The sequence below is a fragment of the Streptomyces gottesmaniae genome (genome assembly GCF_031845845.1).
Classification (GTDB): Bacteria; Actinomycetota; Actinomycetes; order Streptomycetales; family Streptomycetaceae; genus Streptomyces; species Streptomyces akebiae.
Genome location: NZ_JAVRFJ010000018.1, coordinates 55785 through 113455, shown reverse-complemented (window position 1 = coordinate 113455; position 57671 = coordinate 55785). Strand labels below are relative to the sequence as shown.

At 72.0% G+C, this 57671-nt stretch carries 47 protein-coding genes and 2 pseudogenes (2 of these 49 cut by a window edge); 33 read left to right on the top strand and 16 right to left on the bottom strand.

Annotated features, from left to right (window positions below):
* Positions 1-532: the 3' portion of a helix-turn-helix transcriptional regulator gene (locus tag RM704_RS21500; RefSeq protein ID WP_052145931.1), read on the top strand. It extends 257 nt beyond the left edge of the window; the window shows 532 of its 789 coding nt (coding positions 258-789); its start codon lies off the left edge, out of view; its stop codon occupies positions 530-532.
* 64 nt (positions 533-596) lie between these two features.
* On the opposite strand, the gene RM704_RS21495 is transcribed toward RM704_RS21500, so the two are convergent.
* Positions 597-2015 (bottom strand): MFS transporter, encoded by a 1419-nt coding sequence (locus tag RM704_RS21495; protein WP_033526295.1) that lies wholly within the window; start codon positions 2013-2015, stop codon positions 597-599.
* 115 nt (positions 2016-2130) lie between these two features.
* Between RM704_RS21495 and RM704_RS21490 the strand changes: the two genes are divergently transcribed.
* The gene (locus tag RM704_RS21490; RefSeq protein ID WP_033526294.1) at positions 2131-2490 is read left to right on the top strand and encodes an ArsR/SmtB family transcription factor; all 360 of its coding nucleotides are present in this window, start codon (positions 2131-2133) and stop codon (positions 2488-2490) included.
* 75 nt (positions 2491-2565) lie between these two features.
* Entirely contained in the window at positions 2566-3501 is a 936-nt protein-coding gene (locus tag RM704_RS21485; protein WP_052145942.1) for an endonuclease/exonuclease/phosphatase family protein, read from the top strand.
* On the opposite strand, the pseudogene RM704_RS21480 reads toward RM704_RS21485, so the two are convergent.
* Both RM704_RS21480 and RM704_RS21475 read right to left on the bottom strand, forming a co-directional pair.
* Positions 3488-3865, bottom strand: a pseudogene (locus RM704_RS21480) (family 43 glycosylhydrolase); the annotation flags it as partial. The gene RM704_RS21485 and the pseudogene RM704_RS21480 overlap by 14 nt on opposite strands.
* 130 nt (positions 3866-3995) lie before the next feature.
* Entirely contained in the window at positions 3996-4841 is an 846-nt protein-coding gene (locus tag RM704_RS21475) for a (2Fe-2S)-binding protein (RefSeq protein ID WP_033526291.1), read from the bottom strand.
* 212 nt (positions 4842-5053) lie between these two features.
* Between RM704_RS21475 and RM704_RS21470 the strand changes: the two genes are divergently transcribed.
* The 7 genes from RM704_RS21470 (at position 5054) to RM704_RS21440 (ending at position 14257) form a co-directional block, all read left to right on the top strand.
* On the top strand, positions 5054-5578 hold the full coding sequence (locus RM704_RS21470) for a hypothetical protein (protein WP_033526290.1): 525 nt from the start codon (positions 5054-5056) through the stop codon (positions 5576-5578).
* Between the two features lie 88 nt (positions 5579-5666).
* Positions 5667-6866: an ATP-grasp domain-containing protein gene (locus RM704_RS21465; RefSeq protein WP_033526289.1), complete on the top strand. Its 1200-nt coding sequence runs from the start codon at positions 5667-5669 to the stop codon at positions 6864-6866.
* Between the two features lie 158 nt (positions 6867-7024).
* Positions 7025-8731, top strand: a complete 1707-nt coding sequence (locus RM704_RS21460) for an IucA/IucC family protein (protein WP_033526374.1) — start codon at positions 7025-7027, stop codon at positions 8729-8731.
* Entirely contained in the window at positions 8728-9918 is a 1191-nt protein-coding gene (locus tag RM704_RS21455; protein ID WP_033526288.1) for an MFS transporter, read from the top strand. Before RM704_RS21460 ends, RM704_RS21455 begins: the two co-directional genes overlap by 4 nt.
* Positions 9919-11673 (top strand): IucA/IucC family protein, encoded by a 1755-nt coding sequence (locus RM704_RS21450; RefSeq protein ID WP_033526287.1) that lies wholly within the window; start codon positions 9919-9921, stop codon positions 11671-11673.
* A gap of 50 nt (positions 11674-11723) precedes the next feature.
* On the top strand, positions 11724-12932 hold the full coding sequence (locus RM704_RS21445) for a type III PLP-dependent enzyme (RefSeq protein ID WP_192829613.1): 1209 nt from the start codon (positions 11724-11726) through the stop codon (positions 12930-12932).
* A gap of 125 nt (positions 12933-13057) precedes the next feature.
* Positions 13058-14257, top strand: a complete 1200-nt coding sequence (locus RM704_RS21440) for a 4-hydroxybenzoate 3-monooxygenase (protein ID WP_033526286.1) — start codon at positions 13058-13060, stop codon at positions 14255-14257.
* Positions 14258-14330: 73 nt separating this feature from the next.
* On the opposite strand, the gene RM704_RS21435 is transcribed toward RM704_RS21440, so the two are convergent.
* Entirely contained in the window at positions 14331-14693 is a 363-nt protein-coding gene (locus RM704_RS21435; protein WP_033526285.1) for a DUF6479 family protein, read from the bottom strand.
* Between the two features lie 172 nt (positions 14694-14865).
* Here RM704_RS21435 and RM704_RS21430 point away from each other — a divergent pair, with 172 nt between their 5' ends.
* From RM704_RS21430 to RM704_RS21415, 4 genes are all read left to right on the top strand, one after another.
* On the top strand, positions 14866-15243 hold the full coding sequence (locus RM704_RS21430; RefSeq protein ID WP_033526372.1) for a four-helix bundle copper-binding protein: 378 nt from the start codon (positions 14866-14868) through the stop codon (positions 15241-15243).
* Between the two features lie 118 nt (positions 15244-15361).
* Positions 15362-16540: an acyl-CoA dehydrogenase family protein gene (locus RM704_RS21425; RefSeq protein ID WP_033526284.1), complete on the top strand. Its 1179-nt coding sequence runs from the start codon at positions 15362-15364 to the stop codon at positions 16538-16540.
* Between the two features lie 697 nt (positions 16541-17237).
* On the top strand, positions 17238-19541 hold the full coding sequence (locus RM704_RS21420; RefSeq protein ID WP_078937030.1) for an alpha-L-fucosidase: 2304 nt from the start codon (positions 17238-17240) through the stop codon (positions 19539-19541).
* A gap of 455 nt (positions 19542-19996) precedes the next feature.
* Positions 19997-20464 (top strand): TetR/AcrR family transcriptional regulator C-terminal domain-containing protein, encoded by a 468-nt coding sequence (locus RM704_RS21415; protein ID WP_438828938.1) that lies wholly within the window; start codon positions 19997-19999, stop codon positions 20462-20464.
* Between the two features lie 13 nt (positions 20465-20477).
* Here the strand turns inward: RM704_RS21415 and RM704_RS21410 are convergent, their stop codons facing one another.
* From RM704_RS21410 to RM704_RS21380, 8 genes and pseudogenes are all read right to left on the bottom strand, one after another.
* Positions 20478-20612: a hypothetical protein gene (locus RM704_RS21410; protein WP_311591030.1), complete on the bottom strand. Its 135-nt coding sequence runs from the start codon at positions 20610-20612 to the stop codon at positions 20478-20480.
* A gap of 209 nt (positions 20613-20821) precedes the next feature.
* Positions 20822-21130 carry a type 2 periplasmic-binding domain-containing protein gene (locus tag RM704_RS21405; protein ID WP_052145930.1) on the bottom strand — a complete coding sequence of 103 codons (309 nt, stop codon included), beginning with the start codon at positions 21128-21130 and terminating at the stop codon, positions 20822-20824.
* A gap of 59 nt (positions 21131-21189) precedes the next feature.
* The gene (locus RM704_RS45610) at positions 21190-21564 is read right to left on the bottom strand and encodes an aromatic-ring hydroxylase C-terminal domain-containing protein (RefSeq protein ID WP_438828937.1); all 375 of its coding nucleotides are present in this window, start codon (positions 21562-21564) and stop codon (positions 21190-21192) included.
* 182 nt (positions 21565-21746) lie between these two features.
* A pseudogene (locus RM704_RS45605) lies at positions 21747-21911 on the bottom strand (FAD-dependent monooxygenase); the annotation flags it as partial.
* Positions 21912-21946: 35 nt separating this feature from the next.
* Positions 21947-23380, bottom strand: a complete 1434-nt coding sequence (locus RM704_RS21395) for a polysaccharide deacetylase family protein (RefSeq protein WP_052145929.1) — start codon at positions 23378-23380, stop codon at positions 21947-21949.
* Positions 23381-23537: 157 nt separating this feature from the next.
* On the bottom strand, positions 23538-27314 hold the full coding sequence (locus tag RM704_RS21390) for an nSTAND1 domain-containing NTPase (RefSeq protein WP_033526282.1): 3777 nt from the start codon (positions 27312-27314) through the stop codon (positions 23538-23540).
* A gap of 233 nt (positions 27315-27547) precedes the next feature.
* On the bottom strand, positions 27548-28141 hold the full coding sequence (locus RM704_RS21385) for a hypothetical protein (RefSeq protein ID WP_033526281.1): 594 nt from the start codon (positions 28139-28141) through the stop codon (positions 27548-27550).
* A 486-nt stretch (positions 28142-28627) separates the two neighbouring features.
* Entirely contained in the window at positions 28628-29962 is a 1335-nt protein-coding gene (locus tag RM704_RS21380) for an MFS transporter (protein WP_052145928.1), read from the bottom strand.
* 216 nt (positions 29963-30178) lie between these two features.
* Between RM704_RS21380 and RM704_RS21375 the strand changes: the two genes are divergently transcribed.
* Positions 30179-30790, top strand: a complete 612-nt coding sequence (locus tag RM704_RS21375; protein WP_033526280.1) for a helix-turn-helix domain-containing protein — start codon at positions 30179-30181, stop codon at positions 30788-30790.
* 108 nt (positions 30791-30898) lie between these two features.
* Here RM704_RS21375 and RM704_RS21370 read toward each other — a convergent pair whose 3' ends face one another.
* A complete protein-coding gene (locus RM704_RS21370; protein WP_033526279.1) occupies positions 30899-31753 on the bottom strand; it encodes an IclR family transcriptional regulator in 855 nt (284 codons plus the stop codon).
* Between the two features lie 228 nt (positions 31754-31981).
* On the opposite strand from RM704_RS21370, the gene RM704_RS21365 reads away from it, so the two are divergent.
* The 13 genes from RM704_RS21365 to dmpG all read left to right on the top strand — a co-directional run bounded on the left by RM704_RS21365 (position 31982) and on the right by dmpG (position 44278).
* Entirely contained in the window at positions 31982-33304 is a 1323-nt protein-coding gene (locus RM704_RS21365; protein ID WP_033526278.1) for an aromatic ring-hydroxylating dioxygenase subunit alpha, read from the top strand.
* The gene (locus tag RM704_RS21360) at positions 33304-33657 is read left to right on the top strand and encodes a bifunctional 3-phenylpropionate/cinnamic acid dioxygenase ferredoxin subunit (protein ID WP_033526277.1); all 354 of its coding nucleotides are present in this window, start codon (positions 33304-33306) and stop codon (positions 33655-33657) included. Before RM704_RS21365 ends, RM704_RS21360 begins: the two co-directional genes overlap by 1 nt.
* The gene (locus tag RM704_RS21355; protein ID WP_033526276.1) at positions 33654-34868 is read left to right on the top strand and encodes an NAD(P)/FAD-dependent oxidoreductase; all 1215 of its coding nucleotides are present in this window, start codon (positions 33654-33656) and stop codon (positions 34866-34868) included. The genes RM704_RS21360 and RM704_RS21355 overlap by 4 nt, the downstream gene beginning before the upstream one ends.
* A 96-nt stretch (positions 34869-34964) precedes the next feature.
* Entirely contained in the window at positions 34965-35525 is a 561-nt protein-coding gene (locus RM704_RS21350; RefSeq protein ID WP_033526275.1) for a 3-phenylpropionate/cinnamic acid dioxygenase subunit beta, read from the top strand.
* Between the two features lie 19 nt (positions 35526-35544).
* On the top strand, positions 35545-36411 hold the full coding sequence (locus RM704_RS21345; protein WP_033526274.1) for an alpha/beta fold hydrolase: 867 nt from the start codon (positions 35545-35547) through the stop codon (positions 36409-36411).
* Positions 36411-37232 carry an SDR family NAD(P)-dependent oxidoreductase gene (locus RM704_RS21340; protein ID WP_033526273.1) on the top strand — a complete coding sequence of 274 codons (822 nt, stop codon included), beginning with the start codon at positions 36411-36413 and terminating at the stop codon, positions 37230-37232. Before RM704_RS21345 ends, RM704_RS21340 begins: the two co-directional genes overlap by 1 nt.
* Positions 37233-37296: 64 nt before the next feature.
* Positions 37297-38877 carry an acyl-CoA synthetase gene (locus tag RM704_RS21335; protein ID WP_033526272.1) on the top strand — a complete coding sequence of 527 codons (1581 nt, stop codon included), beginning with the start codon at positions 37297-37299 and terminating at the stop codon, positions 38875-38877.
* 4 nt (positions 38878-38881) lie between these two features.
* Positions 38882-39364 (top strand): GNAT family N-acetyltransferase, encoded by a 483-nt coding sequence (locus RM704_RS21330; RefSeq protein ID WP_052145925.1) that lies wholly within the window; start codon positions 38882-38884, stop codon positions 39362-39364.
* Positions 39365-39530: 166 nt separating this feature from the next.
* The gene (locus tag RM704_RS21325) at positions 39531-40520 is read left to right on the top strand and encodes a zinc-binding dehydrogenase (protein ID WP_033526271.1); all 990 of its coding nucleotides are present in this window, start codon (positions 39531-39533) and stop codon (positions 40518-40520) included.
* An 8-nt stretch (positions 40521-40528) separates the two neighbouring features.
* Complete coding sequence (locus RM704_RS21320) at positions 40529-41467, top strand: 3-carboxyethylcatechol 2,3-dioxygenase (RefSeq protein ID WP_033526270.1); 939 nt, start codon at positions 40529-40531, stop codon at positions 41465-41467.
* Positions 41468-41472: 5 nt separating this feature from the next.
* Positions 41473-42303, top strand: coding sequence for a 2-keto-4-pentenoate hydratase (locus tag RM704_RS21315; RefSeq protein ID WP_033526367.1), 831 nt, complete (start codon positions 41473-41475; stop codon positions 42301-42303).
* Positions 42300-43256, top strand: a complete 957-nt coding sequence (locus tag RM704_RS21310; RefSeq protein ID WP_033526269.1) for an acetaldehyde dehydrogenase (acetylating) — start codon at positions 42300-42302, stop codon at positions 43254-43256. The genes RM704_RS21315 and RM704_RS21310 overlap by 4 nt, the downstream gene beginning before the upstream one ends.
* A complete protein-coding gene (dmpG, locus tag RM704_RS21305; protein WP_033526268.1) occupies positions 43253-44278 on the top strand; it encodes a 4-hydroxy-2-oxovalerate aldolase in 1026 nt (341 codons plus the stop codon). The genes RM704_RS21310 and dmpG overlap by 4 nt, the downstream gene beginning before the upstream one ends.
* Positions 44279-44938: 660 nt before the next feature.
* Here the strand turns inward: dmpG and RM704_RS21300 are convergent.
* Positions 44939-45433 (bottom strand): GNAT family N-acetyltransferase, encoded by a 495-nt coding sequence (locus RM704_RS21300; RefSeq protein ID WP_033526267.1) that lies wholly within the window; start codon positions 45431-45433, stop codon positions 44939-44941.
* A gap of 114 nt (positions 45434-45547) precedes the next feature.
* On the opposite strand from RM704_RS21300, the gene RM704_RS21295 reads away from it, so the two are divergent.
* From RM704_RS21295 to RM704_RS21275, 5 genes are all read left to right on the top strand, one after another.
* Entirely contained in the window at positions 45548-46414 is an 867-nt protein-coding gene (locus RM704_RS21295; RefSeq protein ID WP_033526266.1) for an oxygenase MpaB family protein, read from the top strand.
* 63 nt (positions 46415-46477) lie between these two features.
* Complete coding sequence (locus RM704_RS21290; RefSeq protein ID WP_033526265.1) at positions 46478-48766, top strand: serine/threonine-protein kinase; 2289 nt, start codon at positions 46478-46480, stop codon at positions 48764-48766.
* Between the two features lie 419 nt (positions 48767-49185).
* On the top strand, positions 49186-50784 hold the full coding sequence (locus RM704_RS21285; protein ID WP_052145924.1) for a phytoene desaturase family protein: 1599 nt from the start codon (positions 49186-49188) through the stop codon (positions 50782-50784).
* A gap of 291 nt (positions 50785-51075) precedes the next feature.
* Complete coding sequence (locus RM704_RS21280; RefSeq protein ID WP_033526263.1) at positions 51076-52188, top strand: NAD(P)H-dependent flavin oxidoreductase; 1113 nt, start codon at positions 51076-51078, stop codon at positions 52186-52188.
* A complete protein-coding gene (locus tag RM704_RS21275) occupies positions 52185-53801 on the top strand; it encodes an acyl-CoA synthetase (protein ID WP_078937028.1) in 1617 nt (538 codons plus the stop codon). Before RM704_RS21280 ends, RM704_RS21275 begins: the two co-directional genes overlap by 4 nt.
* Positions 53802-54392: 591 nt before the next feature.
* On the opposite strand, the gene RM704_RS21270 is transcribed toward RM704_RS21275, so the two are convergent.
* Positions 54393-55205 (bottom strand): SAM-dependent methyltransferase, encoded by an 813-nt coding sequence (locus RM704_RS21270; protein WP_033526261.1) that lies wholly within the window; start codon positions 55203-55205, stop codon positions 54393-54395.
* Positions 55206-55303: 98 nt separating this feature from the next.
* Positions 55304-57671 carry the 3' portion of a penicillin acylase family protein gene (locus RM704_RS21265; RefSeq protein WP_033526260.1) on the bottom strand. Its footprint extends 50 nt past the window's final position, so 2368 of the gene's 2418 nt are visible here — the last part of the coding sequence; its start codon lies beyond the right edge, outside the window — the gene reads right to left on this strand; its stop codon occupies positions 55304-55306.

The following is a 57671-nucleotide window of genomic DNA, read 5'->3' as shown; positions in this document are numbered from 1 at the left end:
CCCGCTCGGCCTGGACGAGCCGACCGTGCTGACAGTCGGGCCCCTCCTCCGTGAGCTGATCCTCGTGTACACGCGCACCCCGCACGACGACAGCCCCGAACGCGGGCGGCTGCGCGCCGTGTTGTTGGACCAGTTGCGGGCCTCACCCCAGCAACCCCTGCACCTGCCCACCCCGACCACTCCTCAGCTGACGGCGGTGTGCGAGATCCTGCACGCGAATCCGGCCGACGGCCGCACCCTGGCCGCGCTGGGCAGGCAGGTCGGCGCCAGCGACCGCACCCTCTCCCGCCTCTTCAAGGCCGATCTCGGCATGACCTTCCCCCAGTGGCGCACCCAACTGCGCCTGTACCACGCCTTGGTCCTGCTCGCCGAGAACGTCCCCGTGACCACCACGGCACACCTGTGCGGCTGGTCGTCCGCCAGCGCGTTCATCGATGTCTTCCGCCGAGCCTTCGGACACACTCCAGGAACACATCAGCCCCGCCGGCCGGACGGCTACAGCGGCCTTAGGGGCACCGCCGAACCACCGTGACGAGGAGAGCGGCGTCGGCTCCCGCTCGCGCGCGGGCCACGTCCCACCCGAGTGCCCAGGTTCCTCAGCGGGCGTGCAGCCCGTCCGTGAGGTGGCCGTGGCTGTGTCGCCATCCGTTCGCGACGCGCCGGGCGCCCGCCAGATGGGGGTGACCGAAGGGGAGGTCGGCGTGCACGTGGGCTCCGTGCCCGTGGGCCGCGTGCGCATGGCCCACGTGCGCATGGCCCGCGTGCGTCCGGTCCGGCGGTGCGGGAGCCGAGGGCGCGTCGGCGCTCGACGTCGGCGGCCAGAGCCGTACGGCCAACAGCGCCGCGCCCAGCGCGAGCGAACCCAGGGCGAGCACCGCCCAGTTCAGCCCGGCCGCCGCCCCCAGCCATCCGGCCAGCGGATACGTCAGCAGCCAGCAGCCGTGCGAGAGGGAGAACTGGGCGGCGAACGCGGCCGTACGCTCCCCGGGTGCCACCGAGCGGCGGACGAGCCGCCCGGTCGGGGTGAGCACCGCCGAGCACGCGGCACCGAACGCGGCCCAGACCACCAGCAGCCCGGGCAGCCGCCAACTCCCGCCCGGTGCTCCCGTGACGGCCCCCAGCCCGGCGAAGCCGACGGCCAGCGACAGCGCGCCCGGCAGCATCACGGCCCGGTCCGGCACCTTGTCCAGCACCCGGGGCAGCAGCAGCGCCACGGCCATGGAACCGGCCCCGTACGCCCCGAGAGCCAGCGGCAGGGCGCCCGCCGGCAGGCCCAGCACATCGCGGACGTAGACGACGGAGTTCACCGTCACCATCGCCCCGGCCGCCGCGACCGCGAGGTTCAGGGCGAGCAGGGCCCGCAGCTCGGGCACGCCCAGGAGGAGCCGCGTGCCGGCGGTGGCCCGCGCGTACGCGCCGCCCGTGCCCGGGGCGGTGACGGCGGCCCGCTCGGGCAGGGCGGTCGAGACGACCAGCGCGGCCGAGGCGAGGAAACCGACGACCGTGCCGCTGAACAGCCCGTCGTAGGTCATCACCGACAACAGGGCGGCCGCGAGGGCGGGGGAGAAGAGGCTCTCCAGGTCGTACGCGAGCCGGGACATCGACAGGGCCCGTGTGTAGTCGCGCTCCTCCGGCAGTACGTCGGGGATGACGGCCTGGAACGTGGGCGTGAAGACGGCCGACGCGGACTGCAGGAGGAACACCAGGACGTACACCTGCCAGACCTCGCCTACGAACGGCAGTGACACGGCGATTCCCGCGCGCACCAGGTCCGCCGTCACCATCAGGGCCCGGCGCGGCAGCCGGTCGGCGACCGCGCCGACGGCCGGGGCGATCACCACGTACGCCACCATCTTGATCGCGAGAGCCGTACCGAGGACGGACCCCGCGTCGGCGCCCGCGAGGTCGTACGCCAGCAGCCCGAGCGCGACGGTCGCGAGGCCGGTGCCCACCAGGGCGACGACCTGGGCGGTGAAGAGCCGCCGGTAGGCGCGATGACGCAGAACGGCGAGCATGGGCACGGCTCCCCTCGGCGTGGCGTGGCGTGGCGTTTCGGTTCGTCCAGGCGAGTGTAGCCATCATGTGCGCACCTGTGCACATGATGAATCGGCAAAGGGCTAGGCTGGGCTCATGCCTGAACGCCATGCCGTGTCACCTGCGTCCGGTGCGCATCTGCGCGCTCCTGACAGCGCACGGCTCACCGAGGCGACCGGAGTGTTCGCGATGCTCTCCGACGTCACCCGGCTGCATCTGCTGTGGCTGCTCGCGCAGGGCGAGTCGGACGTCGGCTCCCTGGCCGACCGCTGCGAGGCATCCCGCACGGCCGTCAGCCAGCATCTGGCGAAGCTGCGGCTCGCCGGGCTCGTGGACACCCGCCGTGAGGGGCGCCACATCTACTACAGCCTCGCCGACGGGCACCTCAAGCGCCTGGTGGTGGAGGCGCTCAGCCACGCGGACCACCGGGTCAGCGGCCAGGCACCGCACGACTGAGGACGCCCCGTGACCGCCGAAGATCCGCTGTCCCGCCTCCGGCACCGAGGAGGCCCGCCCGGGACCGGCGAGCCCGTGAGGCCTGACCGTCCCGCTACCGGACGGGTGAGCGCCGTGGTGGCCGTACTGACCGCCGGGCTCGTGCTGTTCCCCCGTGCGGTCCCCAACTCCGTGGGCCGCCTGGGCAGTCTGCTGGAGGCGTTCCTGCCCTGGCTCGGCCTGGTGGCCGTGGTGCTGCTCGGCGTGGGACTCCTGCACCGCTCGGCCGTCGCGCTGCTGGCCCTCCTGCTGCCGGTGGCGGCCTGGACGTACACCTTCGGCGGGCTGCTGCTGCCTGGTGCGCGGCCCGGTCCGCAGGACCTCGTCGTGGTGCAGCACAACGTCAGCGACGAGAACACCGACCCGGCGGGCACGGCCCGAGCCCTGGCCGACGCCGAGCCCGATCTCATCGCGCTGGAGGAACTGGTGCCCACGGCGCTGCCGGTCTACGAGAGGACACTCGCCCGCCAGTACCCCCACCACGCGGTCCTGGGCACCGTAGGCCTCTGGTCTAGGCATCCGCTCACCGGGACCCGTCTGCTGGACATCAGGCCCGAGGGGATCGAGGAGGACTGGAGCCGCGGGCTCAGGACCTCGGTCCGTACCCCGCACGGCGACCTCGCGGTGTACGTCGCCCACCTGCCGTCGGTCCGCGTCGGGATGGGCGGGCTCGCGTCGCAGCGGCGGGACGAGAGCGCCGGCCTGCTGGGCCGGGCCGTCGCCGCGGAGACGCGGAACCCGGTGATCCTGCTGGGCGACCTCAACGGCACGGTCGACGACCGCGGCCTCGCACCGCTCACCGCACGGCTGAACGTGCCGGAGCGTGGCTTCGCCCTCAGCTACCCCGCCGGTCTCCCGCTCACCCGGATCGACCAGGTCATGGCCCGCTCCGCGACCGTCGCCGACATCCGCGCCCTGCCCGCCACCGGCAGCGACCACCTGCCGGTCGCCGCCCGGGTCACCCTGGGCTGACCACCGGGCCGATGGACCGCAGCGTCGGCACGACCTCCTCGATAGAGCCGTCCGCCGCGAACACCAGCCGTTCCAGGGTGGATTCCCGGCGGACGCCGTCACCGCGCGGGGTGGGGCCGGTGGCGTGGGCCACGCGATAGTCCTCGCTGGGGGTGTCGTCCTCCGGCCACATGAAGAAGTGGACGCCGCGCCGTTCGACGACGAAGGCCCCCTCGCGGAAGTTCTCCGGGGTGAACCGCCGTACCCGCGCCGGGTCGAAGGACGCCACGTCCTCGTCGAGCGGTACGCCGTACGCCTCGCTGTTGCCCCAGGAGAGGTACGTCGTGCCGTCGTAGTCCGTGAGGACGGCCGGGTCGGGCTTTTGGTACTTCGTGGCAGAAACCCCGTCGAAGAGCGTTGCTATCTGTGCCGAGCGGCGTCAATCGGCACAGGGCGCCGGGGCGGTGTCGAAGGTTGCGGGGAGGAGGGTGTCATCCCGCGCGGTCGGCGTGCGGTCAGCCCTCCAGGCGGCGCAGTCGTTCCGCGTCGCAGGTGCGCGGGCAGGTGGAGCAGGCCTCGGCGGGGCGGATCGTGTAGTAGAGGCAGCACCCGAGACGGGTGCGGGTCGGGTGTTCGCGGCCGTCGCTCGTGCGCAGGGAACGGAAGTCGGCGCCGCCGGGGAAGGGCGCATGGGCGGCGGGCAGGAGGGCGGAGGCGGCCCGGACCCCGGCGGCCTCGTCGCCGCGCGTCCGCCCGAGGTACCAGAGGCCGGAGACCAGGTCGTCGGAGACCAGACCCCACAGCGCGCGTGAACCCCGGCGGACGTACGGGCCCATCGCCTCCAGCACCGGACCCATGTGGTCCGCCACCGCGGCCCTCAACTCGGCGCGCAGCGCCTCCTGGTGAGCGACCGCCCGGGCGCCGGGCAGGAGCGCGGCCGGGTCGCCCGGGAGGCAGGCCAGAGCGGTGCCGGGGGTGACCTCGAAGGTGCCCGAGGTGAGGTCGACCCGTATGTCGCCGGGGTCGATGCGGGGCACGCGCCGCTCCAGGTACCACACGCCGCTCATCAGCAGGCTCACCGACCACGCGTAGTCGTGCAGGGCGCGGGAGGCGGCGACATGCCTGGGCGCGGTGTGGTCGTGCCGCTCCCGGATGCGAGCGGCCTCCGCCTCCACGAAGGCCTCGACGCTCTCCTGGCCGTCCGTCAGCCCGACGGTGCCGGCGGTCGATCGGCCGGGCTCGACGATCCGCACGGACAGTGCCTCGCAGATCGCGTCCAGGCGGCGGAAGGCGGCGGACAGGAGCACCGGGACGGGCGTGGCGGTGTCGGCCTGGGCGGTCTCCAGGTGGGCCACGGTCATCGGTAACTCCAGAGCGTGAAGGGTTTGGCGAGTTGGGGAGGTAAGGCTTACCTTAGCTGCAAGATCGCGGGCCGATGACCATGCGGGGTGTGAAGTGGTCGCGTACGTGGTTGACCAGCGAAGTTACTTGCGAGTTGATCAAGGGCGTTGTGGATCACAGAGGGCCCACTGCTGTTGAAAGCTAAAAAATGCCTCATCTAAGCTCACTTCTCGTGACTGCGACCGAACGGGCCGCGCCGACGCGGTGCGCCGCGCTGAGCCTCGCCCTCGGAGCCCGCTCGGCCCCCCTGCCCACCGTGCTCCACGCGCCGGCCGGGCACGCGGAGGGTCGGGACGCCCTGGTGGTGACGGGACTTCGGCTGCCGCGCACCGACATCGGCCTCGCGGTCGGCGCCGCCGTCTTCGCGCTGGAACTCACCGACCCCGTCGCATACGCGTGGTCCGCCTTCGCCTTCGCCTACGCCTTCGCCGGAGCCGCCGCCGCGGTGGTCTTCGCCCAGGCGCCGGCTCGTCGTGCCGGGGCCATCGACCCGGCCGTGGCCATGAAGGACGTCAGCCCCGAGGAGCAGAAGCAGGTCACTTCCCACCCCGTCTGGAAGGATCTGCCCGCCGTCGAGGACGGCGAGTTCTTCGAGGTCCCGGACGAGACCTGGATGTCCGGCATCGGCGTCCAGGCCGCCGAGGAGATGCTCGCCGACATCGCCGAGGCCACCGGCGTCGAACTCCCGAAGCAGTAACTCCCGCGTACCCGGGGCGGGCCCCACCACGAGACGGGCCCGCCCCGCCCCACCCCCCCACCCGCTAGCGGAAGCCGTGCACCACCCCATGCGCCTGTACCTGCTCGCCCTCAACCCCACCGACTCCGTCACCGAGGGCTTCCTGCCCGCCGCCGTCCGGCTGGGCCTGGACGTCACCCTCCTCACCGACCAGCCCGACGCGCACCGCGCCGCCCACTCGGAGCACCCCGGGATCGAGGTCCTCGGCTGCGACGTACGGGACCACCGCGCCGTCATCAGCCGGATCTCCACCCACCACCGGCCCGACGCGGTCTTCACCAACAGCGACCACCTCCAGACCCAGGCCGCCCTCGCCGCCCACTACTTCGACCTCCCCGGCAAGGACTGGCGGGCCGCCCTGCGCACCAAGGACAAGGGCGAGATGCGCCGCCACCTCGCCGCGGCCGGCGTGGACGCCGTGTGGTCCGCCGAGATCACCGCTCCGGCCGACCTCACCGGCCGTCTCGTCGTCGACGCCCCCTACCCCTGTGTCGTCAAGCCCCGTGAAGGCGTGGCCAGCGAGGACGTCGTGCTCGTCGACACCGCCGCGGACCTCGTGGTGCGCGCCGAGGAGATCCTGGCCCGGCGCCCGGGCGCCACCCTGGTCGTCGAGGAGTACCTGCCCGGGGAGCTGTACACCCTGGAGACCCTCGGCGACGGGCGCGTGCGGCATGTGCTCGGCGGATTCCACACCGCGCTGTCCCCGCCGCCGTACTTCATCGAGGAGCGGCTCACCTTCGTCCCCGCCCACCCCGAACCGGTCGTCGCGCAGGTGCTCGCCCAACTCGACGCGCTCGGCGTCGGGTTCGGCGCCTGTCACACCGAGTTCGTCGTCCACGACGGCCGGGCCCGCGTCATCGAGGTCAACTACCGCGCCATCGGCGACCAATGCGATCTGCTGCTGGCCCAGCTCCTCGACATCCCGCTGTTCGAGCACATCCTCCGCACCCACCTCGGCGATCCGCTCCCCGCCGACCTGGGCATCCGGCGCGACGGCGCGGCCCGTCTGGAGTACCCCTGCGCCGACCGGGCCGGCACCCTCGTCACCGCTCCCGCCGCGACCGACGTCACCGTCGACGGAGTGCGTCTGACGTACCGCCCGCTGCGCGCACCCGGTGAACACCACGAGCTGTACGGGACCAACCGCGACTACCTCGGCGTCCTGCGAGCCACCGGCACCGCTCAGCAGAGCGTGGACCGGGCGGTGGCGGGCTTCCTCGCCGCCCGGCGCTGGGAGATCCAGCCGTGACCGCCGTAGCGCCCGAGGGCACCCCCGAGTGCGCCCCGGCCCCCGGCGCCCCGGAAGGCACCCCCGAGACCGTCCTCGCCGTCGCTCCCGGGAACGTCCCCGGCACCGGCACCGAGGACGGGGCCAGTGCCGCGACCGCGGACGCCACCGAGGCCGAGCTGCTCACCCGTGTGCTCGGCGCGCTCCTCCGCGAGGACGTCGTGGGCCTGCGCACCCGCGGTACGCCCCTCGACCAGCCGGACGGCCGCTGGCTGCGCCTGCCGACCCCCGACGGCGACGCCCTCCTCCTCCCGGTCACCGAGGACGGCTTCCAGTACACCGTCGCCGCCCGACTGCCCCTGCTCGTCCGGGAGTCGGACGGCACACACCTCCCCACCTGCGACACCGTCCTCGCCGCGCTGCGCGCCCTCGCCGACCCCGTCGACCGCGACGGCTTCGACGCCTTCGCCGAGGAGTGCCGCCAGACCCTCGCGACGATGCGGCTGCACGAGGCGACGGCGCAGGAGATCGCCGAAGGGCTCACCGACCTGTACGGCGCCGACCTCGCCGACTGGACGGGGCTGCGCGGCGGCCTGGCGTACGAGACGCTCGCCGCGCGCCTCGACCACCCGGTCTACCCGACCGCACGCGGCCGCTCCGGACTGGACGAGGAGCAACTGCGCCGCTACGCGCCCGAGTTCCACCCGACGTTCGCGCTCCGGTGGCTCGCCCTGCCCAGGGCGTCCGTCACCGTCGCCGGGGACCTCCCGGACGGCTGGCCCACCCCCTCCGGGCTCGGACTCGCGGACCTCGACCACACCCATGTCGCCCTGCCCGTGCACCCGTCGACCGTGGGCGCGCCCCTGGACGCGGCACTGCGCGAGGCGGGGCTCGCGGACCGGGCCGTGCTCGCCGACCGGCCGTACCTCCCCGTCGTACCCACCCTGTCGATGCGTACGGTCGCACCCACCGCCGCTCCCTCCCTGCACCTCAAACTCCCCCTGGCCACCGCCACCCTGGGCCTGCGCAACAAGCGGTCCATCAAGCCCGGGACCCTCCTCGACGGCGCCGCCGGACAGTGGCTGCTCGCGCAGGTGACCGACCGTGAGCCCCGCTTCCGGGGCCGGGTGCTGCACGCCGACGAGACGGTGCACGCGCACGCCGGACACGAACTCCTCGCCGTGCTGTGCCGCCGCTACCCGACGGACCTCGACGACTGTGCCGTCGTCCCCATGGCGGCCCTCCTCGCCGAGGCCCCCGGCGGGCGACTGGTCGTCGACCACCTCGCAGACCGCTTCCACGGCGGTGACCCGATCGCGCTGCTCGACGCCGTGCTCACCCTGCTGTTCGACTGGCAGACCACGCTCTTCGGCTACGGCATCGCCCTGGAATCGCACCAGCAGAACGTCTCCCTGGTGTTCGGCCCCGACCCCGGCGACCTGCGGCTGCTGCTGAAGGACAACGACGGGCCCCGAGTCAACCGCGCCCGCCTGGCCGCCAGGCTCGGTGCGGACGGGGCAAGCCTGGGCTTCGACGACAGCCGCACCTTCACCACCGACGACCGCGCGGTGGCCGACCTCTTCACCACCGTCACCGTCCATCTGTGCGCCGGGGCCTACGCGTTCGGCCTGGCCCGGCACGGCCGTGCCCCGCTGGCCGAGCTGCTGCGCCTCGTCCGGGACCGCCTCACCGAGGCCGTCGACCGGCTCGGCGGTGACGCGGCCGCCGTGCTGCGCGAGCGGGTGCTGAACGCGCCCGAGCTTCCGGTGAAGGCGATGGTGACCGCCGGGACCCTGCTCAGCAAGGCCCGGTCGGGTGCCGCCGACATCAACAAGCACTACACCACCGGGCCCAACTACCTCCTGGGGGAGGGTGGTTCGGCATGACCGCCGAGGCGCTCGCGGTCCCGCGCCCCGCGCTCGGCCGCCGACAGGTGCACGCCGTGGCCGCCTGCTACTTCGTGGCGTCGTTCGCCGCGCTGGGGCTGCCGCCGTACCTCACCGAGATACTGCCCGAACTGGGCGACCGCGCGGCCGGCTGGGCGGGTGTCCTGTACGTCGTGCCCACCGTGTTCAGCGCGCTCGCGGCACCCCTGTGGGGGCGGCTCGCCGACCGCTTCGGACGCAAACGGCTGCTGCTGCGGGCCCAGTTGGGCCTCGCCCTCTCCTTCCTGCTGGCGGGCTGCGCCGACTCGCTCACCATGTTCACGGTGGCGCTGGTCCTCCAGGGCATCCTGGGCGGCACCTTCGCCGCCTCGAACGGCTATCTGGGCGCCGCCCTGGACGGCCCGCGACTGTCGAAGGCGCTGACGCTGATGCAGGGCAGCGCGCGGGCCGCCCTCGTCCTCGCGCCGATCGTCGTCGGCACGCTGTCGCCGTGGCTGTCCCCGCACCGCCAGTACGCCCTCCTCGCGGTGCTCCCGCTCGCCGCCGCCCTGCTGCTGGCCGCGCTGCCCGAACCACCCGAGGCCGAGGAGACGGCGGAACGAGAGGCGGAGGCCGGCGCCGCGCCCGGCGCCGCGCTGCGCCGGCTCTACGCCCTGGAGTTCGCCTTCGTGTTCTCCACGGTGATCTCCTTCCCCTACCTCATCGCCCTCGTCGAGGAACGCCTCCCCGGCGCCTCCGCCGCCCTGTCCGGCCTGCTCTTCGCCCTGCCGCACCTCTGCTACCTGCTCACGGCCCTGGCGGTGCACCGCGCCGTCCGCACCCGCCCCCGGCACGGCATCGCCCTCGGGTTCGCGCTGATCGCCCTGGGCCTCGCCGGACACGGCGTCGCCGACACCCTGCCGACCCTCGTCGCCGTACGGCTGCTCCTCGGTGCCGGTCTCACCCTCGGCATGGTCGGCCTGTCGGTCCTGGCCGCCGACTGCGCCCGGGGCCGCGCTCCCGGAGGCATGTTCGGCTCCCTGGAGTTCTTCTCCAAGGCGGGCGCCGTCGCCGCCGGAGTGACCGCCGCCGTGGGCAGCGCCCGGTTCGGGCCCGCCGCCCCGGTGCTCATAGGCGGCGGCACAGCCGCCCTCACCGTCTGCGCGACCCTCCTGCCCCCACACCCGCGTACCCGCTGGAGCCACTGAATGTCCCCGCTCACCGACTCGCTCGGTACCACCCACCTGCCCACCGCCGACGACGCGGTGGTCCACACCCTCCTCAACTGCCTGCTGCGGGAGGTGTCCGGCCCCGAACACCAGACCGCCGTCATCGACGGTCACCTCCTGCTGCGCCTGCCCCGCCGCGGCCTCCTCCTCCGGATCGCCCTGCGGCGCACGTCGCTGCTGGGCGCCCACCGCTTCACCGGCCCCGTCCAGGAGCAGTCCGCCACCGGCTGGACCGCGCTCGACTGGCGCCGCGTCGCCGAGTACACCCACGACGAACTGTCCCTGCGCACCGGCGTCCGCAACGACGAGTTCCTGCACCAGATCGACTCCAGCCACCGCACCGTGGCCACCGCGCTCGCGGCCCGCGCGACGGGCAAGCCCACCGGTCGCGGGGCCGCCACGCCCGGCCCGCACGACAGCGCCGCCCCCCACGGGCTGCCGGACTACCTCGCCTCCGAGCAGTCCCTGCTCTTCGGTCACCGCTTCCACCCCACCCCCAAGGCCCGCACGGGCGACGCGGACGCCTGGCAGTCGTACGCCCCCGAGGCCGGCGCCGCCTTCGCGTTGCGTCACCTCGCCGTACGCGACCACCTGATCGCCGAGGAGACCGCCGAGGCGGGCGCCACCGCCGTGTTCGACCGGGAACACGGTGACGTCCCCGAGGGCTACCGACTGCTGCCCGCCCACCCCTGGCAGTACGCGATGCTGCGCGAACACCGGCTGCTGCGGGAGGCGTTGGGCTGCGGCGACATCCTCGACCTGGGACCCGGCGGCCGGGAGTACGCGGCCACCGCCTCCGTCCGCACCCTCTTCGACGGCGACTCCTTCCTGAAATTCAGCCTCAACGTCCGCATCACCAACTGCCTGCGCAAGAACGCCAGTTACGAACTCTCCGGCGCCGTCGCCCTCACGCGTGTGCTCGCCCCCGCCCTCACGGACCTGGAGACCCGCTTCCCCGGCAGCGCGATGCTCCGCGAACCCGCCTACCGCAGCCTCGCCCTCCCCGGCCCCGACGGGACCCCCGACCGGGCCCTCCTCGAAGGCTTCGGCGTCATCGTCCGCGAGGGCCTGTCCCGGCGGCTGCTGCCGGGCACGACCCCGCTGCTCGCGGCCGCCGTCGCCGACGAGTACCCCACCAGCGCCGCGCACGTCTCCCGCCTCCTCGACGGAGCCGGCCCGCGGACCGCCCTGCACTGGTGGCGGGCGTACCTGCGCCTGCTCGTCCCGCCCGTGCTCTCCGCCTACTTCGACCACGGCCTCGTCCTGGAACCCCATCTGCAGAACGTCCTGATCTGTGTCGACGGCGACGGGATGCCCGCCCAGGTCCTCTTCCGCGACCTGGAGGGCACCAAGCTCGTCCCCGACCACCACGCCGACACCCTCGCCGCGCTCCCGTCCGAGGTCGCCGGCCCGATGTCGTACGACGCGCGGCGCGGCTGGGACCGTGTCGTGTACTGCCTGCTCGTCAACCACGTCGCCGAACTGCTCGCCGCGCTGGCCGACCTGCACCCGGAGACCGAGGCCGACCTGTGGGCCGCGGTCCGGGCGACCCTCCGGGACCACGCCGACGAGCAGGGCTGCCCGCCCCGCCTCGCGGCCCTCCTCGCGGGCGTCCCGCTCCCCGCCAAGACCAACCTCCTCACCCGCTGGGAACGCAAGGCCGACCGCGAGGCCGGTTACGTCCGTCTCCCCTCACCCCTCGCCGAGGACGTCCTGCGCTGGAGCCCCCGGTGAACCACGAGCCCTCGACGAGCCACGGGCACGTCATGAGCCAGGAGTCCCCGATGACCTTTCCCACCCCCGCCGTCCGCGACCGCGTCCTGACCCTGTCGCCCACCGAACTGCCCGCCTACGTCTACGACTTGACGGCTCTGCAGGAGCACGCCGCGCAGGTGCGCGGCACGCTGCCCGAGCGGGTCGAGCTGTACTACGCGGCCAAGGCCAACCCGGAGCCGGAGATCCTGACCGCGCTCGGCCCGTACGTCGACGGCTACGAGGTCTCCTCCGGCGGTGAGCTCGCCCATGTCGCCGAGGCGGTCCCGGGCCGCCCCCTGGCCTTCGGCGGGCCCGGAAAGACCCCCGACGAGATCCGGGCCGCCCTGGAGCGGGGGGTCGAACGCTTCCACGTCGAGAGCGAGCACGAGCTGCGCGTGCTCGCCGAGCTGGCACGCAGGGTGGCGCCGCCCGCGCGGGTCGGGGTGCTGCTCCGCTTCAACCTCGCGGTGGCCGACGGTTCGCTCGCGGGCAGCTCGCTCGCGATGGGCGGACGGCCCACCCCGTTCGGCCTGGATCCCACCCGGGCACCGCACGTCCTCCGCCCCCTCACGGACGGCACCCACCCGCACCTCGAACTGCTCGGTGTCCACGCCCACCTGGCGAGCGGTCTCGACGCGCCCCGACAACTCTCCGTGGCCCGCTCCATCGTGCGATGGGCGACCGGTCTGGGCGTACCGGTCTCCGAGGTGAACGTGGGCGGCGGCATGGCCGTCGACTACACGCGCCCCGAGAGCCGCTTCGACTGGAAGACGTACGGTGAAGGGCTGGCCGAACTCGTCGCCAGGCACCCGGAACTGACGCTGCGTATCGAACCCGGCCGCGCGCTCACCGCCTACTGCGGCTGGTACGCCACCGAGGTGCTGGACGTGAAGCGCAGCCACGGCGAGGAGTTCGCCGTGGTCCGGGGCGGCACGCACCATCTGCGCACCCCGGCCACCAAGGGGCACGACCAGCCGTGCTCGGTGCTGGCGGTGGAGGAGTGGCCCCACCCCTGGCCGCGCCCGGCGGCCGAGGGGGAGTACGTCAGCCTCACCGGACAGCTCTGCACGCCGAAGGACCTGCTCGCCCGCGACACCCGAGCTCCCGGGCTGCGTGCGGGGGACCGGGTGGCCTTCGGCCTCGCGGGCGCGTACGCCTGGAACATCTCGCACCACGATTTCCTGATGCATCCGCGGCCCGGTTTCCACTTCCTCGCCCCGGCCGATGGGGGAGTGTGACCGTTGACAGGCGGACGGGTCCGGCGCAGACTCGTCCTCGAAAAGTGAAGTGATTTTCACCAGGCGAACACGGTCGGGGCCCGGGGGTCGGGACACGGCTCGTCCTCAACGACGAGGAGTACTCAATGCACACCACCGTCGGCATCATCGGCGGCGGCCCCGCGGGGCTGCTGCTGGCCCGCCTGCTGCACAACGCGGGAATCGACAGTGTGGTTCTGGAGCGCAAGGACCGCACCTATGTCGAGCAGCGCCAGCGCGCCGGAATCCTGGAGCAGGCCACCGTCGACGTCCTGCGCTCCGCCGGGGCGGGCGCACGGCTGGACGCCGAGGGCATTCCCCACGACGGTATCGAGCTGCGCTTCGGCGGCCGAGCCCACCGCGTCGACTTCCCGGAGCTGACCGGCGGCCGCCGGGTCTGGGTCTACGCCCAGACCGAGGTGGTCAAGGACCTCATCGCCCTCCAGCTCACCGAGGGCGGACCCCTGCTGTTCGAGGCGGAGGTGCGGGCGGTGGAGGGGGCCGACACCGACCGGCCCGTGATCCGGTACACCCACGAGGGCCGCGAGCAGACGCTGACCTGCGACTACGTGGTCGGGTGCGACGGTTTCCACGGCGTGGCGCGGGACGCGGTCCCCGAGGGGGTGCGGACGTCGTACGAGCGGACCTATCCCTACTCCTGGCTGGGCATCCTCGCCGACGCCCCGCCCGTCTACGAGGAGCTGATCTACGCCCACTCCGAGCGCGGCTTCGCGCTGGCGAGCATGCGGTCGCCGTCCGTCAGCCGCCTCTACCTCCAGGTCCCGAACGGCACCGACCCGGCCGACTGGTCCGACGAACGGATCTGGGACGAACTGGACGCCCGGTTCGCGCTCACCGCCCACCCCGGCTGGCGCCTCAAGCGGGGGCCGATCACGTCCAAGGCGGTCCTGCCGATGCGCAGCCACGTCACCGAGCCGATGCGTCACGGCCGGCTCTTCCTGGCCGGGGACGCCGCCCACATCGTGCCGCCCACCGGCGCCAAGGGCCTCAACCTGGCCGCCACCGACGTCATCGTGCTCGCCCGCGCCTTCGCCCGGTACAAGGAGACCGGCTCGACCGACCTGCTCGACGCCTACTCCGACACCTGTCTGCGCCGAGTCTGGCGGGCCGAGCACTTCTCCTACTTCATGACCACGACCCTCCACGCCGACCCGGGGCAGTCCCCGTTCGAGACCCGGCTCCAGCTCTCCCAGCTCGACCGCGTCGCCACCTCACGGCACGCCGCGGCCGAACTCGCCGAGAACTACACGGGGCTGCCGCTCGACGCCGGTCTCCAGTCGCCGTGAGTCCCGGGGCCGCGCGCAGCTGTGGGCGCTCCCCCTGCTCGCGGCAGGGGGAGCGCCCGAGGAGCTGTCGGTGTCAGTGGGCGCCGAGACCGCCGCTGCCGAAACCGCCGCTGCTGTTCTTGCTCCAGCGCGGCCGCTTCTTGTCCGGGCTCGGCCGGGTCCCCTGGTTGCCGTGTACCTCGTACGGGGTCAGCCGGCGGTCGCTCTGGGGGATCTCGTCCGGTTCGCGGAGCAGTCGCTCCTCGTGAACAGGGCCCCCCTCGGGGATCCGGGGCTGCTCGTCGGGGCGCGGGCGGCGCGGCTCGCGGGCGCGTACGCGAGCGCCCAGCCAGAGTGCGCCGATCAGCATGGCCACCACCACGACGCCTGCCAGGAACGGTGCGATACCGCCCAGTACGCTGCGCTCTGCGGCTATATCAGTCCATTCCATGTTCATATGGGATGAATACCCCCAATATGTCGAGTGAACCGGCCCCGTTTCGCACGAGCGGTCCGGGAGCGGACGGGTGCCCAGCCTCGCGCCGGGGGAAACGGAATCAGGCGAACCGCGTGCGGGGCGGGCGTCGCGCCCCGTGTTTGGTGGGGGCGCCTCCGGCTACCCGCCCGGGGTGACCTCGACGACGACATCCCACCAGGAACTCATCCGGTTCCTAGAGGACCGCTTCGCGTGTGCGCAGGCCTGCACCGAGTGTGCGCGTGCGTGCGCGCTGCGGGCGAGCCTCGCCGATCCGGACGGCCCCGAAGACCAGGAGAAGATGCGCCGCAAGGGCATCATGTGCGCGGAGGTGTGCGACGCCACGTGCAGGGTGCTCTCCGAGCAGACCAGCCTCGACGAGGCTGCCATCCGCCTCCAGGTGGAGTGGTGCCGGACCGTCGCCCTGGAATGCGCCCGCGTCTTCGACGACACCCCCGGCGCCGAGGACGGCGCCAAGTCCTGCCGCGAGTGCGCCCAGGCCTGCACGGACTTCCTCGCCATCCTCCGCTGATCCGCTGCGTGGTACCCGGCCGTGCCGAGAAAGGAGGCCGCCCCCGCCTGTTCCCAATTACTGGAACACGTTCTAGCGTGTGCGCCGTCAGGTCGGCCTTGGGGAGCCTGGAGGCGCCGTGCACCTCGAATACACGCCCGAGCAGCAGCGGTTGCGCACGGAACTGCGCGCCTACTTCGCCGAGTTGGTCCCGGACGGCGCCAACACCCGTCATGCCGACCCCGCGGCCCAGAAGCGTTTCTACCGCCAGACCATCCGCCGCCTCGGCGGCGACGGCTGGCTCGGCGTGGGCTGGCCCGAGGAGTACGGCGGACGCGGCCTGACCGCCATCGAACAGTTCATCTTCTTCGACGAGGCCGCCCAGGCCGGCGTCCCCCTGCCGCTGATGGCGCTCAACACCGTCGGGCCGACGATCATGCAGTACGGCACGGAGGAGCAGAAGTCCTACTTCCTGCCGCGCGTCCTCTCCGGTGAGATCGACTTCGCGATCGGCTACAGCGAACCCGACGCCGGCACGGACCTGGCGTCGCTGAGGACCCGCGCGGTCCGGGACGGCGACGAGTACGTCGTCAACGGACAGAAGATCTGGACCACCAACGGCGACACGGCCGACTGGGTGTGGCTGGCGACCCGCACCGACCCCGACGCACCGCCCCACAAGGGCATCACGATGCTTCTCGTCCCGACCACGGAACCCGGCTACTCCTGCACCCTCATCAACACCCTTGCCTCCCACGACACCACCGCCAGCTACTACGAGAACATCCGCGTCCCCGTCTCCCGTCGCGTCGGCGAGGAGAACCAGGGCTGGCGGCTGATCACCAACCAGCTCAACCACGAACGCGTCACCCTCGCCGCCCACGGCACCATGGCCATCCGCTCCCTGCACAACGTCCAGCGCTGGGCCATGGAGACGAAACTCGCCGACGGCAGCCGAGTCGTCGATCTTCCCTGGGTGCGCCGCCGCCTGGCCCAGACCCACACGAAGCTCGACGCCCTCAAGCTCCTCAACTGGCGCATGGTCAGCGCCGTCCAGAACGGCACCCTCACCCCGCAGGACGCCTCCGCCGTCAAGGTCTACGGCTCCGAGGCCCGCCGCGACGCCTACGCCTGGCTCATGGAGATCGTGGCCGCCGCCGGCGCCCTCAAGGAGGGCTCGGCCGGAGCGGTCCTCCACGGCGAACTCGAACGCGGCTACCGCTCGGCCGTCATCTTCACCTTCGGCGGCGGCAACAACGAGATCCAGCGCGAGATCATCTCGTGGATCGGCCTGGGGATGCCTCGGGTGCGGCGTTAGCCTGCGGTGACGAGGATTTTCAGTTGGCACAAAAGAGGGATGGTCGACCGCCGCCGTGGGCGGGCACCAAGGCTCCCGTGGTGTCGGTGAACTGCGTCCCGTCGGTGACCTGGGCGGCTTGCGCGGGGGAGCTGTTGATGAGCAGTGCGGACACATTTCGTGAGGCGGGGAAGGGCCGGGGCGGGCGAAAATTCGTGGGGCCGATCCGCGGACGGCCGGCGGACCGGGGCGAGGGCACGGTCGACCGTGTCGGCGCGGTGTGAATTGTTGGGTTGTGTGCGGCTCCGTCGGGGGACGCTAGAGGTGCACGTCGCACTTCGTCAATGATCCGGACGGGATCGGCGGTGCCGGCCGGAGGCTTGCGGGCCGGGTGGAGCGGCGAGAGACATCTCACTGCCCCTGGTGCACTGAACATCCTATGTTTGATGGACGAGGCAGCCTGTGCGGTCAGGTATTGCCTTCTGATCAGGATTTTCTCCCCTGGCTCTGGACACAGTCAGGCCACGTGCTCGTTAATACATCCGATGTCATCCAAGCGGACTGCACGCTGCCGAGCGGCTCCCCTGCACCCGCCACCTGTGGGTGAACATCCCATCCGTTCGGCCCGGATGCTGAGCCGCGAACGGTCCGTGCCGCGGACCGATGAGGAGAGATCGAGTTGTCAGAGTCGCTCACTCGACGAAGCATGCTTGCCGGCATGGCGGCCATGACGGTTGCCGCCGCCATTACCCCGACACTGGCGATACCTGCCCACGCTGCCACCACCTCCGGTGAGCCGCTGCCGCTCCCGCCCCTGCGCATTCCCAAGCTCGACATGGGCGTCGAGCAGCAGTCCAACGAGAAGATCCAGTGGATGCAGGATGCCAAGCTCGGCATGTTCATCCACTGGGGTCCCTACTCCGGCCCGGCCAAGGGCGAGTGGTACATGGAGAACGCCGCCATCACCCCGGAGAACTACAAGAAGTACGTCACCGACGCCACGAACGAGCAGTTCACCGGCAGCGCCTACGACCCGGCCGACTGGGCGCAACTGGCCAAGGACATGGGCGCGAAGTACACGGTCCTCACGACCCGCCACCACGACGGGTTCGCTCTGTGGCCTTCCACCCACGCCAACGCCTGGCACTCCGGGCAGGCACCGCTGCAGAAGGACTTCGTCGGCCAGTACGTGACCGCCGTGCGCGATGCCGGGCTGAAGGTGGGACTGTACTTCTCGCCGCTGAGCTGGCGCTACCCCGGCTATTACGACGTCAACGGCACCAACTGCCTGCCCAACAAGTGGGGCTATGTCACCGATCCCGCGCACAAGGAGAACGCGCGGATCATGAAAGACGAGGTGTACCAGCAGGTCAAGGAGCTGGTTACGCAGTACGGCAAGATCGACGACATCTGGTGGGACGGCGGCTGGCTGGGCCAGCGGGGCTCCGACAGGGACGCCGCGTTCTTCTGGGAGCCCGGCAAGTTCCGCGACACCGCCAACGAGTGGCCGGTGGACTCCGCCTCCGGCGACACCGACACCGCCACCGGCAAGCCGCTGGGCCTGACCGGCCTGGTGCGCAAGTACCAGCCGGACGCGGTCACCACTCTGCGCTCGGGCTGGATCGGCGACTTCGCCAGCGAGGAAGGCCCTTCCGTGCCGTCCGGTGCGATCCGTACCGGCAAGGTGGCGGAGAAGTGCTTCACCATCGGCGGCGCCTGGGGCTACAAGGCCGGCACCAGCGTCATGAGCTTCGGCACGGCCATGAACATCCTGGTCAACGCCTGGATTCGCAACATCACCTGCCTGGTCAACGTCGGTCCTGACCGTACCGGCGTGGTCCCCACCGCCCAGGCCGACCTGGTGCGCCGGATCGGTTCCTTCATGACCACCTGCGGGGAGGCCGTCTACGGAACCACCGGCGGCCCCTGGCAGCCTCTCGACGGCAAGTACGGCTACACCTACAAGGGCAGCACCTTCTACGTCCACCTGCTGCCCGGCTACAGCGGCACCTCCTTCACCACCCCGTCCATCGGGGACGCGAACGTGACCCGGGTCTTCGACGTCGCCTCGGGCACCGACCTGTCGTACACCGTCGGCTCGGACGGCAGGGTGACGATCACCGGGATCAACCGCACCCGCATCCCCGAGGACGGCGTGGTCGGCGTGACCCTGGACCGGACCGTGCAGCCGACCGACATCGCGGTGGGCAAGACCGCCACCGCGAGCAGTGAGGAGTCCTCCAAGGGCAACACCGCGGCCAAGGCCGTCGACGGCTCCACCACCACCCGCTGGTGTGCCAACAACGGCAACACCGGGAACTGGCTGAAGGTGGACCTGGGAGCGACCAAGTCCCTCACCGGCGCCCGTATCGCATGGGAGCTGGACGCCACCAACTACCGCTACCGCGTCGAGGGCTCCACCGACAACAGCACCTGGACCACCCTCGTCGACCGCACCGACACCACCAGCACCAGCCAGGTGCAGACCGTCGTGCTCAGTGCCCAGGCGCGGTACGTACGGGTGACGGTCACCGGCCTGCCCACCGGGGTCTGGGCGTCCATCCGCAACCTGGAGCTCTACGACCGGCCCTTCACCGCGGACCTGGGCACCTACAAGCTGGTGAACCGCAAGAGCGGCAAGGTGCTGGACGTCAACGGCGCCTCCAGCACCGACGGCGCCGCCATCATCCAGTGGCCCTCGACCGGCGGCACCAACCAGCAGTGGAAGCTGCTGCCGAACACCGACGGCTCCTACCGGCTGTCCAACGTCCGCAGCGGCAAACTCCTGGAGAGTCCGGGCAGTTCCGCGCAGGGCGCGCAGCTGGACCAGTGGGCCGACACCGGCTCCGGCAACCAGTGGTGGAAGCTGGTCGCCGCGACCAGCGGCTACTACCGGCTCGTCAACGTCGGCAACGGATGGTGCGCCGACGTCAAGGATGCCTCCATCGCGGACGGCGCCCAGGTCATCCAGTGGCCCTCGACCAGCGGCTCCAACCAGGAATGGCAGCTCATCGCCCTGTAGTCGTCCTGTGGACGGCGTCCAGTGAGGGACCGGTGCCGCCGCATTGCGGCACCGGTCCCTCGCCACGGTCGGGCACACTCCTTGCGCCCTCTTCTCACCTCGTGGGCCCGGACCGGAGCCGGCGCGACCAGCCCCTCCGATCTTCCGCCCGACCGCAGACAGTTCTAGACGACCGCGGCTTTGGCGGCCGGAGTCGTCGCGCTGCCCGGCGTGTTGGCCGGCAAGGTTCATCGCACTGCGGGACCGGCGCTTCACCAGCCTGCACCTACGTCGAGTGCTGGGAGAATGATCAGACTCGTCGTCGGATCGCTGGTCTTCATATCGGTTACGGTGTTGCTGTTATGGCAGTTTGAGGAGGTGGGACGTTCCGTGGCAGAACCTGTTCCTGCGCGGGTTCGGGCACGGCGACGCCGTATCGGCACTTCGACAACCGGGCGGCCCTGATCGCTCAAGTCGTGGACCGTGTTCGGCGTCGTGGAGCTGAACGGCGACGAGCTCCTCGCGATGGGCTGGGAGCGGGCGCTGCGGACGTCGCGCACGCCATGTTCGACGCCTTGGCCCGGCACCGGAACGCGACGCGCTTGATGGTCGAGCAGATTCCGCTGGGGCCGAACGCCATGGCGCTGCGGGAGAGCTGTGTCGCGGTGTTGCTCGACAGTGGTTTCCCGCCGCGAGTTGCCGCGTACACGTACGCGACTCTGGCCCGCTACGTCCTCGGGTTCGCCGTACAGGTCAACGGGCATGGCGGCGCAGGACCACCCGACGACACACAGGCGGAGGCCGCCTTTCGGAGTGTGGATCCGGACCTGTTCCCGGCCACCGTCGCCGTTGCCGGGGTGATGCCGGTTCCGATCGAGGACGAGTTCTCATTCGGCCTCGACCTGCTTCCCAGCGGGCTTGCCCGCCTGCGCGACGAGGTCTGACCGAGCGACGTGATCACTCGGACGAGTTCTGGAAGCGGACCGCCCCCTTCGGGCAGATGCGCTCCGCGGTCAGTGGCAGCTCCATGGAGATGAGCATGTCCCGGTAACGCTCCGCCAGTTGGGAAGGGAGCTTTCTGCTGAAAACCACCGCTCCCGGAAGTAGCCGGACCCGATCCGCCGCACATGGCGCGACCAGCGCAGCGGTACCGCGTTCTCCGGTGCCACCGTCACCCCGATCCCCCCGACCGCGAACAGGAGCGCGGCCGACACCTGGCCCGTGCGCGCCACGGCACGCGGAGTGAACCCGAAGTGGCCCGCCAGGCGGTCCACCACTTCGCTCATGCCCAGTTCCGGTTCCTAGAGCACCCAGTCGGCAGCGGCAAGTTCGGCCGGGCTCGCCGATGCGCCCGGCGGGTACTCGGCGTAGCCGATCACCACCATCTCCTCGTACCCGAGGGAATGGACCGGCCCTTCCCAGAGGTGCGGTCGTGGACCGACCGCGATGTCGCCCTGCCCGCCGCGCACGGCCTCCTCCAGGTCCCGGCGGCGTGAGTAGTCGTGCAGCCGCAGGCGGTCACCGTCGATGAGGGCATCGGCGTGCTCGGCGTCCGGACGGCCCGGCACCATCGTGATGACCTGCGCACCGCGCAGCAGTACGCGGCTCATGCGGTGGACCTCCAGCCGGGGGAGGTGTGGCTGTGCTGGGACATGGTGCGGCTCCTTGCTCACGGCGTCATTGCCCGCGCGGCGGATTGTGTGGTGGTGAGGAAGTCCCGGACGGCGATGTGCCCGATGTAGCCGTCGGGACGGATCAGCACCAGCGTGTCGCCGTCCAAGCCGTAGGCGTCATTCAGCGTGTTCTCAGGGTCGGAAAGGGTGAGGTTGTCGGCGGCACGCGCCCCGACCGCCAGCCGCTTCAGCTGAGCGCCGGCTGTCGGCCAGGCGAGCGCTGCGAGGTCGCGGGCGGCACCCGCGCCGTAGGCGAGGGCGGTGAAGTGCGGCCCGCGGCAGACGTCGAACAGCCGGGTTCCGGTCCCGTCGGCGCGGAGCAGCTCGGCGTCCGGGGCGCGGTCGCCCACGCGCAGCGACGAGGTACGCATGCCGTCGGCGGGTGCGAGCGGACCGCCGTAGTAGTCAGGGCGAGTTGCTGCTCGTCCTTGCCCCGCTTCATGCTCGACGGGTCGAGCTTGGCGATGCCTCCCCACTTCGCGGTGGACAGGCCCAGGACCCCGGCGGCGATCGGCTGCCTTTCCGCCTCGTAGGTGTCCAGCAGTGCCGCGCTCGCGCCGGCGAGCGCCTGACTGATTTTCCAGCCGAGGCTGTAGCCGTCCTGGATGCCGGTGTTCAGGCCCTGGGCGCCGGCCGGGGTGTGGACGTGCGCGGCGTCGCCGACGAGGAAGACGCGTCCTCGGCCGCGAGGGTGGAAGGGGTCTGGTCCCTGTCCCAGCGATTTCGGCGTACGGCGCTGAGGGCGTCGGGCGCTCAGAGGGTGGCTCGCAAGTGGCTGACGGTGACGAAGTGGTAGCCGCGGGCGGTCAGCGTGCGCAGGATCCGCGGGACCGCGGCGACCGAGGTGGGATGGATGTCGTGCATGAGGACGACGTCGTTGCGCTGCGCCTTGTCGATGACGCTCTGGGCGACCTTGTCGGCGTCGCGGTACTTCCAGTCCTCGGTGTCCACGTCCCACAGCACGGGCGAGAGCGTGGTCGCGGCCTTCACCTGCGCGTTGACCGCGCCGTAGGGCGGGCGGAAGAGGGTGGGGGCCTTGCCGGTGGCGGCCTTGATGGCGGCGCTGGTGCGGTTGAGCTGGGAGGCCACCTGCTCGGGGGTGAGCTTGGTGAGATCGGGGTGGTTCCAGGAGTGGTTGCCGACCTCGTGTCCGGCGCGGGCCTCGGCGCGGACCAGCTCGCGGTGGGCGGCGACGTTCTGGCCGACGGTGAAGAAGGTGGCGCGCGCGTTGTACCGCGCCAGGGAGGTCAGCAGGGTCGCGGTCTCCGGCGCCGCCGGTCCGTCGTCGAAGGTCAGCGCGATGCACGTGACCTTCTTGCAGTCGGTGTCGTCGTCGCCGGAGGCGGTGTGGGTGGGGACGGCCGGTGCGGGGGTGTGCGCCGCGCCCAGGTCGAGCGAACGGCTGGGCGTCATGGTCTGCTGCTGGACACGCTGTCCGAACGCGGACAGCCAGGGGGTGATCGTCTCCTTGGGGAGGGCCACCAGGTAGGTTCCGGCGGGCGGGACACCCACCTCGCCGCGGTCGAAGGTGACGCGCAGTCCACCGTCGGTGGTGAAGGCCATGTCGTCCAGGGCGGCGGTGCGGGAGGCCGGGTCGGAGAACGTGGCGTCGAGGGCGGTGGCGTCGATGCCTTCGCGCCCCTTGAGCTGATCCTTCAACGCGGCGATGAAGGCGTCCCGGGAGCCGTCGGCGACGAGGCCGAGAGCCGTGCGGTATGCGCCGGCCTTGCCGTCGTACCAGTACGTCCTGGTTGACAGCCCGGACCCGGCGCCACTGTGGTCGTGGGTGCTGAGCCGGACGCCCAGGACGTCGCCGGACGCGACCAGGAACTGATGGCTGACGTTGAGTTCGAGGCCTTTCCCGCCGCCCTCGCACGCTCCCGAACGGAAGCCGGTCAGGCGCTCGTCCACGTCCTTCTTCATCGCGGCCGTCATCGCCTCCGCCCCGGGCACGTCCGGATAGCTCGTCGCGAAGGGGCAGGAGCTCTGCTCGCTGCTGTCGCTGACGATCTCCAGCCCGTTGATCTTCGACGGATCGACGCTGCGGACCGGTGAGGGGGCGGGGGCGGCGCCGGGTCGGGCGTCGGATGCCGTACCCGAGGAGCCGTCCGATCCGGACGAGCAGGCCGCCGTGAAGGAGAGGGCGCCGAGCAGAAGGAACGAGGGGACGAGGGCGTGAGTGCGCATGAGACCAGAACCTGACTGAGGGGATGTCCGGACGCCGCCGACGGGACGCCGCGGTCGTTCTGGTCACCGATCGTCCAGGTCAGAGGCGTTTTTCAGCGACGCACAGAGCCACCCTGAACAATCCGCTCCCCAGGCGTTTCTTCCGCTTTCAGCAACTTCATCCCCTTTTGGCGCACGCGTTCTCGTACGGCGCGTCAGGGACATAGGTCCGCCACTGCGCCTCGGTCAGTCCGCCGCCGGCACGGGCGCAGATGGCGCTGACGGCCTGGTCCGGTGCGATGGCGAGACGCTGGAGCGGTACGTGGGGGCCACCGACGTAGACCGTGCCGCCGTCCTCGGCGAAGGCGAGGGAGCGGATCTCGTCGCCGGACGTGGGCAGGTCCGTCCCGAGGAGCTGCTGTCCCTCGGTGTCCCACAGCCGCAGGGTCCCGTGCGTGCCGCCCACGGCCAGCGTGCCGCCGTCGGAGGAGAAGGCGAGCGCCCCCACCGCCTCCGGCTCGCCCTGAGAGGCCGTGTCGGAGGTACCGGTCAGCGCACCCGTACGGTGACGGACCTCGCCGTCCCACAGCGTGACGTGCCCGGTGGAGTCACCGACGGCGAGCCGGGTGCCGTCGGGGCTGAACGCCAGCGCGGTGACCTGCCGGCCGTCGGCGAGCGCGCGCCCGGTGACGTTTCCGGTTCCCGGATCGGCGTACTGGTCGTCCGAGCTCACGAGCAGACGCCCGTCCGGCCGCGCGGCCAGTTCCTCCCCGGAGAGGCCACGCACGGTCCCGGACCGCCGGTGGTCGCCGGTGTCCCAGACTTCCGTCGTGTAGTTGTCGGAGGTGGCGCGGACGGTCAGCAGCGTGCGGCCGCCGGGCCCCAGGGCGAGGGCGACGGCCGGGCGGTCGGCCGCGCCGGAGGTGTCGAAGGATGTACGGACCCGGTGCGTCCGTACATCCCACACGGTGGCGCGCAGCCGCAGCGAGCCGTGCGAGGACACGGTGTCGGCGACAGCCAGCGTGCCGCCGTCCGGGCTGAAGGCGAGCCGGGGGACGTTCTCGTCGGACATGCTCGGCAGCGCGCCGAGCGTCGAGTGGGCCAGGACGCCATCTGTGCGCGTGGAGCGCAGCTCGAGGCGGTAGTCGCTGCCGGACCGGGTGACGACGGCCAGGGTCGCGCCGTCCGGGCTGAGCACGCTCGCGTCGGCCGGAGTGCTCTGCCACCGCGGGGTGAGGCGGTCGGCCAGGTCGAAGGTGTGGACCGTGGCGCCGTCGAGGTAGCGCAGGAGACGAGGCTCGCCCGGGTCCCAGGTCAGCCCGGTGGCCTCGTCCTTGGAGAGCGGTCGGCGGAAGACCTGTGTGCCCCCGGTGGCCAGTCGCCATACGGCGAGTTCGTGGTCGTCCGCCGTGGCCAGGAACTCGCCGTCGGGGGAGAGCGCGGCCTGGGTGAAGCCGGTGACCCCGCCACTGGCGAAGTCGGCGAGCGCGCGTCCGCTGCGCACGTCCCAGACCATGACAGCCGTGCCGTAGGCGGCGGTCAGCCGCCTGCCGTCCGCGCTGAACCGCAGCAGACGCGAGCCGTTGTCCGCGCCGGAGCCGGTGCCGCACAAGGTCTTGTCCGCCTTCTCCCAGGCTCCCGGCAGGCGCTTGGCTGCGGCGGTGTCCCACAACTGGAGCGGCCCTTCGGCGGGACAGAGGGCGAGCAGACGGCCGCCTGGGCCGACGGCCGCCGAAGAGAGGGTGCGCGCGAGGCCGGTGCTGAAGAGGACCTTGCTGTCGTCCGTCCGGTGCAGCCGCACCGCGCCCGGGCCGTCCGTCGGCCCGGTGAGATACGCGCTGCCGTCGGGCGCGCTGCCCCGCAACGAGGCTTCGCCCAGTTCGGCCGCGGATCTGCCCAGCGGGAGGTTCCACAGCTGTTCGCCTCCGTCCGGCCCGAGGACGTCGAGGAACCGGGAGCCGGGACCGACGTCGCCCACCTCTGTCCCGCTCGGCAGGTGGTAGGTGGCGGTGAGCCTGCGGGCGGCCACGTTCCGGGCGGTCACGGTGTGGCCGTCGACGCTGAGCAGGGTCCGGCCGCCGTCGGTGAGGAAACGCCGGACGTCCTTTCCGGTCCGCGGGTCGGTGAAGGCGTCTCGGTCCGGCTGCGCCAAGGCGCCCAGCAGCGCCGAGCGGGACTCGGTGAGCGGAGCGATCCGCCACGCGGCGACCCCGAGCAGGGCGGCGGTGCGCGGATCGGTCGAGCGCAGACTGTCGGCCACCGTGGCCAGGCGCCGGGCGGCGGCCTTGGCGGCCTCTGCCTCGCTCACCCGGTCGCGCTGCCAGGCCACCAGGCCGGCGGCCAGCGCAAGGACGAGGAACACGGACAGACCGACAGCCAGGGAACGCGTCCGTCGCGCAGCGCGGGTCTCGGCCTCCCGCTCCGTCTTCCGGGCCGTGAGGGAAGCGGTGAGGAAGGACCGCTCCAGGCCTGTGAGATCGTCGTCCGACGGCTCCGGCCGGTCCTCGTTCTCCGGCCGGTCCTCGTTCTCCGGCCGGTCCTCGTTCTCCTGCCGGGCGAACAGCTCCTCGGCCTGGTCCAGCCGCGTGCCCCGGTACAGCGCGCCGGGGTCGCCTCCCAGCTCCTCCCAGCCACGAGCCGCCTCGCCGAGCCGGCGCTGCGCGCGCAGTCGGTCCCGGCCCTCTTCGATCCACCCGGCGAGGCGTGGCCAGCCGGTGATCAGCGCCTCGTGCGCGAGCTCCACCGTGTCGCCGTCCAGGGTGACCAGACGGGCGGCGGCGAGGCGTTCCAGCGCATCCCGCGCACCGCTGCCGAGTTCGGCGCGGGACGCCGGACGGCGCGTGTCGGCCGTGCTGTCGCCGGGCGCGATCAGCCGCAGCAGGATGCGCCGAGCGGCACGGCTCTGCTCCGCCGACAGCCCTCCGTACACGTCCTCGGCGGTGGCGGCGATCGCACCGCGTACGCCACCCGTCTCCTCGTACGCCGCCAGGGTCAGCAGCCGTCCCCGGCGACGGTGCCAGGTCTCCAGCAAGGCGTGGGAGAGCATGGGCAGCGCACCCTGCTGGTCGACGACCTCGTCGATGATCCGGGCGGTGAGAGCGCGTTCCACGTTCAGGGCGGCGGAGGCGGCCGGGCCGGTGATCACCTCGCGCAGCTCGTCCGCGCTCATGGGCCCGACCAGCAGATTGGCCCGGGAGACGGCCTCGGCCAGCTCACGGTGGCCGGCGCAGTGGCCGTAGAAGTCGCCGCGGACCGCGATCACCACACGCAGTCGGCTCTCCGGCCGTCGGGCCGAAAGCAGCAGGTCCAGGAACCGGTCGCGTTCCGCGCGGTCCCCGCAGAGGGTGAACAGCTCCTCGAACTGATCGACGATCACCCAGGTCTCCCCGTCGTCGCGCGGAACGAGCGCCTTCTGGTGCGTGCGCGCGGGCCGATTCCCCGGGGTCAGCACGCGGACCACCGCCGGCCGCTGCTCACCCGCCGCCTGGCGCAACCGCGGAATCAGTCCCGCCCGCAGCAGCGACGACTTGCCGCTGCCGGACGGTCCGAACACCGCCGCGAACCGGTGCTCGCGCACCAGCTCCACCAGGTCGGCGACGAGCGTCTCCCGGCCGAAGAACAGATCGCTGTCGCCCGGCTCGAAACGGGCCAAGCCCCGGTACGGCGGCCTCTCGTGCGGCGCGGGCACCCGGACCTCGGCGTCCGTCTCCCGCCAACGCCGTTCCCACTCGTCCGGGTCGGCGTCCAGCGCCTCGGCGTACGCCCGCACCACCGCCAGGGACGGCAGCTGGTCACCGGCTGCGGCCTGGGACATCGCGGTGATGGAGTAGCCCGCCCGCTTGGCCATCTCCCGGTACGGCGGCTTACCGGCCTTCTCCCGAAGGAGCCGCAGATCGTGCGCGAACCGCTGGATGGGACCGGCGTCGGGGTCGACCGGCTTCTCACGTCGTCCCACCGGGACACCTTTCACATGCATTGACCCGAACAGCAGGCGTACAAGCTATGTATCCGCCCATCCCCTCGCAATCCTGCCCGAGCTGTGAGACTGCCTACGGGGATACGCAGTTGGTCTTGCGTCCGGGCCGGGGGCGTCCTGGCCTGTGGTGGAGCGACTGACGCCGCCGGTCCGGCCGGCACGGGCAAAGAGCCCTGTGGGCCGGACCGGCGGGCGTTGCGCCGCGTTCGGGGTCAGGTCACCTGACCGTCCGGTACGCACTCGGCAAGGTGTCGGTCACCGTGTTGCCGTCGCGGTCGACGAGAGTGGCCTTGAGGCCGACTGTGGTGGGCCGGGTCGGGTGGGTGAGGGTCAGGTACCGCTTGCCGTTCGCCGCGGTGCACGGTGGCGTGTTTCCAGGTGCGGCCGTCGTCGTACGACACCTTCACGGTCAGGGACCTGACCGCGCCCTTCTTTTCCGCCGGCCCCTGGATGCCGATCGGGACGGTGAATCGGTTGCCCGCCCTGGCGGTGCTGGTCAGGGACAGCTTCGGGGTGAAGCGGACCACGGAGAGGGGGAGGCGTTCGACCTGACTGTCGGCCGTGGGGGACGAGGTGAAGGTCCACTCCGCCGAGACCCGGCCGCCGACGGTCACGGAACCGGCCGGATGGGAACTGTCGATGCCGAGGCGGTACGTGGCCTTGTGCGGCAGCAGGCCGGCGAGCGGGAATCCGCAGGGATCCGCCGGTACGTCGGTGATGGTGAGCCCGGCTACCGCCAGGAGCGAGACTGAGCCGTACGGCACGGCCCGGATGCGGCGCTTGGGCAGTCTGTGCTTGTTCGGCAAAGGAGCTCTCTCTTCCCCGGTCAACGAGGTGCGTGGCGCGCGTCGGCGCACGAAGCGGCCCCGGGCAAGGGGGAGTGCCTGGGGCCGCTTGCGGTGGGGTGCGGGTGACGTGGGCGTCACCGGCTGGGAGAGAGTCTTGGGCGGGCGGGGATTTGTAAGTAACCCCGCCAGACCACTGAGGGTCGTCGGCGTGGCGAGGGAGCTCATCGGGGCCGGGAAGGCCAAGCACTTCCGCTCCCCGGCACCACGAAGATCCACCGCTTGCTGGAGAACACCGACGCGGTCGACGTCGAGCTCACCCAGGAGGACCTGGAGGAGATCACCGAGGCGGCCGACCGGGTCGATGTCCGCGGGGATCGCTGCCCCGGACACATGCAGCGGTGGATCAATCGCTGCCCTCCGCGGCTGCGCGGGCCCCGCCGCGGGAGCACGCGACGCTGGGCGATGCTGACGGTGGCCGCCCGGGTGAGCGGTCGCCCATGGTTGTCAGAGCTCGAACTCTCCGTCCCGGGTCTCCGGCAGAGCCAGGACACACGCCAGGCTGACGAGGCACAGGCCGCCCGCGTAGGCGCCCAGTGCCAGCGGCGATGCCCAGTGGCTGTTCAGCCAGGTGGCGACCAGCGGGGCGAAGCCGCCGCCGAGCGTGTTGGCGAGGATGAACGTCGCGGAGGCGCCCGTGTAGCGCAGCCGGGCCGGGAACAGCTCCGGCAGGAACGCCGCGATCGGCGCGAACATCAGGGTGAACAGGGTCAGGCCGACCGTGAACGCCCCGGTGATGACGAGCCCGTTGCGGGTGTTCAGTGACCCGAACATGGGCAGTGCCCACAGCACACATCCGATCGCGCCCGCCAGGATCACGGGTCGTCTGCCGACCCGGTCGGCCAGCCGGGCGGCGGGGACGGTCGTGGCCGCGGCGGCGACGGCCCCCACGCTCGCGGCGGTCAGCATCGTGCTCTGGGGGATGCCGAGGGCTTTCGGCCCGTACGAGAGGCTGTAGACGACCGTCAGGTAGTACACCGAGGAGCCGCCGATCCCGGCGCCGATGCCGAGCACCAGTCGGCGGGGGTGTTCCTTGAGCAGTGTGCCGAGCGGGAAGCGGGGAGCGGCGCCCGCGGTGCGCCCCCGCTCCGCGAACACCGGCGACTCGGTGACCCTCGTACGCACCCAGAGACCGATGACGATCAGCAGGGCACTCAGCAGGAAGGGCACGCGCCATGCCCCGGCCGCGAAGCCGTCGCGCCCGGCGATGGAGAGGGTCGGCAGAATGACGGCGCTGGAGAGCAGGAAGCCCAGCAGAGGGCCGACTTGGGGGATCGACGCGAACATCGCCCGGCGCCCGGGGGGTGCGTGCTCGGCGGCCAGCAGCACCGCGCCGCCCCACTCGCCGCCCATGCTGACGCCCTGGAGAAGCCGGAGTGCCACCAGCAGGACGGGGGCGAGCAGGCCGGCGGTCTCGTACGTCGGCAGCAGGCCGACGCCCACCGTCGCCACGCCCATCAGGAGAAGCGAGACGACCAGTGCCCGCTTGCGGCCCAGCCGGTCGCCGATGGTGCCGAACAGCACCACGCCCACGGGACGGGCCAGGAACGCGGCCGCGAAGGTGAGGAAGGCGGCGAGGGTCTGGACCGTGGCGCTGCCGGACGGGAAGAAGGCCGGGCCCAGGACGAGCGCGGCCGCGGTGCCGTACACCGCGAAGTCGTAGTACTCGACCGTGGTGCCGATGAGGCTCGCGACGGCGACCCGCGACACCGTGCGTGTGTCGCTCGGGCCGTTCGTGCGTGTGTCGGGGTGCGTGGGCGGACTGCTGACGGCTTCGGACATGAGCGGCTCGATTCCGGTTGGACTGGGGCATGGGGTGCCGGTGATCCACGCCACAGCGGGGACGTGATGCGCAGAAAGGTGTCGCCTGGCCGAAAGTCGTGCACGCGGTCGTGCCGTCCTCCGGCACACCGCGGGCGGCTGCGATATGTGCGCTTCGCCGGAGTGCTCGCCCTGGCCGGGGGCCGCCGGTTTTCGACCTGCGCTTAGAGTGAGGGCGTGTCCGAAGGAAACGCCGTGGTGGCACGCAATGTGCGCCTTCTGAGAGAGCAGCGGGGTCTGTCCCTGGCCGAACTGGCCCGGCAGGCGGGGCTGGCGAAGCAGACCCTGTCGAACCTGGAGCAGGGGGCGGGTAACCCCACGGTGGACACCTTGTTCTCCATCGCGACCGCGCTCGGCGTGCCCGTCACCAGGCTCGTGGCGGAGCGCGAACAGATGATGACCGTGCAGCGGGGCGACGACGTCGTCTGGCAGCGGCACGCGGGCTACGAGTCCCGCTCGCTGGACCACGTCTACGGATCCGGTGTCATCGAGAACTATCTGGTGCGCGTCAGCCGGGACTCCGAGGGCGCGGGCAGGGCGTCCGAGCCGCACCCGGTGGGCACCCTGGAGCATCTGTACGTCATCAGCGGCCGGGTGCGCGTGGGCCCCGCGGACACTCCGGTGGAGCTGTCGGCAGGCGACTTCGTCCGCTATCCGGGCGACCGCCCGCATGTGTACGAGTCGCTGGACGGCGAGAGCCTGGTGCACATCGTGGTGAGTGTGCCGCGGGTGCAGCCCGGTACCGGCGGAACGACCGTCGCGCGCACTCATGGCGGCGGTCGGCACTGAGCGCCGGATGGTGCGCCGTCGGTCGGCACATCTGCTGGGTGCGTACGGCCCGGGCCGGGAGCGTGGTCACGGACGGACAGGCCGCTGGGGCGGCGACCCCGGCGTGAGTCAGGCCCCCAGAAGACCGCCGAGCCCGGCCGGTGCCGCCTGCCGCGCCTTCGCCGCGGTGATCGTCCGGGCCGCTTCGAAGGCGACGCGGCGCAGGGCAGGGGCGAAGCGGGCGGGGTCGAAGCGCCGGTCCGCGCCGGCGATGGACAGAGCGGCCACGGGGCGACCGGCGGGCCCCATGATCGGCACGGCGACGCAGGTGAGGCCGAGGGCGGCTTCCTGGCGGTCGTAGGCGATGCCGTCCTGGCGGATGCGGCGCAGGTCGGCCCGGAAGAGGTCGGAGTCGCTCAGGGTGTACTCGGTGCGGGCGGCAAGCCCCGCCTCGACGGCCGCCTCGGCGGCGTCGTGGTCGAACGCCAGGAGAGCCTTGCCGACCCCCGTGCAGTAGGCGGGCAGACGGGCGCCGATCCGTGAGGGTGAGCGGGCCGCCCGGTGGCCGCTGAGCTTGTTGACGTAGACGATGTGCGTGCCGTGGAGCACGGCGAGGTGCACGGTCTCGTGGGTCAGCTCGTACAGGTCCGCCAGGTGCGGCAGCAGCCGCTCCTGGAGCAGTGGGGTGTGGGAGCCGTAGGCCCGGCTGCCGATGTCGAAGAGCTGCGCGCCCAGCCGGTAGTCGCTGCCGACCCGCTCGACAAGGTCGTTGCGCTGGAGGATGCCCAGGAGCCGGAAGGTCGTCGACTTGCTCATGCGGGTGCGGCGGGCCAGCTCGCTCACACCGATCTCGCCGTCCAGCTCGGCGAGGGACTTCAGCAGAGTGAGTGCCTTGTCGACGGCCGTCTGCTGTGTCGACGCGGTGTCCGGCCCGCAGCCGGGCGCGGGCTCGCTGTGGTGCGAAGGAGGGGAGTGAACGGGCATGGCGGGCTCCGATGACGATCCGGCGACACATTAAAATGGACGCCTGTCCAATGTAGGTGACCATTTCGGGGTTGTAAACGGGACGAAGCCTCGGTGCTGTTCCATATCTCGGCACGATGACTGGGCAGGGCATCGCCGGGCGACGTCTCCTGTGCCCATGCAGCGACATGGCACCGCGGCCCCGACCGCCTCAGCGCCGCGGATTCCCACGTGCGAGGAGGCCCAGCGATGACATCCACCCCTGTCCGTCCGGCGGACCGTCCGGCTCGTGTCCGCGAGCCGTCCGTCGACGTCGGCGCCTACTTCGACCTGGACCGGGGCCTGATCGACCGGACGATCTTCAGCGACACCGCCCTCTACCGACAGGAGCTGCGCCGCGTCTTCGCGCCGAGTTGGCTGTTCCTCGCGCACGAGAGCCAGTTCAGCAAGCCCGGCGACTTCTTCACCACGTACATGGGCGAGGACCCGGTCATCGTCACGATGGGCCGCGACCGCAAGCTGCGGGCCTTCCTCAACGCCTGCCGCCACCGGGGCATGCGGGTCTGCCGCGCCGACGCGGGCGCCACGAAGGCGTTCACCTGCAGTTATCACGGCTGGGCGTACGACACCTCCGGCAAGCTGATCAACGTCCCCAACGGCGAGGACTACCCCGCCCACTTCGACCAGGAGCAATGGGGTCTGATCGAGGTCGCCCAGCTCGACACGTACAAGGGACTCGTCTTCGCGACCTGGAGTCCCGAGGCCCCGCCGCTGCGCCAGGCGCTCGGCGGACTCGCCTGGTATCTGGACGCGATGCTCGACCGTGACCCGGAGGGCACCGAGGTGGTCGGCGGGGTGCACAAGTGGGTGCTGGAGGGCAACTGGAAGCTCGCGGCGGAGCAGTTCGCCTCCGACTGGTACCACGTCAACATCTCGCACGCCTCCGCGTTGATGGTCATGTCCCCCACCGGCAAGGGCCCCAAGGCCGAGATCGTGCAGACGCCGGGAAGGCAGTACACCGACCCGCTCGGCCACGGCCACGGCTTCCCCACCCACCCGAAGAGCCGCTTCGACGACCGGGTCGTACACGGCCACTACGACTACGACGTGCTGCGCGAACGCCTCGGTGACGCCCGCGTCGAGGGCCCGATGACCACGGGGCACGGCACGGTCTTCCCGAACTTCTCCTACCTCCCGGTCAACGGGTCCATCCGTGTCTGGCACCCCAAGGGCCCGGACAAGATGGAGGTCTGGGCCTGGACACTCGTCGACAGGTCCATGCCGGACGAGGTCAAGGACGCCCAACGGGTCTACAACCTGCGGACGTTCGGGCCGACCGGCATCTTCGAGCAGGACGACGGCGAGAACTGGAGCGAGGTCCAGGCCACGGCCCACGGTTTCGTGTCCGGCTCCATGACCCTCAACTACCAGATGGGGCTGGGCCTTCAGACGGAGGACGGCATCCACCCCGGCACCACCGGCCACCTCTACAGCGACGGTGCCGCCCGCGGCTTCTACACCCGCTGGCGCGACCTGATGAACACGCCGGCCTGGCACGAGAAGGACAGCTGATGAGCACGAGCACCACCGGTACCGGTATCCGCGTCGCCGAGGTGGGCGACATCGAGGACGGCGAGGCGCTCCAGGTGCCCGCCGAGGCCACCGGCCACGGCGACGTCATCGCCGTCTTCCACGACGACGGCGCCTACTACGCCCTCGACGACACCTGCTCCCACGGCCGGGCCTCGCTGTCCGAGGGCTGGATCGAGGACGGCGAGGTGGAGTGTCCGCTGCACAGTGCCCGCTTCTGCCTGAAGTCCGGCGAACCGCAGTGCATGCCCGCCACCGTCGCCGCACGCACCCACCGGGTCGAGGTCCGCGACGGCGGCATCTGGCTGCACCCCGGCCAGGAGGCCACCGCATGACCCACCCGCGGCGCATCGCCGTCGTCGGCGCGGGCCTGGCCGCCGTCTCCACCTGCGACGCCCTGCGCGCCCAGGGCTACGACGGTGAGCTCACGCTGTTCTCCGCCGAGCACGGACTGCCGTACGACAGGCCGCCACTCAGCAAGGACGTCCTGCTCGGCAAGGCCCGGCGCGAGGACGTCCTGCTGCGGCCGGAGCGGTGGTACGAGGAGCAGCGCGTCCAGGTGCGCGAGGGCACCCGGGTCCGGGCGCTCCGCCCGCACGAGGGCGGCCTGGAGCTGATCGACGGGTCGGTCGTGGGCACCGACATGATCGTGCTGGCCACCGGCGGCACACCCCGCGCGCTGCCCGTGCCCGGCGGCGACGACCCGGCCGTACACCTGCTGCGTACCTGGGAGGACGCCGAGCGGCTGCGGGAACGCCTGCTGCCCGGCGCTCGGGTGGCCGTGGTCGGGGCCGGGCTGATCGGTGCCGAGACCGCGGCCGTCGCCCACGCCCTGGGCTGCCGCGTCACCCTGGTCGACCCGGTGCCGGTACCGCTGGCCGCGGTGGTCGGGGACGACATCGCGGGCGCCCTGCACCTCAGGCACTCCGCCGAGGGCATCGAAGTGATCACCGCCGGTGTCGAGCGCGTCGAGGCCCGGACAGGAGGCGTTCTGCTGCACCTCCACGGGTACGGCGAGGTCATCGCCGCCGACACGGTGGTGGTCGGCATCGGCATCCGGCCCGCCACCGAACTGGCCGAGGCCGGCGGACTCGCCGTGGACGACGGCATCGTGGTCGACGCCGCTCAGCGCACCTCCCGTCCGAACGTCTTCGCCGTCGGTGATGTGGCCCGTCGGGACGGGCAACGCGTACGGCACGAGCACTGGGAGGCAGCCCAGCAGGGGGGCGAGGCGGCCGCCCGCGGCATCCTAGGCCGCCCTGTTCCGGAGCCCGGCGCACCGTGGTTCTGGTCCGACCGGCACGGCTCACGCCTGGAAGCGGTCGGCACGATGGCCGACGCCGAGCGGACCGTGCGGCGCGGCGCGCCTGACAGCGCTGCCTTCACCGTCCTCGGGCTGCGCGGTGATCGGGTCGTGGCCGCAGCCGCCATCGACCGCGCCCGTGACATCAAGGCCGCCCGCCGTCTCGTCGACCGCGGCACCGCGGTCGACCCGGCGCACCTGACCGACGAGGACACCGACCTGCGGGCGCTGCTCAGGCGCTGACCCCCGCCGTGCCACACACCGGCACACGCGCTCCCCGAACCACCCTCTCCGCGCTGGAATGACAGCACCGAGCGCGGCCCGCTGGAGGACCCACCGATGAGTATTCACCCGGAGCCGGCGGTCGACGAGGCCTCGACGGTCTCCTCCGACGACATCCGGCTCCACTTCGAGGCGCAGCGACTGTACGCGGTCGAGGCGCGACTCCTCGACCAGCACCGCTACGCGGACTGGCTGGAGCTGTTCGCCGACGACCTGCACTACTGGGCGCCGGTGCGCACCAACCGGCTGCGCCGTCAGCAGGCCCTGGCCGACGGCTCGCCCGGCGAGGTGGCGATCTTCGACGAGACCAAGGCCAGTCTGGCCTGGCGGATCCGCCGCTTCGACTCGGGCATGGCCTGGGCCGAGGACCCGCCCTCACGGACCCGGCACCTGATCACCAATGTGACGGTACGGCCGGGCGAGGCGAGCGGTGAGTACGTCGCCGAGTCGGCGTTCCTCTGCTACCGCAACCGGCTGGAGCGCGAGGTCGACCTCTACGCCGGAGGCCGCACCGACGTCCTGCGCCGCACCGAGGACGGCGGTCTGCTGATCGCCCGCCGCACGATCCTGCTCGACCAGAACGTCCTGCTCGCCAAGAACATCAGCACCTTCCTGTGATGACCGACCGGAGACCCACGTGAGCACTGCACAGACTGAAGAGCCGAAGCTCGTCGAGCACATGGTGCGGACGACGCTCGGGACCGTCGCGGTCAGCGAGGCCGGCGAGGGACCGGTGCTGGTGATGCTGCACGGCGGCGGCCCCGGTGCGAGCGCGGTGGCCAACTACCACCAGAACCTGGCCGCCCTCACCCCGCACTTCCGGGTCGTGCTGCCCGACCAGCCCGGTTTCGGCGGCAGTTACCGTCCGACCGAGGCGGACCTGGACGCCCGTAGCATCACCGAGATCACGGTCGACGCGCTGCTGCAGACCCTGGACGCCCTCGGCATCGACCGGTTCCACCTGCTGGGCAACAGCCTCGGCGGCGCCGCCGCCATCGCCACCGCACTCGCCGCTCCCGAGCGCGTCGAGAAGCTGGTGCTGATGGCGCCGGGCGGCGGCTGGCTGCCGTTCGGGCCGACCCCGACCGAGGGCCAGAAGGCGATGTTCCGCTACTACCACGGCGAAGGCCCGACGGTGAGGAAGATGCGGGACTTCATCCGCGTCATGACCGCCGAGCCGAAGCGCTGGGAGGACACCGTCCAGGCCCGCTACGAGGCCTCACTCGACGAGTCCCACATCGCCTTCTACCACGCCTACAACGCCGCCTTCGCCAAGCGGCACGGCATGGACCCGCTCTGGCAGCGCGTCCACAGGATCAAGGCGCCGACCCTGCTGCTGTGGGGCCGCGACGACCGCACCATCACCCTCGACGGCGCCCAGCTCATGCTCAAGCAGATCCGCAATGTCCAGCTGCACGTGTTCGGCGGCTGCGGGCACTGGGTGCAGCTGGAGCGGCAGGCCGAGTTCGAGCGCCTGGTCACCGACTTCCTCGGTGCCCGGTGATGGGCGGCTGGCTGGAGGGCGACGTCGCCCTGATCACCGGCGGCGGCTCGGGCATCGGACGCGCGGTCGCTCTGCGCTATCTGGCCGAGGGGGCACACGTCGCCGTACTGGACCGGGACGCGGACCAGTGGGGCGACCTCCCGGGCGGGGTGCTGACCGTCACCGGTGACGTACGCTCCCCGGACGACCTGCACCGAGCGGTCGAGGCCACCGTCGAGAGCTTCGGCAAGCTGGACATCCTCGTTCCCAACGCCGGGATCTGGGACTACCACCGCAGCGTCACCCGGCTGTCCGGCAAGGAACTGTCCGAGGCGTTCGACGAAATCTTCGGCATCAACGTCAAGGGATACGTCCTGGCCGTGGAGGCCGCCTGGCGGGAACTGGTGCGCAGTCGCGGAAGCATCGTCATGACCCTCTCCAACGCCTCCTTCCACACCGACGGCGGCGGCTCCCTGTACACCGCCAGCAAACACGCCTGCCTCGGCCTGCTCCGCCAGTTCGCCTACGAACTCGCGCCGAAGGTCCGCGTCAACGGCGTCGCCGTCGGCGGCATGCGCACCAAGCTGCGCGGCCCCGAGAGCCTCGGTCTGCAGGACCGCACGCTGGAGGCCTCCTTCGCCAGGAACGAGGCGTCCGGCGACAAGCAGCCGCCTCTCATCCCCTTGTACGACCGCGGCGTCGAGCCCGAGGATTTCACCGGCCCGTACGTCCTGCTCGCCTCCCGCACCAACAGCGGCACCGTCACCGGAGCCGTGATCCCCGCCGACGGCGGCATCGCCGTGCGCGGCTTCCGCACCGCCGCCGGCGGCGCGGGCCTGTAGAGCCCCTCCGCCCCCTGTACGACACCCTCCGCTCTCGTACGACAGCCATCGAAGGAGCCGCCGTATGGCCGCCGTCGACATCAGCCCCGCAGCCGCCCTGCACCGCAGAGCCAAGTACCCGACGCCCACCGCCCTCGTCTACGAGGGCCAGGAGTTCTCCGCCGCCCAGCTCAGCCGCACCGCCGTCGAACTGGCCGCCGGACTCGCCGAGCAGGGACTGCGCCGCGGCGACCGGATCGCCTACCTCGGCTTCAACAGCGTCACCTTCTTCCACACGCTGTTCGCCGCCGCCCACCTCGGGGCCGTCTTCGTCCCCGTCAACTTCCGCCTCGCCGCCGACGAGGTACGCCACATCCTCACCGACAGCGGAGCCCACACCGTGGTCGTCGAGGAGGGACACCGTGCACTGGTCGAGTCGGTCCTCGGCGACATCCCCGCCCGCCGCCACATCCTGGTCGACACCGACCCCGCCTGCCCGGCCGTCAAGGCACCCGCCGCCGCATGGACACCGCTGTCGCGGCTGCTCGGCCCCGGCCGGCCCGAACGGGAACCGGTGCCGCTGCACGACGACGACCTCGGCGCCCTGATGTACACCTCCGGCACCACCGGACGCCCCAAGGGCGTCATGCTCACCCACGGCAACCTGTGGTGGAACGCCGTCAACGTCGACAGCATGGTGGACACCCGCTCCGACGACGTGAACCTGGCCACCGCCCCGCTCTTCCACATCGGCGGCCTCAACGCCCTCACCCTGCGCACCCTGCTGCGCGGTGGCACGGTCGTCCTGCGCCGCGGCTTCGACCCCGCCCAGTGCCTGGCGGACCTCGTCCGGCACCGGGTGACCGCCTTCTTCGCGGTCCCCGCCATGTACGGCGCGCTGGCCCGCACACCCGGCTTCGCCGAGGCCGACCTGGGAGCCCTGCGCTCGGCGGTGGTCGCGGGCGCCCCCGTCCCGCCGCAGCTGATCAAGGACTACGCCGAACGCGGCATCCTGCTCCAGCAGGCCTGGGGGCTCACCGAGACGGCCCCCTTCGCCACGTACCTCCCCGCCGGGCTGACGCTGGAGAAGGCGGGCTCGGCCGGCGCCCCCATGCCGTACACCGAGATCTGCCTCGCCGATCCCGTCACCGGCGCCAGGATCACCGAGGCCGACACCCGCGGCGAGATCTGCGTCCGCGGCCCCAACGTCACCCCCGGCTACTGGAACAACCCGGAGGCGACCCACGCCGCCTTCGACGACGCCGGCTGGTTCCACACCGGCGACATCGCCCACCGCGACAAGGAGGGCTTCTACTACATCGTCGACCGCCTGAAGGACATGATCATCAGCGGCGGCGAGAACATCTACCCCGCCGAGGTCGAGCGCGTCCTCGCCGCCTGCCCCGGCGTCCTGGAGGCGGCCGTCATCGGAGTCCCCGACCCGACATGGGGCGAGACCGTCCAGGCCGTCCTCACCTGTGCGCCCGGAACCTCGCTCACGCTGGAAGAGGTACGGGAGTTCGCCGGCGGGCACCTCGCCCGCTACAAGCTCCCCACCCGGCTCCTGCTCGTCGACCAGCTGCCCCGCAACGCCAGCGGCAAGCTGGCCAAGGGCGAACTGCGCCGCCTGGTCGAGGCGGACGCCGAGCCGGCCGAAGCGGTGTGAGCCCGTGGTGACGACCACGTTCCTCGACGTGCAGCCGCCGCCCGAGCCCCTCCTCGGCGACGACTGGACCCTGCGCCCCCTCGTCGACGCCGATCACGGCGCCCGCGCGTACGCCGTCGCCCCGCGCGGCGGCGGCCCACCGGTCGAGCTGCGGCTGTACCGCGTCCAGCGCCATCCGCTGCGCGCCTGCTACCCGTACGGCGCGTACGACATCGCCGTGGGTCTCGTCCTGGTCCAGGACACGCAGAGCATGGCCGGTCGGCTGCTGAACGACCTCGTCCCCGCGCTGTTCGCCGCCGACCCGCACTGCCGCCGTGTGGTCGCCGCACCGGCCGAGGACGATACTGCCCTCCAGGCCGCCTTCGAAGCGGGCGGCTTTCGCCGGGTCGCGGAAGCGGACCTGCCGAACGGCAGCGTCGTCCTGTTCACGGCGGAACCGTCCTGGTTGGCCGATCTCCCCACGGCCTTGGACGACATGCCTCACTGAGCCCACTTTCCCTCCACAACGGCCGACGGCACAGGTACGAGACCTGGCCGTCGGCCATCGGCGTTCACCGAGAGGGGCGCAGCCCCGGATACGACCACGACGGCCTCCGTGCTGCACAGCGGCACACAAGCTGGAGCCCGGCACCAGGCCACGGTCAACTCAACCCGTGCTTGCCGCTATCGCCATCTCCCAGAGCGCCGCCGACCCGCTGTCCGGGTTGGTCCTGCGCGACGTACCGGAGCCCGATCTCAAGCCCGGCTGGTCCCGGGTCCGGGTCGTGGCCTCCTCGCTCAACATGCACGACCTGTGGACCCTGCGGGGCGTCGGTCACCCGCCCGAGCGGCTCCCGATCGTGCTCGGCTGTGACGCGGCCGGATACGACGAGGACGGCAACGAGGTGATCGTCCACCCGGTGCTCGGCGACCCGGACGCCGGCCGCGGCGACGAGACGCTGGACCCGAACCGGGCGCTGCTGTCCGAGCAGCACGACGGGGCCTTCGCGGAGTACGTCACGGTCCCGACCCGCAACCTGGTCCCCAAGCCCGCGTGGCTGTCGTTCGACGAGGCCGCCTGTCTCCCGGTCGCCTGGACCACGGCCTACCGCATGCTGTTCACCCAGGCCCGGATCACCGCCGGCGACCGAGTGCTGGTGCAGGGCGCCGGCGGCGGTGTCGCCTCCGCCGCCATCAAGCTCGCGGTGGCCGCGGGCGCCGTCGTCTACGCCACCAGCCGCAGCGAGGACAAACGCGCCGAGGCCCTCACCTGGGGCGCCCGGGCCGCCGTACCCACCGGCGAGCGACTGCCCGAGAAGGTCGACGTCGTCATCGAGACGGTCGGCGAGGCGACCTGGTCGCACTCGCTGAAGTCGCTGCGCCCCGGCGGCACGGTCGTGATCGCCGGAGCCACCAGCGGCACCAACCCGCCCGCCGACCTGGGCCGTGTCTTCTACCTCCAGCAGCGCATCCTCGGCTCCACCGGCTGCACCCGCGCCGAGCTGGTGGCGATGTTGCGCATGCTCGACGCGACCGGGGTCCGCCCGGTGATCGACCGGACCCTCCCGCTCACGGACATCCACAAGGGATTCCAGCTCATGATCGACGGCGGGCTGACCGGAAAGCTCGTCATCCACCCGTCGGATTCCCCCTCTCACCGATAGGAACGCCCATGCCCGCAGCAGCCGTCGGGCTGTCCCACTCGCCCCTCATCGGCAAGAACGACCCTGAGCCGGAGGTCCTGGCCCGTGTCGACCGAGCCGTTGACACGGCGCGGACCTTCATCCGCGCCTTCGAGCCGGACCTGGTCGTGCTCTACGCACCCGACCACTACAACGGCTTCTTCTACAAGGAGATGCCGCCGTTCTGCCTGGCCACCGAGGCACACGCGGTGGGCGACTTCGGCACGGCCGCCGGACCGTTGTCGGTCGACACCGCCGCCGCGAGGGCGCTGGCCCAGGGCGCGCTCGACCGTGGCATCGACCTCACTGTCTCGGCCCGGATGACCGTCGACCACGGCTTCGCGCAGCCGCTCGAGGTCCTCTTCGGCGGCATCGACCAGGTGCCGGTCGTGCCCGTCTTCGTCAACGGCGTGGCCACACCGCTGGGTCCGGTGAGCCGCATCAGGGCCCTGGGATCCGCGATCGGGCAGGCGGCCGCCCGCCTCGACCGCCGGGTGCTGTTCCTCGCCTCCGGCGGCCTCTCGCACGACCCGCCCGTACCGGTGCTGGACGGGGCACCGCCCCGAGTCGCCGACGCGCTCATCGAGGGCCACCCGCCGACGCCCGAGCAGCGCGCGAAGGGCGAGCACCGGGTCGTCCAGGCGGGGCGCGACTACGCCGCGGGGTCGAGCGCGATGATCCCGATCAACCCCGCCTGGGACAACCGTCTCCTCGACCACTTGGAACAAGGCGAGTTGGCGGAGTTCGACTCCTGGACCGTGGACGCGATGGCCAAGGAGGCCGGCGGCTCCGCCCACGAGGTCCGCACCTGGATCGCCGCGTTCGCCTCCCTCGCCGCCACCGGGCCGTACGAGATGACCTCCCGCTTCTACGAGGCCATCCCCGCGTGGATCGCCGGGTTCGCCGTGGTCACGGCAGAGGGGCGGTGACCGGCATGACGCACACGCCAGTCGAGGCACAGGCCGTGGTCCGCGCCGCCGCACGGCTCGCCACCGCCCTGGAGGAGGGCCGGCCCGTCCCGCCCGTACGGGACCTCATCGGCGAACACGACATCGCCGCCGCCTACGCCGTACAACAGGAGCTCAACCGTCGCAGGCTGGCGGACGGCGCGGTCGTCGTCGGCCGCAAGATCGGCCTGACCTCCCCCGCCGTGCAGCGGCAACTCGGCGTCGACCAGCCCGATTTCGGTGTGCTCTTCGCCGACATGGACGTCTCGGATCTGCCCGAGGTGCCGTCCGGGCGGTTGCTCCAGCCCAAGGCCGAGGCGGAGATCGCCTTCGTGCTCAAGGAGGACCTGGCCGAGGGCGACCTGACCCCGGCGCGGGTACGGGCGGCTGTGGCCTACGCGGTCGCCGCGCTGGAGATCGTCGACAGCCGTATCGCCGACTGGGACATCACCCTCACCGACACGGTCGCGGACAACGCCTCCAGCGGACTGTTCGTCCTCGCCGAACACCGGCTCACCCTGGACGAGTTCGAGCCGCGCGAGGCCTCCATGCGGCTGTACGCCGACGATGTCCTCGTCTCCGAGGGCTCCGGCGCCGCCTGCCTCGGCGACCCGCTGAACGCCCTGTCCTGGCTGGCCCGTACGGCACGGGAGTTCGGCGAGCCGCTGCGCGCGGGCCAGGTCGTCCTGTCCGGCGCGCTCGGCCCCATGGTCCCCACCCCGCCCGGCACCCGGATCCGCGCCGAGATCAGCTCGCTCGGCGAGGTCACGGCCGCCTTCACCGAGAAGGCCGCACCCTGCGAAAAGAGAGACGCATGACGAAGACCAAGGTCGCCATCATCGGGTCCGGCAACATCGGCACCGACCTGATGATCAAGATCCTGCGTCTGTCGGACACCCTGGAGGTCGGCGCCATGGTCGGCATCGACCCGGAGTCCGACGGCCTCGCGCGCGCCGCCCGCCTCGGGATCCCCACGACCCACGAGGGAGTCGACGGCCTGATCTCGCTGCCGCACTTCGACGACATCGAGATCGTCTTCGACGCCACCTCGGCCAAGGCCCACCTGGCCAACGCCCACAAGCTGGTGCCGTACGGCAAGAAGCTCATCGACCTCACGCCCGCGGCCATCGGACCGTTCGTCGTGCCGCCGGTCAACCTGGAGGAGCACCTCGACGCGGGGGCCGACAACCTCAACATGGTCACCTGCGGTGGGCAGGCGACCATCCCCATGGTCGCTGCCGTCTCCGCGGTGGCCGATGTGCACTACGCGGAGATCGTCGCCTCCATCGCCTCCAGATCAGCCGGACCCGGCACCCGCGCCAACATCGACGAGTTCACCGAGACCACCTCCCACGCCATCGAGACCGTCGGCGGTGCCGCGCGCGGCAAGGCGATCATCATCCTCAACCCGGCCGAGCCGCCGCTGATCATGCGGGACACCGTGCTCTGCCTGACCGGCGACGTCGACCAGGACGCCGTGCGCGCCTCCGTCAAGGAGATGGCCGACCGCGTGGCCCAGTACGTGCCCGGCTACCGCCTCAAGCAGGAGGTGCAGTTCGCCCCCGTCGCCGAGGACGAACCGGTGCACACCCTGGTGCCCGGCGGTGCCGGTCCGGTGACCACCCGGATCTCGGTGTTCCTCGAAGTCGAGGGCGCCGCCCACTACCTGCCGGCCTACGCCGGAAACCTCGACATCATGACGTCGGCCGCGCTGCGGGTCGCCGAGTCGATCACCCGGCGCAGCGTCGTTCCCGTGGAGGCCCACCGATGAGCCGCAGCCTGTACATCCAGGACGTCACCCTGCGCGACGGCATGCACGCCATCCGGCACCGCATCGACCCCGCCGACGTGGGCCGCATCGCAGCCGCCCTCGACGCGGCGGGCGTCGACGCGATCGAGGTCGCGCACGGCGACGGCCTGGCGGGCGGTTCGCTCAACTACGGCCCCGGCAGCCACACCGACTGGGAATGGATCGAGGCGGCGGCGGACGCGATCGAGGACGCGGTCCTCACGACCCTCCTCCTGCCCGGTATCGGCACGATCGCCGAACTGGCACGCGCCCACGCCCTGGGCGTCCGCTCGGTCCGTATCGCCACCCACTGCACCGAGGCCGACATCTCCGCCCAGCACATCGCCAAGGCCCGCGACCTCGGCATGGACGTCTCCGGCTTCCTGATGATGAGCCACATGGCCCCGGCCGCCGAACTCGCCGCCCAGGCCAAGCTCATGGAGTCCTACGGCGCCCACTGCGTGTACGTCACCGACTCCGGCGGCCGGCTCACCCTGGACGGCATGCGCGAGCGCGTCCGCGCCTACCGCGACGTCCTCGACCCGGCCACCGAGATCGGCGTGCACGCGCACGAGAACCTGTCCCTGTCGGTCGCGAACAGCGTCGTCGCGGTGGAGGAAGGAGTCACACGGGTCGACGCGTCCCTCGCCGGGCAGGGCGCGGGCGCGGGCAACTGTCCCATCGAGGCCTTCATCGCCGTGGCCAACCTGCAGGAATGGAAGCACGGTTGCGATCTGCTCGCCCTCCAGGACGCCGCCGACGATCTGGTACGACCGCTGCGCGACCGCCCCGTCCAGGTCGACCGTGAGACCCTCACCCTCGGCTACGCGGGCGTCTACTCCTCGTTCCTGCGCCACGCCGAGCTCGCCGCCGAACGCCACGGCGTCGACGCCCGCGCGCTCCTGCTGGAGGTGGGCCGCCGGGGCCTGGTCGGCGGGCAGGAGGACATGATCGTGGACATCGCCCTCGACCTCGCGTCGGGCGGGGCGACCCCGGTGGGCTGAGCACCGATCGACCGCGGCGTCCTGAACGGCGGCGGAAAGCACGGAAACGGGGTCACGCCCGGGATGCGGGCGTCCACGTCCCGGAACTCGATATCCCGATTTCGCTCGGCTTCATCGTGCTCGCGTCGCCCGCTTCGAATGGCCCGAACGCCTCGTGCGCGTAGAAGGGGGAAGGCTCGGACAAGCCGTGACAGGCGGCGCAGCGGAAGAGCGCGCATCCGAGGGTGAGGGAAGCTTCGTGCTTGTCGTCGCGGATCCCCAGCGGATCCGCAGGCGGCGGCGCCCGTGCGGGTGCGCGAAGGCGCCCTCGGCAAGCCGGCGTTGGGCTCTGGTCCACTTCCGGCTGGCACCGGAGTGCGGGAGGCGTCTCATCCGTCCCGCTCGACGGGGACGGCGGCCTCGGCGGCTCGCCGGACCGGCAGGTCGGCGGGTCGCCCTGGAGGTACCACCCTGGCTGCACTGCACGACCTCGATGTCGCACTGAGCCCCCGCCGACGGCGGCGTCCGCATCACTCCACGAACCGCAGACACTGCCCTTGAACGCTTCCTGCCGACGAGCGCGGGATCCGCGCTGTGCCCCGTGGGGCACCCACGAGCAAGTCCGCGGTCGTCCCACGAGCAGGTCAAGGCAGTCGGCTAGGCCGTGCTCTGGGCCGGAGGTCAGGCCCGGAGGTCCCGCTGATACCACGTGCCCGACTTGCCGCCGAGATCGGCCGGGGCGGCAGGGCCGACCGGGACGAACCCGGCCTTGGTCAGGACGCTCCGGGACGCGGCGTTGTCGTGGGAGGTGGCCGCCCGCAGTGTGCGCAGGCCGTGCGTCGCTGTCGCTGTCCGGCACAGCTCCCGGACGCTCGCGGTCGCCATGCCGCGGCCGGCGACCCGCTCCGCGACCCGGTAGCCGAGCCTGGCGGTGCCGTCCTCCAAGTCGTACAGGTTGAACCTTCCGAGTACCGAGCCGTCCTCGGCCACGAGCACGTAGAAGGCGCAGACGCCGGCCTCCTGCTCGGCCAGCGAGGCGTCGTACAGGTCGGTGAACCGGTCGAAGAAGTCGTCACCGCGGTCGGGGATCGAGGAGGCGAAGTAGTCGCGGTTCGCCAGCTCGAAGGCGAGGACCGCCGGGGCGTGGTCGGCGTGCAGCCGCTTCAGCTCGGGCATCGCCCGACTGTATCCGGATCGTGCGCCGAGGCCACCTGGGTTTCCGACAGGGGCAGACAGCCCAGTCACGAACGGTGGCTGGTGCCGACCGGCGAACCTGGTCACACTGACGGAATGGATGCCTCCCGCCACCCCGTCACAGGCGACCCCGGGCTGTTCGGACCGACCTCCGTGACCTGGCAGGCCCATGGCGACCCCATGATGTGGATCGCCGGGGTCCGCGCGCTGTACCTCCAGGCCCTGCACCCGCGCGCGGTGCGTGGCGTCATGCAGAACTCCGACTTCCGCGAGGACGCCTGGCGTCGTCTGATGCGTACGGCGAGCTTCGTCGGCACGACGACGTACGGCACCACCGAGGCCGCCGAGCACGCGGGTGCCCGTGTCCGGAAGATCCACAGTTTGCTCTCGGCCACCGACCCGGACACGGGGGAGCGGTACGGCGTCGACGAGCCGGAGCTGCTGCTGTGGGTGCACTGCGCGGAGATCGACTCCTATCTCCACATCCTGCGTCGCTCCGGCTACCCCCTCACCGAGGCCGCCGCCGACCGGTACGTCGACGAACACCGTGTCAGCGCCCGCCTGGTCGGTCTCGACCCCGCCGAAGTGCCCGGGGACACCGCGGAGTTGGCGGCCTACTTCAAGAGGGTGCGGCCCGAGCTGGCGGTCGGCCCCGAGGCCCGGGAGGTCGACGACTTCCTGCGGCGGCCGCCCACGCACCCGTTGCTCGTACCGGCACGTGAAGCACTGTGGCGGCGCGTGGCGAACCTGGCGTACGCCTCCCTGCCGCCGTACGCCCACGAGTTGTACGGCAGACCGGCCCCCGCACCCGCCGTGGTCACCCGCCGCCTGCGGCTCACCGGGACCTTTCTTCGCGCCGTCCCCGCACGTCTGCGCTGGCAACTCCCGCCCAAACACATCCTCCGCGCGATGTCACGGCTCGGCCCCGGCTCCCGCCCGGCACCGTACAAAGTCGGCAGATAGGCCGCCATACTGGACGGGCCAGGGGTGGGCGGGTCCGTTCGGATACGGGGGCGATCGTCGGCGATGGGGGACACCAGGCTGATCCAGGGCCGTTATCGGCTGCTCGATCTGATCGGGCGCGGGGGAATGGGCGAGGTCTGGCGGGCGAGGGACGAGTCACTGGGGCGGCACGTCGCGGTCAAGTGCCTCAAACCCCTGAACACCCAGCCCGACCAGTCCTTCACCCGTGTCCTGCGGGAGCGGTTCCGGCGCGAGGCGCGCGTGGCGGCGGCCCTCCAGCACCGGGGGGTGACCGTCGTCCACGACTTCGGCGAGTCCGACGGGGTGCTGTTCCTCGTCATGGAGTTGCTGGAGGGCCGCAACCTCAGCCAGCTCCTGGAGGACAACAGACACCATCCGCTGGCGGTCCCCGCGGTCGTGGAGATCGCCGACCAGGTGGCCTCCGCCCTCGCCTACACCCATCACCAGGGCATCGTGCACCGTGACCTGAAGCCCGCCAACATCATGCTGCTCACCGACGGCACCGTGAAGATCTGCGACTTCGGCATAGCGCGCCTGGGCCGTGACGTCACCTTCACCTCCCGCCTCACCGGCACCGGCATCGCGATGGGCACCCCGCACTACATGTCGCCGGAACAGATCGTCGGTGGGCAGGTCGACCGGCGCAGCGACCTCTACTCGTTCGGCTGTGTGCTCTACGAGATCGCCACCGGGGTGCCGCCCTTCGACCTCGACGACGCCTGGGCCGTGCTCATGGGCCACCGCGACACCGCGCCGACACCCCCACGCGACCACCGCGCCGAGGTGCCCGAGTACCTCGACCGGATCATCCTCGACCTGCTCGCCAAGGAGCCGGAGGAACGCCCCCACGACGCCCGCGAACTGGGCCGCAGGGTCGACGAGGGGCGGGCGGCGACGGCTTCGGCACCGGCCCGCGTCCACGTCCGGGCCGTCGTCCCGCCCCCGGTCACGCCAGAGGCCGTTCCCGGCGCGCCCCGGCCCCGGTCGCGACCCGGAGGGCCGCCGTCGCGCGAACCCCGGCTGCCTTCGTGGACCCGGGGCATGACCACCGGCCACAAGGCCACCGGCACCGGACCGGGCCTCGCTCCGCCGGACGCCTCGGCCGGGCTCACCGGAGAGTGGATCGCCCGCCCCGTCACCGGCGGCGTCGAACACCCCGCACAGGACGAACGCCCCGCCCCACCAACGGAGTTGATCACCACCCTGGTCGGCCGGCACAACGCGGGCCTGAGCCTCGGTCGCCTCGGCCGCTGGACGGAGGCGGGCGAGGTGCACCGCGCGGTCGCCGCCGAACGCGAGCACGCCCTCGGTCCCGACCACCCGGACACCCTCTCCAGCCGCTACGAGGTCGGCTTCACCCTCAGCCGCACCGGCCGCCCCGCCGACGCGCTGCGCGAGTTCGCCCACGTCGTACGCGCCCGCGAGCGCGTCCTCGGCCCCGAACACCCCGAGACCCTCTCCGCCCGGCAGGAGATGGCGTACGTGCTGGGCCAGTTGGGCCGGCACTTCGAAGCCCACCAGGCCTACACCTCGGTCCTCGCCGTCCGAGAGCGCCTCGCAGGCCCCGACCATCCGGACACCCTGCGCTGCCGCCACAACCTCGCCTACAACCTCAGCAGGCTCGGCCGCCTGGAGGACTCGTACCGCCTGGCGAACGACGTGGCCGCCGCCCGCGCCCGTGTACTCGGCGCCAACCACCCCGACACCCTCGTCACCCGGTACGAAGTCTCCTACGGCCTCGGTCAGTTGGGGCGCTGGCCCGAGGCGCTGCGGACCTACCAGGAGGTCGCCGACGCCCGGGCCCAGGCCCTCGGCCCCGACCACCCCGACACGCTCGCCGCCCGCCACGAGGTCGGCATCAGCCTCGGCAGACTGGGCCGCAGCGCCGACGCGCTCACCCTCTATCGCGCGCTCGTCGACGACCGCACCCGCGTCCACGGCCCCGCCCACAGCGAGACACTCCGCGCCCGCCACGGCCTCGGCGTCAACCTCGGCCGCCTGGGCCGCTGGGAGGAGGCCCTCGCCGAGTCCCGTGACGTGTGCGCCCTGCGCGAGCGCGTCCTCGGCCCGGACCACCCCGACACCCTCGTCAGCCGCCGTGAGGTCGCCGTCGGCCTCGGCTGGCTCGGCCGCTGGGCCGACGCCTTCACCGAGTACCGCCGCGTTGCCGACGCCCGCGAACGGGTCCTCGGCCCCGACCACCCCGACGCCCTCAGCAGCCGCAACGACGAGGCCCACTGCCTGGAACAACTCGGCCGCGGCCAGGAGGCGGTGGAGCTGTACCGACGCGTGGCGGCGTTACGCCGACAAGGTGCGACCGGCCACCGCTGAGCCCCGGCCGGGACCCGGGAACGGTGCCCACTCACACGCCGGGCGCCACATCGTCCGTCGAGAACAGCAGCCCCCACCCCGCGCACCCCGGCGCGTACCCCGGCGGCCCTGATGCCGGGCACCGGCCCCGCGCCCCCGTTCTTCGGTGGCCTCGGTTTCCGTCGGTGCTCGCGCACTGCCCGGCAACCCCGGCTCTCGGACCAGATGCCCACGTGTAGTGCCCCCGCGAGCCCCCAGCCCTTCCGCCCGTCCGGGCCCCGAAGCCTTCCGCCCGCCCGCGCACCCCCGACGGCCCCACCCCGGCCCCGGCGCCCGCATCCACCGCGGCCCCCGGCGGGGGCCGGAGCCCGGTCGCGGCCCGTTGATCCACCTGGCACGCCCCCCTGGCCGACCTCGATCATGGCGTGTTACCAAGAGCCATGCCTGCCACCCCCGCACCCTCAGCACGGTCCGGCCGCCCGAGCGGGCCCCGGCCGCACGACTCGTACGACGCCGTGATCGTCGGCGGCGGTCACAACGGTCTGGTCGCCGCCGCGTATCTCGCGCGCGCGGGCCGTTCCGTCCTCGTGCTGGAGCGGCTGGACCACACCGGCGGAGCCGCCGTGTCCACACGCCCCTTCGCCGGGGTCGACGCCCGGCTGTCGCGGTACTCCTACCTGGTCAGCCTGCTGCCCAGGAAGATCGTGCGGGACCTGGACCTCGACTTCCGGGTCCGCGGCCGCACGATTTCCTCCTACACTCCCGTCGAACGCGACGGCCACCCCACCGGTCTGCTGGTCGGCGGCGGCGAGCGACGCACCCGCGAGGCCTTCGAACGGCTGACCGGTTCGGGCCGCGAGTACGAGGCCTGGCAGCGGTTCTACGGGATGACGGGCCATGTCGCCGAACGGGTGTTCCCGACGCTCACCGAGCCCCTCCCCACCCGGGACGATCTGCGCCGCCGCGTCGACGACGAGGAGGCGTGGCGGATCCTCTTCGAGGAGCCGATCGGCGCCGCCGTCGAGTCGACGTTCACCGACGACCTCGTACGCGGCGTCGTCCTCACCGACGCGCTCATCGGTACCTTCGCGGACGCCCACGACCCCTCGCTGCGTCAGAACCGCTGCTTCCTCTACCACGTGATCGGCGGCGGCACGGGCGCCTGGGACGTGCCCGTCGGCGGCATGGGCGCCCTCACCGACGCGCTGGCCGCGGCAGCGCGCGACGCCGGTGCCGTGATCGCCACAGGGCACGAGGTCCGGCGGATCGCCACGGACGGCCGGTCCGCCGAGATCACGTTCCGGACCGCCGACACGGAGGGCACGGTCGCCGCCCGGCACGTCCTGGTCAACGCCTCGCCGCAGGAACTGGCCACCCTGACCGGCGACGAACCGCCCGCGCCGGCCGAGGGCGCCCAGCTCAAGGTGAACATGCTGCTCAAGCGGCTCCCGAGGCTCCGCGACGCGTCCGTCGATCCCCACGAGGCCTTCGCCGGAACCTTCCACATCGCCGAGGGGTACGACCAACTGGCGGCCTCCTACGCCCAGGCCGCCTCCGGCACACTCCCCGAGGCCCCGCCCTCCGAGATCTACTGCCACTCCCTCACCGACCCGACCATCCTCGGACCGGACCTGGTCGAGCGCGGCTATCAGACGCTCACCCTGTTCGGCCTGCACGCGCCCGCGCGGCTGTTCGAGGCCGACAACGACGGCGTACGCGAGGAACTCCTCAAGTCGACCCTCGCCCAGCTGGACGCCCACCTCGCCGAGCCCCTCGCCGACTGCCTGGCCACCGACGCCGACGGTCGCCCCTGCATCGAGGCCAGAACCCCCCTCGACCTGGAACGCGACCTGGGCCTCCCCGGCGGCAACATCTTCCACCGCGACCTCGCCTGGCCCTATGCCCGGGAGGACGTCGGCCGCTGGGGCGTGGAGACCCGCCACGCCAACGTCCTGCTGTGCGGCGCGGGCGCGGTGCGCGGCGGCGGGGTCAGCGGGGTGCCCGGGCACAACGCGGCCATGGCGGTCCTGGGGGAGTGAGGGAAAGGGCGGTCGGCGGCAGCACCCCGGGCCGCCCCTGGCGGCCGCGGCCATTGTCCGGTCGCCCGGACAGCCCTGCCAAACAATGCGGCGTGCGCTGAAATCGATGGTGCGAGCGGCGACGGGGGGGCCGTTCACGGGGGAAGGCCCTGCTGATTGCCCGCGATCAGCAGGGCCGCGCCCTGTCAGGGGCACGGCCCAGGCGCCCGTGACCCCGCGTGCCCAGCCAAATCTGACGGAGCATCAGAAAAACCCTTCCCTCGTCCGGAGGACTGCGGCATCCTGCGCACCATGCAGACGGAGCTGAGCAACACACTCGGAGTCCAGTACGCCGTCTTCGGCTTCACGCCGTTCCCCGCGGTCGCGGCGGCCATCAGCCGGGCCGGCGGCTTCGGGGTGCTCGGCGCGGTGCGCTACACGGCCCCCGACGACCTCAAACGCGACCTCGACTGGATCGAGGCCCACGTCGACGGCATGCCGTACGGACTGGACGTCGTGATGCCGGCCAAGAAGGTCGAGGGCGTGACGGAGGCGGACGTCGAGGCGATGATCCCCGAGTCGCACCGGCAGTTCGTCCAGGACACCCTCGCCAAGTACGGCGTGCCCGAACTCGCTGAGGGGGAGGCCTCCGGCTGGCGCATCACCGGCTGGATGGAACAGGTCGCCCGCGGCCAGCTCGACGTCGCCTTCGACTATCCGATCAAGCTGCTCGCCAACGCCCTCGGCTCCCCGCCCGCCGACGTCATCGACCGCGCGCACGCGCAGGGCGTCCTCGTCGCCGCACTCGCCGGCAGCGCCCGCCACGCCCGCAAGCACGCGGACGCCGGTATCGACATCGTCGTGGCCCAGGGCTACGAGGCCGGCGGCCACACCGGCGAGATCGCCTCGATGGTGCTGACCCCCGAAGTCGTCGACGCCGTCGACCCGTTGCCGGTGCTCGCCGCCGGTGGCATCGGCAGCGGACAGCAGGTGGCCGCCGCCCTCGCGCTGGGCGCCCAGGGCGTCTGGCTCGGCTCGCTCTGGCTGACCACCACCGAGGCCGAACTGCCCTCGCCCCGGCTGATCGAGAAGCTGCTCGCCGCCGGTTCCGGCGACACCGTCCGCTCCCGTGCGCTCACCGGCAAACCCGCCCGCCAGCTCCGTACGGAATGGACCGACGTCTGGGACGACCCGGCCGGACCGGGCACCCTCCCCATGCCCCTCCAGGGCCTGCTCGTCGCGGACGCGGTGTCCCGCATCCAGAAGTACGAGGTGGAGCCGCTGCTCGGCACCCCGGTCGGGCAGATCGTCGGCCGCATGAACAGCGAACGCAGCGTCCAGGCCGTCTTCGACGACCTCACCCGAGGCTTCGAGAAGGCCGTGGACCGCCTCGACCGGATCGCCGGAAGGAGCGCGGAACAGTGAGCCAAGCCCCCTCTCCTCAAGCCCCCTCTCCCCAGGGCTCGTCTCCTCAGAGCTCATCTCCTCAGAGCTCATCTCCCCAGGGTTTTTGGGCCCAGGCCACCAAGGACCCGGACCGGACGGTGCTCATCGCACCCGACGGCGAGGGATGGACCGCCGGACGGTTGCACGCCGAGACCAACCGGCTGGTCCACGGACTGCGCGCGGCCGGACTCGAACGCGGCGACGCCTTCGCGGTGGTCCTGCCCAACGGAGTCGAGTTCCTCGTCGCCTACCTGGCCGCCACGCAGGCCGGTTTCTACCTCGTCCCCGTCAACCACCACCTCGTGGGACCCGAGATCGCGTGGATCGTCTCCGACTCGGGCGCCAAGGTGCTCATCGCGCACGAGCGGTTCGCCGAGGCCGCCCGGAACGCGGCCGACGAGGCGAAGCTCCCCGAGAACCGCCGGTACGCCGTCGGCACGGTCGAAGGCTTCCGGTCGTACGCCGAACTCCCGGACGGTCAGCCCGCGTCGCCTCCCGCGGAGCGCACCCTCGGCTGGGTCATGAACTACACCTCGGGCACCACGGGCCGCCCCCGGGGCATCCGACGCCCCCTGCCCGGCAAGCTTCCCGAGGAGTCCTATCTCGGCGGTTTCCTCGGCATCTTCGGCATCCGGCCGTTCGACGACAACGTCCACCTGGTCTGTTCGCCGCTCTACCACACGGCCGTCCTGCAGTTCGCCGGCGCGTCCCTGCACATCGGGCACCGTCTGGTGCTGATGGACAAGTGGACGCCCGAGGGGATGCTCCGCGCCATCGACACCCACCGCTGCACCCACACCCATATGGTGCCGACCCAGTTCCACCGCCTCCTCGCGCTCCCCGAGGAGGTGCGCACCCGCTACGACGTGTCGTCCATGCGGCACGCCATCCACGGGGCCGCGCCCTGCCCCGACCATGTGAAGCGCGCCATGATCGAGTGGTGGGGCGAGTGCGTCGAGGAGTACTACGCGGCCAGCGAGGGCGGCGGCGCCTTCGCCACCGCCGAGGACTGGCTGAAGAAACCGGGCACGGTCGGCAAGGCCTGGCCCATCAGCGAACTCGCCGTCTTCGACGACGACGGCAACCGGCTGCCGCCCGGTGAACTCGGCACCGTATACATGAAGATGAGCACCGGCGGCTTCTCGTACCACAAGGACGAGGGCAAGACGCGCAAGAACCGCATCGGGGACTTCTTCACCGTCGGCGACCTCGGTCTCCTCGACGAGGACGGCTATCTCTTCCTCCGCGACCGCAAGATCGACCTGATCATCTCCGGCGGCGTCAACATCTACCCCGCCGAGATCGAGGCCGCCCTGCTCACCCATCCCGCCGTCGCCGACGCCGCCGCCTTCGGTATCCCGCACGACGACTGGGGCGAGGAGGTCAAGGCCGTGGTCGAACCGGCCCCCGGATTCACCCCGGGACCGGTCCTGGCCGAGGAGATCCTCGCCCACTGCACCCGCCGACTGGCCGGGTACAAACGCCCGAGGAGCGTCGACTTCACCGAGGCGATGCCCCGCGACCCCAACGGCAAGCTCTACAAGAGGCGGCTGCGGGAGCCGTACTGGGAAGGCCGCGAGAAGGCCGTCTGACTTCCGGCGCCCCGGTCACCGCAGCCGAGTCGCCTTGTCCCACCCGTGTCCGACGGGCCCCGGGCCACCGTCAGCCGAGGCCCGGTGACGCCCGCGGCCGCGAGCCCCGGCCCACTCGTGGGCGACTCGAAGGCAGTGCTTGGGCGTTGGGCGCGCCCCGGCCAGTGCGATGACTTTGCTGTGGACGGGGGCGCGGGTCCGGGGACGGGGTGCTCGGTCACGGGCGGTCGGGACCGACTTGGCCCGTCCGCGCCGAGGCGGCGGGCCCACCGGCTGCCACCCCGACCCGGCTCATCCGAAGCTGAGCCGTTCCGGTCCACTCGCGGTCGACTTTTCCGTTCTGCCTGCGGCTGAGCTGTCCGGCGACGCCCGCAGACGCGTCACCTGGTGATGCCTGCCGGCCCGCTCGTGGGCGGTTCGACGGTCAGGGCTTGGGCGCGCCCCGGCCCAGTGCGATGACGGTGCTGGGCGGGAGCGGGTCCGGGACGGGGGGTTCGGTCACGGGCAGCAGCCCAGCGACGCCCGCAACCGAGTCGCCTGGCGACGCCGGCATCCGCGAGCGGCCGATCCGTTCGTGGGCGGCTTCGACGGTCAGGGCTTGCGCGCGACCCCGCCCAGTGCGATGACCTCGCCGTGGACCGGTGTCGCGGGGCCGGGGCGCCAGTCGTTCAGCGGTACCACCCCGGGCTCCTGCAGCTCCAGACCGTCGAAGAATCCGGCGAGTTCGGCGGGGCTGCGCAGGTAGTAGGGGACGGCGCCGCTCTCGTTGTAGCGGCGGGTGGCCTCCGCGTTCGCCTCGTGTGTGTCCACGCTGTCGTTGAACGCGAACCAACTCCCCGACGGCAGTGCGTCCATCAGGGAGCCGACGATGGCGCGCGCCTCGGCGTAGTCGGCGATGTGGCCGCTGACCTGCATCATCGTCAGCGCGACCGGTCGGGAGAGATCGAGGGTCCTCGCGGCCTCCCGCAACACGGTCGTGGGGTCGTGCAGATCGCAGTCGACGTAGTCGGTCGCCCCCTCGGGCGTGCTGGTGAGAAGCGCCCGCGCATGGGTCAGGACCAGCGGGTCGTTGTCCACGTAGACGACCCGCGAGTCCGGGGCCGTCCGCTGCGCGATCTCGTGCGTGTTGTCCGCCGTCGGCAACCCGGTGCCGATGTCGAGGAACTGGCGTATCCCCGCCTCACCGGCCAGGAAGGCGACCGCCCGGCCGAGGAACGCCCGCGAGTCACGGGCCAGGTCGGTGATGCCGGGGAACACCGCGCGGAAGGCGTCGCCCGCCGCGTGGTCGACCGGGTAGTTGTCCTTGCCGCCCAGCCAGTAGTTCCAGATCCGGGCCGAGTGCGGCACCGACGTGTCGATCATGGTCGTCGAATCCGTCTCGCGACGTAACGAGTCCTGCGCCACCGAGGGGCCTCCTCATGAGGAACGGTTATATGCCTATGGCATGGGTGCTGCCAGAAGAATGGTGCCGCCCCGGGCGGGACGGCACCACATCCCCTCGCTCATTGGCTCACACGCACCACCTTCAGCTTCGGCGAGGACAGGATGTCCTTCTCGCAGAAACGGGAGGTCACCCACTTCTCCGCCGAGAACAGCCGCGTCTGGTCCAGGTAGTGCGGTGAATTCGGGTTCGAGGACTGCGAGTACGTCAGCAGCGTGCGGGCCACCGGGCAGCGCCCGCCGTCCCAGCCGACCGCCTGCACATGGCTGGAACCCGACGAGACCTCCGCGTAGCCGCCGTCGGCCCCGCGCCAGGCCGACTCGATCTTGTTCCACACGCCCAGCGACTCGGTGCCGCCGGACACCGGGATGCGCAGGCCGTTCCGTACGACGAACTGGTGGTCGCCGAGCGGGGCGTCCAACGCGACGCCCGCCGCCCGCAGTTCCGTCACCGTCTCCGCCAGGGCCGTCTCGAAGCCGGGCGCGTCGGTGTTGAGGGTGTGGGGGGTGTTGACCGGGTCCGCCGCCGAGAACGGCACCTTCCACAACTGCGGGCGCGGCACCATGGCGTTCAGCCGCCGCCAGAACCGGTCGAAGAGCAGCGCGCCCCGACTGTCGCTGTCGACGGTCCGGTTCCAGGTCCGCAGCACCCGGCACGCCTCGGAGACGTCCACCACCTCACCGTCACCGGCCGTCGCCGTCCCGCCCGGCAGCGCGGCGCACGCCCGCGCCACGTCGTCGGCCGCGAGATCGGCCGCGGGCACCCGGTTGGCGAACTGCTGCCGCTGGAGGTCGCGTACGGTCAGGCCGCCCCGGTCGGCCATGGCCGCCACGTCCTCGATCGCGCCGCGCGTGCGCAGCGACCGCTGGGTGCCGACGTTGCCGAAGACGCGCTCGTACCCCGTCAGCGGCCGGTCCGCGTTGGCGAGCCACGCGCTGTCGTTGGAGTTCTCCGCGTACGGCGCGTCCTTGAGCGTCGGCATCCTCGCGGGCCCGAAGATGCCCGGCTGCACGGCGTCGGTGTCGCTGCCGAGCGCACAGTCCGAGCGCGAGCCGTCCAGGACGGCGACGCCCGCCGACGGATAGGTGGCCCGGCCCAGCGGCGTCGAGCAGCGGGCCGCGAGGTCGTCGGTGATCCGGGGGAGGGTCTGCGACTGGGTGAACAGGGTGTGCCCGGCGGAGTCCGCGGCGACGGTGTTCACCCAGGGCAGGCCCTGGTGCCGGGCGAGCGAGGTGAGGATGTCCGCGGTGCCGCGCGCCTTGGCGAAGCCCAACGAGGTGTCGGTGAAGCGCATGTTCGCCGCGTTGGGGTCGTGCACGGCGTACGCGGTACCGGCCGTCCAGGGCAGCGGAAGGTCGGCGCCGAGTGAGGTGACGACCGGGCCGTACCGCGTCCACCACTGGGTGCGGGTGACCGGGGAGCCGTCCTTCACCCCGACGGTGACGGTCCGCTTCGTCATCCGCTCCGGCTCGCCGTCCACCAGATACGCGGTCGGGTCGGCCGGGTCCAGCGTCAGCTGATGGAGGTTCATGGGGACGCCGGTGGCGACGGTGTGGCTCCACGCCACCTTCGCGTTGAAGCCGATCTGGGTGATCGGCGAGCCGAGCAGCGCCCCGCCGGAGACGTTCAGCTCACCCGGGATCGTCTGCTGCGCCTGCCAGAAGCGGCGCCCACCGGCCCACGGGTAGTGCGGGTTGCCCAGCAGCAGACCCCGGCCGTCGGCCGTGGTGGTGCCGCCGAAGGCGACGGCGTTCGAGCCCATGTCGGCGTTCGCGGCGTCGAACAGCTCGCTCGCGGCGCGGGCGGCGCTCTTCGCGTCCGGGGCGGCGGCCGTGTCGGGGGCGCCGGCGGCGGGCGGCTGGGCGGTGGCGATGGTGTCCACGAGCCGCCCCTCGCCGCCGAGCACGGCCAGCGCGTACGCCCGCGAGAACACGTCGAGCGTGGAGACCGGCCGCACCCAGGAGGCGCCCTTGCACGCGGGGTCGCTGATCCGGTTCTTCCTCAGCCAGGCGTTGTAGCCGGCCGCCCAGCCCCGCATCAGATCCTTGACCGCGCGGCTCGGCCCCAGCGGCTCGGGCAGCTCCAGCAGCCGCCGCACGGTGCCGGCCTCCCGGACTCCCCGGAAGTACAGGTCGCTCGTGAGGTTCCTGGAGGCGGAGGAGAGCGAGAAGTCGGAGGCGGCGTCGGGCCCGAAGTGGCGGGAGCGTTCTCCCCGCACGGTCACGAAACCGTCGGCGAGCACGCAGACCTGGTCGGCGGCCTGCGCCCAGCCGGTGCCGAAGCCCAGGTCGGCGTAGTCCTTGCCGACGATGTGCGGAACGCCGTACTCCGTGTAGCGGATCACGGCGGACAGACCGCCGTGGGACGTGCGCTGCCCACCGGCCCGCTCGTCGGTGGCGGCGCCGGCCGAGGGCAGTACGGCCGAGGCG

What these genes read in the sequence shown, in the direction of transcription:
- RM704_RS21495 (WP_033526295.1), bottom strand. Translation starts at nt 2,015, where the DNA reads ATGCTCGCCGTTCTGCGTCATCGCGCCTACCGGCGGCTCTTCACCGCC.
- RM704_RS21490 (WP_033526294.1), top strand. Translation starts at nt 2,131, where the DNA reads ATGCCTGAACGCCATGCCGTGTCACCTGCGTCCGGTGCGCATCTGCGC.
- RM704_RS21475 (WP_033526291.1), bottom strand. Translation starts at nt 4,841, where the DNA reads ATGACCGTGGCCCACCTGGAGACCGCCCAGGCCGACACCGCCACGCCC.
- RM704_RS21465 (WP_033526289.1), top strand. Translation starts at nt 5,667, where the DNA reads ATGCGCCTGTACCTGCTCGCCCTCAACCCCACCGACTCCGTCACCGAG.
- RM704_RS21455 (WP_033526288.1), top strand. Translation starts at nt 8,728, where the DNA reads ATGACCGCCGAGGCGCTCGCGGTCCCGCGCCCCGCGCTCGGCCGCCGA.
- RM704_RS21450 (WP_033526287.1), top strand. Translation starts at nt 9,919, where the DNA reads ATGTCCCCGCTCACCGACTCGCTCGGTACCACCCACCTGCCCACCGCC.
- RM704_RS21445 (WP_192829613.1), top strand. Translation starts at nt 11,724, where the DNA reads ATGACCTTTCCCACCCCCGCCGTCCGCGACCGCGTCCTGACCCTGTCG.
- RM704_RS21440 (WP_033526286.1), top strand. Translation starts at nt 13,058, where the DNA reads ATGCACACCACCGTCGGCATCATCGGCGGCGGCCCCGCGGGGCTGCTG.
- RM704_RS21435 (WP_033526285.1), bottom strand. Translation starts at nt 14,693, where the DNA reads ATGAACATGGAATGGACTGATATAGCCGCAGAGCGCAGCGTACTGGGC.
- RM704_RS21420 (WP_078937030.1), top strand. Translation starts at nt 17,238, where the DNA reads ATGGCGGCCATGACGGTTGCCGCCGCCATTACCCCGACACTGGCGATA.
- RM704_RS21405 (WP_052145930.1), bottom strand. Translation starts at nt 21,130, where the DNA reads ATGAGCCGCGTACTGCTGCGCGGTGCGCAGGTCATCACGATGGTGCCG.
- RM704_RS45610 (WP_438828937.1), bottom strand. Translation starts at nt 21,564, where the DNA reads ATGCGTACCTCGTCGCTGCGCGTGGGCGACCGCGCCCCGGACGCCGAG.
- RM704_RS21395 (WP_052145929.1), bottom strand. Translation starts at nt 23,380, where the DNA reads ATGCGCACTCACGCCCTCGTCCCCTCGTTCCTTCTGCTCGGCGCCCTC.
- RM704_RS21380 (WP_052145928.1), bottom strand. Translation starts at nt 29,962, where the DNA reads ATGTCCGAAGCCGTCAGCAGTCCGCCCACGCACCCCGACACACGCACG.
- RM704_RS21370 (WP_033526279.1), bottom strand. Translation starts at nt 31,753, where the DNA reads ATGCCCGTTCACTCCCCTCCTTCGCACCACAGCGAGCCCGCGCCCGGC.
- RM704_RS21365 (WP_033526278.1), top strand. Translation starts at nt 31,982, where the DNA reads ATGACATCCACCCCTGTCCGTCCGGCGGACCGTCCGGCTCGTGTCCGC.
- RM704_RS21360 (WP_033526277.1), top strand. Translation starts at nt 33,304, where the DNA reads ATGAGCACGAGCACCACCGGTACCGGTATCCGCGTCGCCGAGGTGGGC.
- RM704_RS21355 (WP_033526276.1), top strand. Translation starts at nt 33,654, where the DNA reads ATGACCCACCCGCGGCGCATCGCCGTCGTCGGCGCGGGCCTGGCCGCC.
- RM704_RS21350 (WP_033526275.1), top strand. Translation starts at nt 34,965, where the DNA reads ATGAGTATTCACCCGGAGCCGGCGGTCGACGAGGCCTCGACGGTCTCC.
- RM704_RS21340 (WP_033526273.1), top strand. Translation starts at nt 36,411, where the DNA reads ATGGGCGGCTGGCTGGAGGGCGACGTCGCCCTGATCACCGGCGGCGGC.
- RM704_RS21335 (WP_033526272.1), top strand. Translation starts at nt 37,297, where the DNA reads ATGGCCGCCGTCGACATCAGCCCCGCAGCCGCCCTGCACCGCAGAGCC.
- RM704_RS21320 (WP_033526270.1), top strand. Translation starts at nt 40,529, where the DNA reads ATGCCCGCAGCAGCCGTCGGGCTGTCCCACTCGCCCCTCATCGGCAAG.
- RM704_RS21315 (WP_033526367.1), top strand. Translation starts at nt 41,473, where the DNA reads ATGACGCACACGCCAGTCGAGGCACAGGCCGTGGTCCGCGCCGCCGCA.
- RM704_RS21310 (WP_033526269.1), top strand. Translation starts at nt 42,300, where the DNA reads ATGACGAAGACCAAGGTCGCCATCATCGGGTCCGGCAACATCGGCACC.
- dmpG (WP_033526268.1), top strand. Translation starts at nt 43,253, where the DNA reads ATGAGCCGCAGCCTGTACATCCAGGACGTCACCCTGCGCGACGGCATG.
- RM704_RS21300 (WP_033526267.1), bottom strand. Translation starts at nt 45,433, where the DNA reads ATGCCCGAGCTGAAGCGGCTGCACGCCGACCACGCCCCGGCGGTCCTC.
- RM704_RS21295 (WP_033526266.1), top strand. Translation starts at nt 45,548, where the DNA reads ATGGATGCCTCCCGCCACCCCGTCACAGGCGACCCCGGGCTGTTCGGA.
- RM704_RS21290 (WP_033526265.1), top strand. Translation starts at nt 46,478, where the DNA reads ATGGGGGACACCAGGCTGATCCAGGGCCGTTATCGGCTGCTCGATCTG.
- RM704_RS21285 (WP_052145924.1), top strand. Translation starts at nt 49,186, where the DNA reads ATGCCTGCCACCCCCGCACCCTCAGCACGGTCCGGCCGCCCGAGCGGG.
- RM704_RS21280 (WP_033526263.1), top strand. Translation starts at nt 51,076, where the DNA reads ATGCAGACGGAGCTGAGCAACACACTCGGAGTCCAGTACGCCGTCTTC.